This window comes from Pseudomonas sp. Pseusp88 (assembly GCF_047303955.1).
Taxonomy (GTDB): Bacteria; Pseudomonadota; Gammaproteobacteria; order Pseudomonadales; family Pseudomonadaceae; genus Aquipseudomonas.
In genome coordinates this window covers 1-50,101 of sequence record NZ_JBGLYM010000037.1, presented here as the reverse complement: position 1 = coordinate 50,101, position 50,101 = coordinate 1, and the positions used below count along the sequence as shown (strand labels likewise).

The following is a 50,101-nucleotide window of genomic DNA, read 5'->3' as shown; positions in this document are numbered from 1 at the left end:
GAATGGGCCAGTACATCAGACACATTTTTATCGCCTGAAATACCGCCTTCGCGAATGAATTCGCTCCCACAAAAATGTCAGTGATCACGGCTAATTAATGGGGTCAGATCCTGAAATGCCCCACCAACCCCTGCAAGCGCACGGCCTCGCGCTCAAGCTCGGCGCAGGCGTCGAAGGTCGAGTGCAGGTTGGCCATACCCTGGCGGTTGAGGGCATCGATCTGGGCGATGTCGTCGTTGACCGACAGCACTACGGACGTCTGTTCTTCCGTGGCTGCTGCCACTGACTGGTTCATCGCGTCGATTTCGCCGATTCGCTGGGCCACCTTACCCAGACGCTCACCGGCCTGATTGGCCACGGTGACGCTGGTTTCACTCTCGCGCTGACTCTCGGTCATGGTCAGCACGGCGGTTTGCGCGCCGACTTGCAGTTGTTCAATCAAGGTCTGCACTTGCCGCGCCGAGTCCTGGGTGCGGTGCGCCAGGTTGCGCACTTCATCGGCGACCACGGCAAAGCCCCTGCCCGCCTCCCCCGCCCGCGCCGCTTCGATGGCGGCGTTCAAGGCCAGCAGGTTGGTCTGCTGGGAAATACCGGTGATGACCTCGAGGATCTGGCCGATATCGGCGGTCTGGGTGGCGAGGTTTTCGATGGTGATGCGCGATTTGTCGATGTTTTTCGACAGACGATTGATTGCCTCGATGGTCATGCCGACCACCTGCTGCCCGTCATCGGCCAGCTCCCGGGCCTGACTGGAACTCTGGGACGCCAGCGCCGCGTTACGGGCGATCTCGGACGAGGCCGCACCCAACTGGTGAATGGCCGAGACCACGCTTTCAGTGCGCCGTGCCTGCTCATCGGAGTTGCTCATGGAGGTACGCGACACGCTGGTCACCCGGGCCGCCACCTGATTGAGCGCCGAGCTGGTGCCCGACACGTCGCGAATTGAAACCTGAATGAACTCAAGGAAGCGATTGAACGACTGCGCCAGCGCACCGAACTCGTCGCGAGAATTGATCGGCAGGCGCTGGGTCAGGTCGCCTTCGCCATTGGCGATATCTTCCAGCGCCTGGCCCATGGCGTGCAGCGGGCGCATCAGCCAGCGAATCAGCACACCGAGCAACAGGATGATGATCACCACCGCAATCAGCGTGGCGCTGATCGCCAGGCTGCGCAGCTCACTGAGCATGGAGAACGCGGCTTGTTGATCGAGGACCATCACCACGTACCAGTTGGCCGACGCCAGCCCGTCGACATGGGTAAAGGAGACGAACTGCGAACCACCGACGCTGCGGATCTCCCGCACACCCGGCGTCGGCAGTTGCGTGCCCGGGCCGAAGACGTCCTTGAGATCCTTGAGGATGAACTTGCTGTCCGGATGCACCAGCACCTTGCCGTCGGCGCTGACGATAAAGGCGTAACCGTGGCCGTCGAAGTTGAGGGTGTTGATCATCTTGCTCAAATCATCCAGGGACAGGTTGGCGCAAGCCACGCCGAAACGGTCCTGATACTTCACCGGGGCCGCCACGGTCATCACCATCTTCCCGGACGACGCAGCGATATAGGGCTCGGTAAATACCGTCTGCTGGCGCTCTTGCGCAGCCTTGTACCAGCCCCGTACGCGCGGGTCGTAGTCAGGGGCGCGCACGCTGTCCGGCAGGGAGAACATCGAACCGTCGCTACCGCCGTAGGAAATCAGCTGAAAGTTCTCGGCATACACCGGCAGGTTAATGGTCTTGAGCAGACTGGCGCTGTCGGTCCCCTCGACACTCAGGCGTTGCCCCAGGGTCTCGATCAGGCGCATGCGGCTTTCCAGCCAGGTGCGGATATCGTGGGCGGTGAGCATGCCCAGTTGCTGCAATTTGGCGTCGACATCCGAGCGCAGGGTCTGGCGTTGCCGATAATCAGTGACGGCAATGAATGCGGCGAATGCCAGCATGACGATCAGCGCTGCAGCGAGCAGAATTTTACGACTGAAACCCATGCCTTTCATCAACTCACCTCACCCGTCGTCACCTAATCGGTTGATGGCAAAGTTGAATCACGCGCTGCCGACGGGCAATTGCCGTTTCGGCACAGGCACGGGCCCGATCGGCACATGCTGTTTAGCACCGCCTTTTCAGCAGGATCTGCTGCGGGATTTATTTTTGTGGTGCCCGTAATCAGTGCACGATTAAAGCGCCATTACGGGCTCCGCTACTCCCAACCTACATACCGTCGCGCTTCATCTGCATGGTCAGGGTGAATCTGTCCGCCGGGTAGAAGTTCTCCGAAACCGCGATCAGACCGCCCTGCCCATCTCGGTACTGGCGAATGATATTGAGCGCCAGCGACCCCGGCTTGGCGTTGAGGCTTGCCGCCATTTCCGCTGACAGCTGTACCGGCCTGACTTCCTGATCGACCGAGTGAATATCCCGCGAGAAGGCCCGGCCGATCAGTGCGGCGATCAACTCGTCCGGGTGCTCATGGGCCTTGGGGATGACTTCGTCGTATTGCCGGTCGGCATAAACATCCGTCCAGCACAGCGGCGCATCGCGCTCGTTGCGGTCGACCTTGATGCTCGACACGCAAAAGTAATGGCCGCCCGGCTCCAGACCCAGGCGCCTGGCCAGGGCGATATCCGCGACGAAATGCCGGACGCCCTGAATATCCCGCACGTGAGATTCAGCGACATTCACAAGATCGGCCACCGAGGCGATGGCCTGGGTGTAGCCGCTGCTCGGCTGGGAGGCTTCGACCCGGGTGCCGACGCGCTTTCTTCTCGAGACCATGCCCTGGCCTTCCAGCTGGCTGATCGCCGCGCGGACGGTGTGACGGCTCGCTTGATAGATGGCACACAGCTCGAACTCCGTGGGCAGCAACGAGCCGATCGGATAGCGGCCGCTGCCGATCGATTCCATCAAATCCTTCGCCACATGTGCGTAGCGCTTTAGCCCATCGCCTTCCATCAGGTACCTCCCGGTTGATTTGACAGCTTACCAGAACGGTGACAATCATATGTCCGAACATATATTGATATGTACGGTTAAAAACAACAAATAGAGGTATCCCATGTCCAGCACCGTTTTCGATTCAGTCCTGTTCCGCGACATGTTCGGCACTGCCGAAATGCGTGCCGTGTTTTCCGACGAGGCGCTCATTGGTCGCTATATCGAAGTCGAGATTGCTCTCGCCAAGGCTGAAGCACGCTGCGGCGTCATCCCTGCCGAAGCGGCTGAGCAAATCGCCGAACTGGCGCGGTTCGACGCACTGGATCTGAAGCTGATGCAGCACGAGACCGAAATCGTCGGCTACCCGATCCTGCCGCTGGTGGAACAGCTGTCGAAAATCTGCGCAGAAGCGGGTCGCTACGTGCATTGGGGCGCCACCACCCAGGACATCATGGACACGGCCGTGGTCCTGCAGGTACGCGCGGCGTTGGCCATTGTCGAGCGGGATATCCAGGCGGTGCGTGGCCTGCTGGCCGAGCTGGCCAAACGTTATCGCGATACACCCATGGCCGGTCGCACACACCTGCAACATGCCCTGCCGATCACCTTTGGCTACAAGTGCGTGGTCTGGCTGAGCATGTTCGACCGTCACGCCGAGCGCCTTGTCGAGCTGCGTCCGCGAGTCGAGATCGGCCAGTTTGCCGGGGCCGCCGGAACCCTGGCATCCCTCGGTGACAAGGGCCTGCAAGTGCAGCAGGCGCTGATGGCTGAACTGGGTCTTGGCGTGCCCCAGGCCACTTGGCACGTGGCTCGTGATGGCCTGGCCGAGACCCTGAACTTCCTCGGCCTGGTGACCGGCTCCCTCGGCAAAGTCGCCCTGGACGTCATGATGATGATGACCAGCGAACTGGGCGAAGTGTACGAACCCTTCGTCAAAGGCCGCGGCGCCAGCAGCACCATGCCGCAGAAGCGCAACCCGATTTCCTGCGAACTGATGTACGCCGCCGCCAAGGGTGTGCGCCAGCAGGCCGGGCTGATGCTCGACGCCATGATCCAGGACTTCGAACGCTCCACCGGCCCGTGGCAGGCAGAGTGGATCGCCATTCCCGAAGCCTTTGCCCTGAGTGCCGCGTCCCTGGGCCAGGCCAAATTCATGCTGGCGGGTCTGGAGGTGCGTACCGAGCGCATGCGCGAAAACCTCGATATGACCCAGGGTCTGATCGTTGCCGAGGCGGTGATGATGGGCCTGGCCCCGGCCCTTGGCCGCCAGGTCGCCCATGACGTGGTGTATGCCGCGTGCCGCATGGCCAACGATCAGCGCATCAGCCTGCTTGATGCCTTGCTGGCCCAGGGCGAAGCCACCGCACAACTGGATATCGCAGAACTCAAGCGCCTCACCGATCCGGCCAACTACCTGGGCCTGGCCCCGCAGATGGTCGATCACGCCCTGGCCAATGAGGGCTCGGTAAAGCGTTGAAACACCCAGCGCCTCGGCAAGGCGTAATCCCGGGTAGGAGCGAACTTGTTCGCGAGGCGGCGTATCTGGCCCACCGCGTCGGCCCTCTCGCCAACAAGTTGGCTCCTACCTGACTGACAGTTGCTGTAACTCCCCATAAAAACAAATGAGAGTACACACATGGCTTCCATCGAGAAAAAGCCGTTTTACCGCGACCTCACCTTTCAAGTGATCGCGGCCATGTTCCTCGGGATTGCGTTTGGCTTTCTCATGCCGGAACTGGCGGCACAATTTCGCATCCTCGGCGATATCTTCCTCAAGCTGATCAAGACGGCAGTTGCGCCCCTGGTGTTCTTCACCGTGGTACATGGCATTGCGTCAGCCGGCGATATAAAACGGGTAGGCAAGGTCGGCCTGCGAGCGTTGATCTACTTCGAAGTGGTGTCCACCGTAGCCCTGGCCATCGGCCTGGTGTGGGGCAATCTGTTGCAGATCGGCTCCGGCATGCATGACGCCCACCCCAGCAGTGCCACGGCCGCGGCCTCGGCGGCAGCAGTCGCCAAGGGTCACGGGCCGACTTCGACCCTGGACTTTATCTACGGCATCTTCCCCGATAACTTCGTCGGCGCCTTCGCCGGTGGTCAGTTGCTGCAGGTGTTGGTGGTCTCGGTGCTGTTCGGCTTCGCCCTGCTGGCCCTCAAGCCTGAGCGCCGGGCGGTGATCGAAGACGGCCTGAGCCGCATCTCCGAGTGTTTCTTCGAGTTCATCAACCTGATCATGAAGTTCGCGCCCCTCGGTGCCTTTGGCTCGGTGGCCTACGCTGTGGGCAGCAATGGCACTGCAGTCCTGATGTCCCTGGCCAATCTGGTGTTGATGTTCTACGTCGGCATCCTGTTCTTCATCTTTGTGGTACTGGGCGTCGTCTGCCGGATCTCCGGCTTCAGCCTGTGGCGCTTCCTGAAATACATCAAGGACGAGATCTTTATCGTGCTCGGCACCGCCTCCTCGGAAAGCGCGCTGCCGCGCCTGCTGCAAAAACTGGAGAAATTCGGCTGCTCCAAACAGAGCGTCGGCCTGGTATTGCCCACCGGTTATGCCTTCAACCTGGATGGCACCTCGATCTATATGTCCATGTGCGTGCTGTTCATTGCCAACGCCTACGGCGTGCATCTGAGCTGGGAGCACCAACTGGGCATCGTCGCCATCATGCTGGTCACTTCCAAGGGTGCGGCGGCAGTGTCCGGCGGCAGCTTCGTGGTGTTCGCCGCCACGGTGACCGCGATCGGCGTCTTACCCGCTGAAGGCCTGGCGTTGCTGTTCGGGGTCTATCGCTTCATGTCCATGGCCATCGCTACCTGTAACACCATCGGCAATAGCGTGGCGACTGTGGTGGTCTCGAAATGGGCAGGAGAATTCTCGCAGGAAACTGCGCAAAAAGAGTATCAGGAGCATTTTGGCCGGGCGCCGGGCGCGGCACTTTAAGCGGCGAGCCGTGTATCTGAATGCAGAGGTTTTCAATGTCGATCAATCGAATAGAGATGGACTCGTTCGGGCCGGTAGCCATTGCGGCCGACCGCTACTGGGGCGCGCAGACCCAACGGGCACTGGCAGTCTTCGGGGTCGGTCGCGAGATGTTTCCGCAATGTCTGGTCCGGGCCTGGGGCCAGCACAAACACGCTGCGGCCCTGGCCAACTTTCAGCTGGGCATGCTGCCCGAGCACCTGCTTGGGCCGATCATCCAGGCGGCCACGGAGTTGGCGCAAGGGCGTTTTGACGAGCACTTCCCGCTGTCGGTCTGGCAGACGGGCTCCGGCACCCAGACCAACATGAATGCCAACGAAGTGATCGCCAACCGGGCCAATGAGATCCTCGGACACGAACTCGGCACGCGCTCACCCGTGCACCCGAACGACCACGTCAATCGCTCCCAGTCATCCAACGACAGCTTCCCCACGATCATGCACCTGACGACCGTGAGCGAACTGACCGGCCGCCTGCTGCCCGCGATGGAACGGCTACGCGACGAGCTGCAAAACAAGGCGGATGAATGGGCCGATGTGCTGAAGGTGGGCCGCACCCATCTGATGGATGCCGTGCCCATGACCCAGGGTCAGGCCTTCGGTGCATTTGCCCATCAGGCTGCCCATGGCATCGACCGGATCAAGGCCTGTATGCCGCGCCTGCTGTTGCTGCCTCAGGGCGGCACGGCGGTGGGCACCGGGTTGAACACGCCGGTGGGCTTCGATAGCAAATTCTGTGAACACCTCAGTGCCCTCACCAACCAACCCTTTGCCCCCAATCCCTGCAAGTTCGAAGGCATGGGCACACACGACGCACTGGTCGAGGTGTCCGGCGTACTCAACGTCATCGCCGTGTCCCTGACCAAACTGGCCAATGACGTGCGCCTGCTCGGCTCCGGCCCGCGTTGCGGCTTCGGTGAATTGCTGATTCCGGACGATGGCCTGACGTCCTCGATCATGCCCGGCAAACGCAACCCCACCATTGCCGAAGTCCTGGCCCAGGCCGCGATGCAAGTGATCGGCAATCACGGCACCATTACCATGGCCGGCGCATCGAGCATGTTCGAACTGAATGTGGCCAAACCGGTGCTGATCAGCAACCTGCTGCAATCCATCGATGTGCTGAGCAACAGCGTGACGATCTTTACCGAGAAACTGCTCAAGGACCTGGACGTCAACCGGGAGAAATTGCAGGACAACATCGATCACTCCCTGCTGATCGCCACAGCCCTGAATCCACTGCTTGGCTACGATGTGGTGGCAAAGATCACGCGCAAGGCGGCGTCGGAAGGAATATCACCCAAGGCAGCGGCGTTGGCGCTGGGGGTGATTACGGCGCACGAGTATGACGCGCATGTACAGCCCCAGACGATGGTGCGACCGGGGTAGGTGTAGCGACTATTCCCAGGTAAACAAAAGCCCGCTCGGTTCGCACTGGCGGGGCTTTTGGGGCTTGCCGTATTGCGAAGGCTCATAGCTGCGCATGCAGCTGTTGGGCAATACCAAGGAGACATTACTTGCAAAAAAATGTAGCAGGCCAGTAAAGCAATTGCTTCACTGGCCCATGGCACTACATTGGCTTATCTGGAAAGTCGCCCCACGCTAATTATTATCCTTGAACAGTACCGACACGGTGCGTGCAACATGGTCGGCACCGTCGCTTATTTCACGCATGATCGTAGTAACGGCAGCAATTTGATTATTGTTTTCCTGGGCACTGCTGGCAATACTGTTCATATTGACATTGAGATGCTGGGTCAGTTTCCCGTTCTCACTCACCACACTTTGAATTTCCACCGTGGCGCGGCTGGTACGTGCAGCCAACTGACGAACCTCATCGGCGACTACAGCAAAACCGCGCCCCATTTCACCCGCACGGGCAGCTTCAATGGCAGCATTCAGTGCCAGCAAGTTAGTCTGCTCAGCGACACCCTGAATGGTGGTGACGATTTGTTCAATATCCTTGGCCTGAGTATTGAGCTGTGTAATCAAATCAACCGCACCATTGATCAGGTCGAGCGTCTTCTGAGATAACGCAATAGAACTGCCAAGGGAGTCGATACCACGGATAGAAATCTGTGACGTTTCTTCGGCGGTTGTGAAAGAAAGCTCTGCGGCTTGACGGATTTCTTCGGTTTTGCGCTTTTGCGCACTGACATCACTGGCAAACTTGATAACCTTGATAACTTCGCCACGCTCATCAATAACGGGGTTATAAGTAGCCTCCAGATAAACACGCTCGCCTGATGCTGTTTTGCGCTCGAACTGCCCACCAAAGAAAACCCCGCTTTTCAGGCTTTGCCAGAAACCGGGATTTTCCTGATAAAAACTGTCAAAGCACAATATACGGTGGTGACGTCCCTTCAAGTCGTTCAAACGGTAACCCATGAGGCTGAGAAAGTTATCATTGGCATTGAGGATATTGCCATCGGGCGAAAACTCAATCACCGCCATTGAACGATTGATAGCGGCGTAGGCAGAATCCAGTAGCAGAAACCGCTCCTGATTATGAGTGACATCAGCCGCAACTTTCAGAATTTCAATCGTGGTATTATTCTCATCCTTTACAGGAAAGTAAGTGGCTTCAACCCAAACAACAGAACCATCTTTACTTATACGTTTGAATGTACCTTTTTGAACGGTACCACTGGCTAACTCGTGCCAGAACTTTTGATACTCACTGGAATGAGTATAGGTCTTTTCACAGAAAACCCGGTGATGTTTTCCAACCAACTCGTCGAGCGTATAGCCAAGCGCTTTCAAAAACAAGGGACTTGCATCAATGATGGTGCCGTCGGGTTTGAAACGGATCGTCGCCAGGTTTTGATGAATGGATAGCAAACGACATTGCAGCTCAGCGAGCTGCTTTTGGCAGGCGAGAACTTCATTTTTTTTACTGAAGAAATTCATGACTATAGCCTCAGTTTATTGGTCTGCCGAACAACTCTACCTATAAAGAGTTATTAAACAGCCATACTCCATTCTTCAAAGGTTATGCCGCCTTCGAAGCCCCCGACGCTTGACCTTATCGACCTGACTTATAGATTCATTAAATGCGTAGTATTGCTACTCCAAGCGTTATGCTGCTCGAGCCATTGAGTGTAGCGTATTTTTCCACGTGTCAAAAATTCGCGATTTTTTCACGCAGAGTCATTTTGACATCATTCTTATGAGCGCTTGGATCCAATCCTCGGAAAAGTCAATGCCCGAACTGTGGGCTGGAACTCATATATAGCAGTAACATTAGAGTTTTGACAATCCATCCCCGGCTCCTTTCTGCAATTAAATAATCGCCTTCTAAACGAGGTATGGGAAGAGGTTGCCACGCTCTAAACAAACTAAAATCGGCTCTCATCTGCTTATAAAATCTTTAGACGCGCAGGTAATGCCCACCACCACCGACCTTGCACAACGCCACCCATGGCGGCCCAGCGCAGTTTTCATTGGGGTCCCGGTCGAGGTGAGAACGATTGTAGTCAACAGGAGCGATTACCGGAAGGAATGGAACGGTGCTTCCTGGCTCCCTGATGGCCTCTCGCGATCACCCGAGCTGGCACCGGCGTGGGTATACAGGAGCGGCCATAACTAAACGTGAACAAGCAAAAAGCCCGGCATCCAAAGGAGGAATGCCGGGCTTCGTTTATTGAGCAGGTCGCAATTTCTTCAGAACGGAATATCGTCATCAAAGCTGTCGAAATCCTGCGCAGGCTGTGGAGCCTGTTGCGGCGCCGGGCGCGATTCGCGCTGAGGCTGCTGCTGTGGCGCCGATTGTTGCGGGCGCGACTGCTGTGGACGCGGAGCAGAGTTGCCGTAGTTGCCGCCGCCCTGGCCCTGTGGAGCGCCTTCGCCCTGTGGACGACCGCCCAGCAGTTGCATGGTGCCTTGCATGTCGACGACGATTTCAGTGGTGTAACGCTTGATGCCGTCTTTTTCCCACTCACGGGTCTGCAGCTTGCCCTCGATGTAGACCTGGGAACCCTTGCGCAGGTATTCGCCAGCGATTTCGGCAACCTTGCCGAACATCGAGACACGGTGCCATTCGGTCTTCTCGACCTTCTGTCCGGTTTGCTTGTCAGTCCACTGTTCGCTGGTCGCCAGACTCAGGTTGGTCACGGCGTTACCGTTAGGCAGGTAGCGAACTTCGGGATCCTGGCCGCATGTGCCGACCAATATGACTTTGTTAACCCCACGGGCCATAACGTTCTCCTAGGCTTCGCACGTCTGCGACGACGGATTGATCAGTCGTTCGAGGGACGGGCGATCCAATAGTTCTTTGTCCAATTTGATATAGATGGCAGCCTCCTCGGCCACCACTACCGCATCTGTCACTCCGGCCACTGCCAGCAGGCGCTCGACGAGCCCCGCGTCGCGTTGCGCCTCGGGCGACAACGGCATGCGCAGGCTCGTGACGTACGGTGGTTCGCGCATGGTAACAGCAAAGGCGAGCCAAATGGCGCTGAGCGCAGCACCGCCGAGGAACACAACGCCAAGGCCACCATGCTGCAAAAGCCAGCCGCCAAGGATGCCGCCTGCGGCAGAACCGAGGAACTGGCTGGTGGAGTAGACCCCCATGGCAGTGCCTTTTCCGCCGGCCGGTGACACTTTACTGATGAGTGACGGCAGCGAGGCCTCAAGCAGGTTGAAGGCAATGAAGAACACTATCGTACCAATCACCAGCGCCCGCAGGCTGTCGCCAAAAGCCCAGAAATACAGTTCGGTCAGCATCAGCACTGCAACCGCACCGAGCAGCACGCGCTTCATCTGACGCTTTTTCTCACCATAAATGATGAAAGGGATCATGGCGAAGAAGGAAATCAGCAGCGCCGTCAGGTACACCCACCAGTGCTGTTCCTTGGGCAGACCGGCTTTTTCTACGAGAGCCAGGGGCAACGCGACGAAGCTGGACATGAGCATCGCGTGTAATACGAAGATACCTAAATCCAGGCGCAAGAGGTCCGGGTGACGCAAGGTCGGCCCCAATGCCTGCCGGGCGACGCCGGATTCCCGGTGTTGCAAAGGGCCGTTGGCCTTGGGTACGACGAAAGCGACGATCAGGATGCCGAAAAGGGCCATGCCGCCCGTCGCCATGAACAGCCCTGAAAGACCGAAGGCTCGGGTCAGCAAGGGGCCGACTACCATGGCAATGGCAAACGACACGCCGATGGTCATGCCAATCATGGCCATGGCCTTGGTGCGGTGCTGTTCCCGGGTCAGGTCGGAGAGCAATGCCATGACGGCTGCGGAAATCGCCCCGGCGCCCTGCAGGACGCGACCGGCGATTACACCCCAGATGGTATCGGAACGTGCGGCGAGCAGGCTGCCCAGGGCGAAGACGATCAGCCCCAGGTAAATCACCGGACGGCGGCCGATGCGGTCGGAAATGATTCCGAAGGGAATCTGCAGCACCGCCTGGGTCAGGCCATAGGCGCCGATGGCCAGGCCAATGAGCGCGGGGCTCGCGCCCGCCAGATCCATGCCATAGGTTGCCAGGACTGGCAGCACCATGAACATGCCGAGCATACGGAACGCGAAAACCAGGGCCAGGCCGCCCGCTGCGCGGGTCTCGCCACCACTCATGCGTTCGCTGTGGGGATCATGCATGGAAAAACCTCGTGTGAACCGGCGGCGATTCTACCAGTCCCATCGTTGCACGGCACATACGCGACGCTTTGCCGCGTCGCATTAGCCGGTTTATGACACAGTTTTCATCTTGGGTGGCAATAGTGTGCATCCATCCAGTATTTGACCGTATACTCCCACGTTTTCGTCGCCCGCCGAGCGAGGCCAGCCTTGGACAAGATCCTGATTCGTGGGGCCCGCACCCACAACCTGAAGAACATTGACCTGACCCTGCCCCGGGACAAGCTGATCGTGATCACCGGCCTGTCCGGTTCCGGCAAGTCATCCCTGGCCTTCGACACCCTGTACGCCGAAGGTCAGCGCCGATATGTCGAGTCGCTTTCCGCCTACGCCCGCCAGTTCCTGTCGATGATGGAGAAACCGGACGTCGACACCATCGAAGGCCTGTCGCCGGCGATTTCCATCGAACAAAAGTCCACTTCCCACAACCCGCGTTCCACTGTCGGTACGATCACCGAGATCTACGACTACCTGCGCCTGTTGTATGCCCGTGTCGGCCAGCCGCGCTGCCCGGATCATGACATCCCCCTGGAAGCCCAGACCGTCAGTCAGATGGTAGACCTGGTGCTGGCACAGCCGGAAGGCAGCAAACTGATGCTGCTGGCGCCGGTGATCCGCGAGCGCAAGGGCGAGCATCTGTCGGTCTTCGAAGAGCTGCGCGCCCAGGGTTTTGTCCGCGCCCGGGTCAACGGCAAGCTGCATGAGCTCGACGAGCTGCCGAAGCTGGATAAACAGAAGAAGCATTCCATTGATGTGGTGGTTGACCGCTTCAAGGTGCGCAACGACCTGCAGCAGCGTCTGGCCGAGTCGTTTGAGACCGCGCTCAAGTTGGCCGACGGCATAGCGTTGGTTGCGCCAATGGACGACGAACCCGGCGAAGAGATCATCTTTTCCGCCCGTTTCGCCTGTCCGATCTGCGGCCATGCCATCAGCGAACTGGAACCCAAGCTGTTCTCCTTCAATAACCCGGCCGGCGCCTGCCCGACTTGCGATGGCCTGGGGGTGAAGCAGTTCTTCGACATCAAGCGCCTGGTCAACGTCGAACTGACCCTGGCCGAGGGTGCGATTCGCGGCTGGGACCGGCGCAACGTCTATTACTTCCAGATGCTCGGCTCACTGGCCAAGCATTACGATTTCAGCCTGGAAGTACCGTTCAAAATGCTGCCCGCCGACACGCAGAAGATCCTGCTCAATGGCAGCGGCACGCAGAATGTCGATTTTCGCTACCTCAACGACCGTGGCGATATTGTCAAACGTGCGCACCCTTTCGAGGGGATCGTGCCGAACCTTGAGCGGCGCTACCGGGAGACCGAGTCGGCCACCGTGCGCGAGGAGCTGGCCAAGTTCCTCAGCACCCAGCCGTGCCCGGACTGCCGCGGCACCCGCCTGCGTCGCGAGGCGCGGCATGTCTGGGTCGGCGAAAAGACCCTGCCGGCCGTAACCAATATGCCGATTGGCGATGCCACCGAATACTTCGGCGTGCTGAAACTGACCGGCCGCCGTGGCGAAATCGCCGACAAGATCCTCAAGGAAATTCGCGAGCGTCTGCAGTTCCTGGTCAACGTCGGTCTCGACTACCTGACCCTGGACCGTAGCGCCGACACCCTGTCTGGCGGCGAGGCCCAGCGTATCCGCCTGGCCAGCCAGATCGGTGCGGGTCTGGTCGGGGTGATGTACATCCTCGATGAGCCGTCCATCGGCCTGCACCAGCGCGATAACGACCGCCTGCTCGGCACCCTCAAGCACCTGCGCGATATCGGCAATACGGTGATAGTAGTGGAGCACGACGAGGACGCGATCCGTCTGGCCGACTATGTCGTGGACATTGGCCCCGGTGCCGGTGTGCACGGCGGCGCCATCGTTGCCGAGGGCACGCCCGCCGAAGTCATGGCCCACCCTGATTCCCTGACCGGCAAGTACCTGTCCGGGCGGGTGAAGATCGAAGTACCGGCCAAGCGCACGCCGCGCAATAAAAAGCTGTCGCTGTCACTCAAGGGCGCTCGCGGCAACAACCTGCGCAATGTCGACCTGGAGATCCCGATTGGCCTGCTGACCTGCGTGACCGGGGTTTCCGGCTCGGGCAAGTCGACGCTGATCAACAATACCCTGTTCCCCCTCAGTGCCACCGCGCTGAATGGCGCCACCACCCTGGAAGCCGCGCCCCACGACAGCATCAAGGGCCTGGAACATCTGGACAAGGTCGTCGATATCGATCAAAGCCCGATCGGCCGTACGCCGCGTTCCAACCCGGCGACTTACACCGGGCTGTTCACACCGATTCGCGAGCTGTTCGCCGGTGTGCCGGAATCCCGTTCACGGGGCTATGGGCCAGGGCGCTTCTCCTTCAACGTCAAGGGCGGGCGTTGCGAGGCCTGTCAGGGCGACGGCCTGATCAAGGTGGAGATGCACTTCCTGCCGGATATCTACGTGCCGTGCGACGTGTGCAAGAGCAAGCGCTACAACCGCGAAACCCTTGAGATCAAATACAAGGGCAAGAGCATCCATGAGGTGCTCGAGATGACCATCGAAGAAGCTCGCGAGTTCTTCGACGCCGTCCCGGCACTGGCGCGCAAGCTGCAAACCCTGATGGATGTGGGCCTGTCCTATATCAAGCTGGGGCAATCGGCGACCACTCTGTCCGGTGGCGAGGCGCAGCGGGTCAAACTGTCCCGCGAGCTGTCCAAGCGCGATACCGGCAAGACCCTGTATATCCTCGACGAACCGACCACCGGCCTGCACTTCGCGGATATCCAGCAGTTGCTCGACGTTCTTCATCGCCTGCGCGACCATGGCAACACGGTGGTAGTAATCGAGCACAATCTGGACGTGATCAAGACAGCCGACTGGCTGGTCGACCTGGGACCGGAAGGTGGTTCCAAGGGTGGGCAGATCATCGCAGTGGGCACGCCGGAGCAGGTGGCGGAGATGGAGCAGTCCTACACCGGGCATTACCTGAAGCCGTTGTTGCTGAGGGATAGGGCGTAAGTCCTGTGTTTGTGGACGGATCCGGCTAACAAAAAAAACGGCGGTTATCTCTCGATAATCGCCGTTTTTGTTAACCGCAAAAATCAGAACTGTGACTGCAGGTAATTCTCAAGGCCGATAGACTTGATCAGGCCCAGCTGCTTTTCCAGCCAGTAGGTGTGATCTTCTTCGGTGTCGGCCAGCTGCACACGCAAAATGTCGCGGCTGACGTAGTCTTTGTGCAGCTCGCACAGGGCGATGCCCTTGCACAGCGCGGCGCGGACTTTGTATTCCAGGCGCAGGTCGGCGGCGAACATGTCCGGTACTGTGGTACCAATATCCAGGTCGTCCGGACGCATGCGTGGCGTGCCTTCGAGCATCAGGATGCGACGCATCAGCGCATCGGCGTGCTGTGCCTCTTCTTCCATTTCGTGGTTCATACGCTCGTAGAGTTTGCTGAAACCCCAGTCTTCGTACATGCGCGAGTGGACGAAATATTGGTCACGAGCAGCCAGTTCGCCCGTCAGCAACGTGTTGAGGTAATCGATTACTTCGGGGTGACCTTGCATCGCCCTACATCTCCCTGCTTGAAAGACTGCAGTTTGAACCAAGCGCTCTTGGAGGTCACTCTAAAAAAGGCAAAATATTGATTAAAAGCGGCGAAAATCGACCATTGGATGCGAAAAACCGCCCAAATGAGGGCGGTTCTGTTTATCACTATCAGTTACGCGAGTTTTACACCCAAAGCGTCGGCGATGCCCTGACCGTAAGCAGGATCAGCCTTGAAGAAATACTGTAGCTGACGCTGCACCACATCACTGGAAACCCCGGCCATGGTGCCAGCAATATTGCCGATCAATTCGGCCTTCTGCGCGGCGGTCATCAGATTGAACAACTTGCCCGCCTGGCTGAAGTAATCGCCGTCTTCGCGATGATCATAACGGTCAGCCAGACCACTCAAGGCCAGCCCCGGTTCGGCGTACTGCGGTGCCTGCTTGGGCGCGTCGCTGTAGCTGTTAGGCTCATAGTTGGGCGCACCGCCACCGTTATCACCAAAGCGCATGGCACCGTCCCGTTGGTAGCTGTGGACTGGGCTACGTGGCAGGTTGACCGGCAGTTGCTGGTAGTTGGTGCCTATGCGATAGCGATGGGCATCGGCGTAGGCAAAGACGCGACCTTGCAGCATGCGGTCCGGCGACAAGCCAACGCCTGGCACCATGTTGCTTGGCCCAAACGCCGCCTGCTCGACCTCAGCAAAATAATTCAGCGGATTGCGGTTCAGCTCCAGTTGGCCCACTTCGATCAGCGGGTATTGCTTCTGCGACCAGGTCTTGGTCACGTCGAACGGGTTCTCGTGATGCGCTGCCGCCTGGGCTTCGGTCATCAATTGGATGCAGACGCGCCATTTCGGGAAATCACCGCGCTCGATAGCCTCGAACAGGTCGCGCTGGGCGTAATCCGGGTCGGTACCAGCGATACGTGCAGCATCAGCTGGCTTGAGGTTCTTGATGCCTTGCAGGGTCTTGTAGTGCCATTTGACCCAGAAGCGCTCACCGGTCGCGTTGATCAGGCTGTAGGTATGGCTGCCAAAGCCGTGCATGTGCCGGTAACCGTCAGGGATGCCACGGTCGGAGAACAGGGTGGTGACCTGGTGCAGCGCTTCAGGCGAGTGCGACCAGAAGTCCCACATCATCTGGGCATTCTTCAGGTTGGTCTGCGGCTGACGCTTCTGGGTATGAATGAAGTCAGGAAATTTCAAAGGGTCACGGATAAAGAACACCGGAGTGTTATTGCCGACGATGTCCCAATTGCCTTCTTCGGTGTAGAACTTCACGGCAAAGCCGCGGGGATCGCGTTCGGTATCAGCTGAACCGCGCTCGCCACCCACGGTGGAGAAGCGCAGGAAGATCGGCGTCTGCTTGCCGACAGTGTCGAACAGCTTGGCGCTGGAGTACTGGCTGATGTCGCGGCTGGCGGTGAATGTCCCGTAGGCACCCGAGCCCTTGGCATGTACGCGGCGCTCAGGAATGTTTTCGCGGTTGAAGTGAGCCAGTTTCTCGATCAGGTGAAAGTCATCAAGCAGCAATGGGCCGCGAGGACCGGCAGAGCGGGAGTTCTGGTTATCGGCGACGGGTGCGCCACCGGCGGTGGTGAGGATCTTGTTCTGACTCATGAATATCTCCTTTGGCCTGTGCGGCCCGACTAAGACGGCTTGAGGAGAAGTATCAATGAGGCATGACCCACCTTCAAATTCATTAACTATTGCTGGGTGATAGATTTATTTAATTTTCAGCCATAAAAAAACCGGGCACTAGGCCCGGTTTTTTCTGATCAGACTGACGTCTTATTCAGCAGCTTCTACAGCGCCGCCGACAGGACGATCAACCAGCTCGACGTACGCCATAGGCGCGTTGTCGCCAGCGCGGAAACCGCACTTCAGGATGCGCAGGTAGCCACCCTCACGGGTTGCATAACGCTTGCCCAGATCGTTGAACAGCTTACCAACGATTTCTTTCGAACGAGTACGGTCGAAAGCCAGACGGCGGTTAGCCAGGCTGTCTGTTTTGGCCAAAGTGATCAGCGGCTCAGCAACGCGACGCAGTTCTTTAGCTTTCGGCAATGTAGTTTTGATCAGCTCGTGCTCGAACAGCGACACCGCCATGTTTTGGAACATGGCCTTACGGTGGGAGCTAGTCCGGCTCAGGTGACGACCACTTTTACGATGACGCATGGTTCATTCCTTACCAAACACTACGTTCGGTGATTACGACGATCAGGCCGTAGCCTTGTCGTCCTTCTTAAGACTTGCCGGCGGCCAGTTGTCGAGGCGCATGCCGAGGGACAGACCACGGGAGGCCAGGACATCCTTGATCTCAGTCAAGGATTTCTTGCCCAGGTTCGGAGTCTTCAACAGTTCTACTTCGGTGCGCTGAATCAGGTCGCCGATGTAGTAAATGTTCTCCGCCTTGAGGCAGTTGGCCGAACGTACAGTCAGTTCCAAATCGTCAACCGGACGAAGCAGGATCGGATCGATCTCGTCTTCCTGTTCGATTACAACGGGCTCGCTGTCACCTTTGAGGTCGACGAATGCAGCCAACTGCTGTTGCAGGATGGTTGCAGCACGACGGATAGCCTCTTCAGGATCCAGAGTACCGTTGGTTTCCAGATCAATAACCAGTTTGTCCAGGTTGGTACGCTGCTCGACACGGGCGTTTTCCACCACGTATGCGATACGGCGAACCGGGCTGAACGAAGCATCCAGCTGCAAGCGACCAATGCTGCGGCTTTCGTCTTCATCGCTTTGACGCGAGTCTGCTGGTTCATAACCACGACCACGAGCTACGGTGAGCTTCATGTTCAGGGCGCCGTTAGACGCCAGGTTAGCGATTACGTGATCGGGGTTAACGATCTCGACATCATGATCCAGCTGAATATCGGCAGCGGTAACCACCCCCGAACCCTTCTTAGACAAGGTCAGCGTAACTTCGTCTCGACCGTGCAGCTTGATAGCCAGACCTTTAAGGTTCAACAGGATTTCAATGACATCTTCCTGTACACCTTCGATGGCGCTGTACTCGTGGAGCACACCGTCAATCTCGGCCTCGACTACTGCGCAGCCGGGCATGGAGGACAACAGGATGCGGCGCAGCGCGTTGCCCAGGGTATGGCCAAAACCACGCTCGAGAGGCTCGAGAGTAATCTTGGCGCGGGTTGGACTGACAACCTGTACGTCGATGTGACGTGGTGTCAGGAACTCATTTACCGAAATCTGCATGGATGCACCTATTTTCTAGCCCTTACTTGGAGTAGAGCTCGACAATCAGGCTTTCGTTGATGTCGGCGGACAGATCACTGCGAGCTGGAACGCTTTTGAAGACGCCAGATTTCTTTTCAGTGTCTACTTCTACCCATTCTACGCGGCCACGTTGGGCACACAGATCGAGAGCTTGGACAATGCGCAGTTGGTTCTTAGCCTTCTCGCGGATAGCTACCACGTCACCAGCACGAACCTGGTACGAAGGAATGTTAACGGTTTTGCCGTTAACGCTGACCGACTTGTGCGAAACCAATTGACGGGATTCTGCACGAGTAGAGCCGAAGCCCATACGATAGACGACGTTGTCCAGACGGCATTCCAGAAGTTGCAGCAGGTTCTCACCTGTTGCGCCTTTCTTGCCGGCAGCTTCTTTGTAGTAGCCGCTGAACTGACGCTCAAGTACGCCGTAGATACGACGAACTTTTTGTTTTTCACGCAGCTGAGTACCGTAATCGGACTGGCGACCGCGGCGTTGGCCGTGGATGCCTGGAGCTGCTTCGATGTTGCACTTGGATTCAAGTGCGCGAACGCCGCTCTTCAGGAAGAGATCGGTGCCTTCGCGACGAGCCAATTTGCATTTTGGACCAATGTAACGAGCCATTTCTTACAGTCTCCTGGATTACACGCGGCGCTTCTTCGGCGGACGGCACCCGTTGTGCGGGATTGGCGTCACGTCGGTGATGCTGGCGATCTTATAGCCACAGCCGTTCAAAGCACGGACAGCAGACTCACGACCTGGACCTGGACCCTTGACGTTAACGTCGAGGTTCTTCAGGCCGTACTCCAGCGCAGCTTGGCCAGCACGTTCAGCAGCTACTTGAGCAGCGAACGGGGTGGATTTGCGCGAACCACGGAAACCCGAGCCGCCGGAGGTAGCCCAAGAAAGCGCGTTACCTTGACGATCGGTGATGGTGACGATTGTGTTGTTAAAAGAAGCGTGGATGTGGGCGATGCCATCAACCACCGTCTTTTTAACTTTTTTACGAGGACGAGCAGCAGGTTTTGCCATGACTAAATTCCTGTCGTTGCGCTGGTGCGATTACTTGCGGATCGGCTTACGCGGACCTTTGCGAGTACGCGCGTTGGTCTTGGTACGCTGACCGCGTACTGGCAGACCACGACGATGACGCAGACCGCGGTAGCAGCCCAGGTCCATCAAGCGCTTGATTTTCATGTTGATTTCGCGACGCAGGTCACCTTCAGTGGTGAACTTCGCCACTTCGCCACGCAGCTGTTCAATCTGCTCGTCGCTCAGATCTTTGATCTTTGCCGCCGGGTTAACCCCGGTGTCTGCACAGATTTTCTGTGCAGTGGTGCGACCAACACCATAAATGTAGGTCAGCGAGATAACAGTATGCTTGTTATCTGGAATGTTAACGCCTGCAATACGGGCCATTCAGTGGGACTCCAATTGACAGCTACCTACGCCCCGGAAGCCAAGAAATAGGGCGCGAGATAATATCGCTGTAGTAACAAATAATCAACCCAGCAGCGCACTAGCTGCTGGGCTTAAGCACAGCTCACAATCAGCCTTGGCGCTGTTTGTGACGTGGTTCCGCGCTGCAAATTACTCGAACAACACCTTCGCGGCGAATAATCTTGCAGTTGCGGCACAGTTTTTTAACCGATGCACGAACTTTCATCACCAACTCCTCGAACCTTATGGGTGCTTCAGCGCAGCATGCCGCTGCCGTAGCCCTTCAGGTTGGCTTTCTTCATCAGGGATTCGTACTGGTGCGAAACGAGGTGCGATTGTACTTGGGACATGAAGTCCATCACAACCACGACCACGATCAGCAACGAGGTCCCGCCAAGGTAGAACGGAACGTTTGCTGCGACCACAAGGAACTGGGGCAACAGACATACGGCCGTCATATAAAGAGCACCGAACAGGGTCAAACGAGTCAGAACGCCATCAATGTAGCGCGCCGACTGCTCGCCTGGACGAATACCCGGAATAAAGGCACCGGACTTCTTCAGGTTTTCCGCTACGTCTTTCGGATTGAACATCAACGCCGTATAGAAGAAGCAGAAGAAAATAATCCCTGCACTAAACAGCAGAATATTCAACGGCTGACCAGGAGCGATCGACTGCGAGATGTCCTGCAACCAGCCCATACCTTCGGACTGACCGAACCAGGAACCCAGCGAAGCCGGGAACAGCAAGATGCTGCTTGCGAAAATAGCCGGGATTACCCCAGCCATGTTCACTTTCAGCGGCAAGTGGCTGGTCTGCGCAGCGAAGACCTTGCGGCCCTGCTGACGCTTGGCATAGTGAACGGCTATTCGCCGCTGACCACGCTCGATGAACACCACGAAACCGATGATCGCTACTGCCAGCAAACCGATGGCAACCAGCGCGAAAATGTTGATATCGCCCTGACGCGCAGACTCGAAAGACTGCCCAATTGCCCTCGGAAGACCGGCGACGATACCCGAAAAAATCAACATCGAGATACCGTTACCAACACCGCGCTCGGTAATCTGCTCGCCCAGCCACATCATGAACAGTGCGCCCGCCACGAAGGTGGTGACTGCTACGAAGTGGAAACTGAGACCACCAGAAAACGACACACCCTGACCGGCCAGGCCAACGGACATGCCGGTGGCTTGAACCAATGCCAGGGCGACGGTGCCATAGCGGGTGTACTGGCTGATCTTGCGACGGCCAGCCTCACCTTCCTTCTTCAACTGCTCCAGCTGCGGGCTGATAGCGGTCATCAGCTGCATGATGATCGATGCCGAAATGTACGGCATGATCCCCAGTGCAAAAATTGACATCCGCTCCAGCGCGCCGCCGGAAAACATGTTGAACAAGCTAAGAATGGTCCCCTCATTCTGTCGAAACAGGTCCGCCAGCCGGTCCGGGTTTATGCCTGGAACTGGGATATGCGCGCCGATCCGATAGACGATAATCGCCAGGAACAGAAAACGCAGTCGAGCCCAGAGCTCGGACAACCCGCCTTTGCTGAGCGCTGAGAGAGCACCTTGCTTAGCCATTTATTCCTCGAACTTGCCGCCAGCTGCTTCGATAGCCGCACGCGCACCTTTGGTGGCGCCGATACCTTTGATAGTGACAGCGCGAGTAACTTCGCCGGACAGCATGATTTTCACACGCTGTACGCTTTGGTTAATCACGTTGGCATCTTTCAGGGACTGCACAGTAACGATGTCGCCTTCCACTTTAGCCAGCTCGGACAGACGCACTTCTGCGCGGTCCATGGCCTTCAGGGAAACGAAACCGAACTTGGGCAGACGGCGATGCAGCGGCTGTTGACCGCCTTCAAAGCCTGGAGCAATGGTGCCACCGGAGCGGGAGGTCTGACCTTTGTGGCCGCGGCCACCAGTCTTACCCAAACCGCTACCGATACCACGGCCCGGACGATGCTTTTCGCGACGGGAACCCGGCGCTGGACTCAGATCATTGAGTTTCATCGATTAACCCTCGACACGCAGCATGTAGTAAGCCTTGTTGATCATCCCGCGATTCTCGGGAGTATCCAGGACTTCTACAGTGTGACCGATGCGACGCAGACCAAGACCCTTAACGCACAGTTTGTGGTTAGGGATACGGCCGGTCATGCTTTTGATCAGCGTTACTTTAACGGTAGCCATGATCAGACGATCTCCTCAACACGCTTGCCACGCTTGGCAGCAATGGATTCAGGAGACTGCATGCCTTTCAAACCCTTGAAGGTGGCGTAAACCACGTTCACTGGGTTAGTCGAGCCATAGCACTTGGCCAATACGTTCTGAACGCCAGCAACTTCGAGGACAGCGCGCATAGCGCCGCCAGCGATGATACCGGTACCTTCAGAAGCAGGCTGCATGTACACCTTCGAAGCGCCATGGGCGGACTTCATTGCGTACTGCAGGGTAGTGCCGTTCAGATCAACCTGGATCATGTTGCGACGAGCAGCTTCCATCGCTTTCTGGATGGCAGCTGGCACTTCGCGGGACTTGCCACGGCCGAAACCTACACGACCCTTACCATCACCCACCACGGTCAACGCGGTGAAAGTGAAGATACGGCCGCCTTTAACGGTTTTGGCTACGCGGTTAACTTGAACCAGCTTCTCGATGTAGCCTTCGTCGCGCTTTTGGTCGTTATTTGACATAACTTAGAACTCCAGCCCAGCTTCACGAGCAGCATCAGCCAGCGCCTTGACGCGGCCGTGATACTTGAAGCCAGAGCGGTCGAAAGCCACTTGCGAGACGCCCACGGCTTTCGCACGTGTAGCGACCAGCTGGCCAACCTTAGTGGCCGCGTCGATGTTGCCAGTGGCACCATCACGCAGTTCTTTGTCCAAAGTCGAGGCGCTTGCCAGGACTTTGCTGCCGTCGGCCGAAATGACCTGGGCATAAATGTGCTGCGAAGAGCGGTACACGCAGAGACGCACGACTTCGAGTTCGTGCATTTTCAGGCGTGCTTTGCGAGCGCGACGCAGTCGGGTAACTTTTTTGACGGTCATTTGCTATGCCCTACTTCTTCTTGGCTTCTTTACGGCGGACGACTTCGTCTGCGTAACGCACACCTTTGCCTTTGTACGGCTCAGGACGGCGGAAGTCGCGGATCTCAGCGGCCACTTGACCAACCAACTGCTTGTCGATACCCCGGATGAGGATATCGGTCTGGTTGGGGGTCTCAGCGGTGATGCCATTCGGCAATTCGTAATCCACCGGGTGCGAGAAGCCAAGTGCCAGATTCAGCACGGAGCCTTTTGCTTGCGCCTTGTAACCAACACCCACCAGCTGGAGCTTGCGCTCGAAGCCTTGGCTTACGCCGGTGACCATGTTGTTAACCAGTGCACGAGTGGTGCCGGCCATTGCGCGAGTTTGTTGATCGCCATTGCGAGCAGCAAAACGCAGCTCACCAGCTTCTTCAACGATCTCAACGGACGAATGAATGTTCAGTTCCAGAGTGCCCTTGGCACCCTTCACCGAAAGTTGCTGGCCGACGAGTTTGACTTCGACGCCGGATGGCAACTTAACGGGGTTCTTAGCTACGCGTGACATGCTTATCCCCCCCTTAGAACACTGTGCAAAGCACTTCGCCGCCGACACCGGCAGCGCGCGCAGCACGATCCGTCATCACACCTTTGTTGGTGGAGACGATAGACACACCGAGGCCGCCACGAACTTTTGGCAACTCATCGACGGACTTGTACTGACGCAAGCCTGGACGACTGACGCGCTTCACTTCTTCGATGACCGGACGGCCTTCGAAGTACTTCAGCTCGATGGACAACGAAGGCTTTGCTTCGCTGCTGATCTGATAACCCGCAATGTAACCTTCGTCTTTCAGGACTTTGGCTACAGCTACCTTCAACGTGGAAGATGGCATGCTTACGACGGGCTTTTCAGCCATCTGGGCATTACGGATACGAGTTAGCATGTCCGCTAACGGGTCCTGCATACTCATGGGCTAGACGCTCCTAATACAAAATAATTAGCCTTGCGGCTACAGCTTATCGCCGAGGATTTCCGGGCAAATGAAAAACACGGGCTCAGGCGAGCCGGCAATTCTAGACCTACCCCAGAAATGAATCAAGCCCCATGAGGGGCTTGATTCAGATTCAGGCTCGAATCCGACCAACCGTCGAGACGGCTGGCCGAAACCTAGCGAGAAACGCGCATTACCAGCTGGCTTTAACCAGACCTGGTACGTCACCACGCATTGCAGCTTCACGCAGCTTGTTACGGCCGAGGCCGAACTTGCGGTAAACGCCGTGCGGACGACCAGTGATGCGGCAGCGGTTACGCATGCGCGAAGCGCTTGCGTCACGTGGCTGCTTCTGCAGAGCTACGGTAGCTTCCCAACGTGCTTCTGGACTTGCGTTCAGATCAACGATGATTGCTTTGAGCGCTGCACGCTTGGTGGCGTACTTGGCAACGGTGAGCTGACGCTTCAGCTCACGGTTTTTCATGCTCTTCTTGGCCATTTTCCTACTCCAATCAGTTGCGGAACGGGAATTTGAAAGCACGCAGCAGAGCGCGGCCTTCGTCATCGTTCTTGGCAGTGGTGGTCAGGGTAATGTCCAGACCGCGGAGAGCATCGATCTTGTCGTAGTCGATTTCCGGGAAGATGATCTGCTCTTTAACGCCCATGCTGTAGTTGCCACGACCATCGAAGGACTTGGCATTCAGGCCGCGGAAGTCGCGAACCCGAGGCAGGGAGATCGACAGCAGACGATCCAGGAATTCGTACATACGATCGCGGCGCAGAGTCACTTTGACGCCGATCGGCCAACCTTCACGGACTTTAAAGCCAGCGATGGATTTCCGAGCGTAAGTCACAACGACTTTTTGACCGGTGATCTTTTCCAGGTCAGCAACAGCGTGCTCGATGACTTTCTTGTCGCCGATCGCTTCGCCCAGACCCATGTTCAGGGTGATTTTGGTGACGCGCGGAACTTCCATCACGTTCGCCAGCTTAAGTTCTTCCTTAAGCTTCGGAGCGATTTCCTTCCGGTAAATCTCTTTCAGTCGTGCCATGGTCTTCTACCTAGCAGTGTTCAAGCATCAACCGCTTTTTGGGTCGACTTGAAGACACGAATTTTTTTGCCGTCTTCAACTTTGAAACCAACGCGGTCAGCCTTGTTGGTTGCGCCGTTGAAAATGGCGACGTTGGAAGCGTGCAGTGGCGCTTCTTTCTCGACGATACCGCCCTGTACGCCCGACATCGGGTTAGGCTTGGTATGACGCTTCACCAGGTTGATCCCACCAACGACCAGACGGTCGTCAGCGAGAACCTTGAGCACCTTACCGCGCTTACCTTTGTCTTTGCCGGCGATCACGATGATCTCGTCGTCACGACGAATCTTTTGCATGTCGGATCTCCTTACAGCACTTCTGGGGCGAGCGAGACGATCTTCATGAACTTCTCATTACGAAGTTCACGGGTCACTGGCCCAAAGATACGGGTGCCGATCGGCTCTTGCTTGTTGTTCAACAGAACAGCAGCATTGCCATCAAAGCGGATGATGGAGCCGTCAGCACGACGGACGCCATGGCGAGTGCGGACTACAACAGCAGTCATCACTTGGCCTTTTTTCACCTTACCGCGAGGAATTGCTTCCTTGACGGTAACTTTGATGATGTCACCGATACCAGCGTAACGACGATGGGAGCCACCCAGCACCTTGATGCACATAACGCGGCGAGCGCCGCTGTTATCGGCCACATCGAGCATGGATTGAGTCTGAATCATATAATTTCTCCGACCCCTAGTCCTTAGACTTCCACGGCACGTTCGAGGATATCAACCAGTGCCCAAGACTTGGTCTTGGCCAGCGGACGGGTTTCACGGATCGTGACCTTGTCGCCGATGTGGCACTGGTTGGTTTCGTCGTGCGCGTGCAGCTTCGTCGAACGCTTAACGTATTTACCGTAGATTGGGTGCTTAACGCGACGCTCAATCAGAACGGTGATGGTCTTGTCCATCTTGTCGCTGACAACACGGCCAGTCAGCGTACGGACGGTTTTTTCGGCTTCAGCCATGATTACTTACCTGCCTGCTGGTTGAGCACAGTCTTCACGCGAGCGATGTCACGCTTAACTTGCGAGAGCAGGTGAGACTGCCCCAACTGGCCAGTTGCTTTCTGCATACGCAGATTGAACTGGTCGCGCAGCAAGCCGAGCAGTTGCTCGTTCAGCTGCTGTGCTGATTTTTCACGAAGTTCATTCGCTTTCATCACATCACCGTCCGTTTAACAAAAGCGGTGGCGAGTGGCAGCTTTGCAGCAGCCAGGGCGAAAGCCTCACGCGCCAACTCTTCAGAAACACCCTCGATTTCATACAGGACTTTGCCTGGCTGAATCTGGGCAACCCAGTACTCCACGTTACCCTTACCTTTACCCATACGAACCTCGAGAGGTTTCTTGGAGATCGGCTTGTCCGGGAATACACGGATCCAGATCTTGCCGCCACGTTTAACGTGACGGGTCAGAGCACGACGCGCTGACTCGATCTGACGAGCGGTGAGACGACCACGAGCAACAGACTTCAGTGCGAATTCGCCGAAGCTGACTTTGCTACCGCGCAGTGCCAGACCACGGTTGTGGCCGGTCATTTGCTTGCGGAACTTCGTACGCTTAGGTTGCAACATTTGGCGTACCCCTTACTTAGCAGCTTTTTTACGAGGCGCTGGTGCTTGTGGTTTCAGTTCTTCTTGGCGACCACCAATTACTTCGCCTTTGAAGATCCAAACCTTTACACCGATCACACCATAAGTGGTGTGAGCTTCGTAGGTGGCATAGTCGATATCGGCACGCAGGGTGTGCAGTGGCACACGACCTTCGCGATACCATTCAGTACGTGCGATTTCAGCACCGCCGAGACGACCGCTCACTTGGATTTTGATGCCTTTGGCACCAATGCGCATGGCGTTCTGTACGGCGCGCTTCATGGCGCGACGGAACATCACACGACGCTCCAGCTGCTGAGCTACGCTCTGGGCAACCAGCATACCGTCGAGTTCCGGCTTGCGGATCTCTTCGATATTGATGTGCACAGGCACACCCATTTGCTTGGTCAGGTCCTGACGCAGTTTCTCAACATCTTCACCTTTCTTCCCGATAACGATACCTGGACGAGCGGTGTGGATGGTGATGCGTGCAGTTTGAGCCGGACGATGGATATCGATACGGCTTACGGACGCGCTTTTTAATTTGTCTTGGAGGTACTCACGCACATTCAGATCTGCGAGCAAATAGTCCGCATAAGTCCGACCGTCTGCGTACCAGACGGAGGTGTGCTCCTTGACGATTCCCAGGCGAATGCCAATGGGATGTACTTTCTGACCCATCTCTTCGACTCCGTTACTTGTCAGCAACCTTGACAGTGATATGGCAAGACCGCTTGACGATGCGATCAGCACGGCCTTTGGCACGTGGCATGATGCGCTTCAGCGAACGCCCTTCGTTGACGAAAACGGTGCTGACCTTCAGGTCATCAACGTCTGCGCCTTCGTTATGCTCGGCGTTGGCTACGGCCGACTCCAGCACTTTCTTCATGATCTCGGCGGCTTTCTTACTGCTGAAAGCCAGCAGGTTGAGCGCTTCGCCCACCTTCTTCCCGCGGATCTGGTCGGCGACCAAGCGGGCTTTCTGGGCGGAGATTCGAGCGCCCGACAACTTAGCGGCTACTTCCATTTCCTAACCCCTTAACGCTTGGCTTTCTTGTCAGCCACGTGCCCACGATATGTGCGGGTACCGGCAAACTCGCCCAGTTTGTGGCCGACCATGTCTTCGTTCACGAGAACTGGGACGTGTTGACGACCGTTGTGTACTGCGATGGTCAGACCGACCATTTGTGGCAGGATCATCGAACGACGCGACCAGGTTTTCACCGGCTTGCGATCATTCTTTTCCGCCGCCACTTCGATCTTCTTCAGTAGGTGAAGATCGATAAAAGGACCTTTTTTCAGAGAACGTGGCACTGTCGTATCCCTCTATTTACTTGCGACGACGGACGATCATTTTGTCGGTACGCTTATTACCACGAGTCTTCGCGCCCTTAGTCGGGAAGCCCCACGGCGATACCGGATGACGACCACCAGAGGTACGACCTTCACCACCACCATGTGGGTGGTCAACCGGGTTCATGGCAACACCACGAACGGTTGGGCGAACGCCACGCCAGCGTTTGGCACCAGCTTTACCCAGGGAACGCAGGCTGTGCTCGGAGTTCGAGACTTCACCCAGCGTTGCACGGCATTCAGCCAGAACTTTACGCATTTCACCGGAGCGAAGACGCAGGGTAACGTAGACACCTTCACGAGCGATCAGCTGAGCCGAAGCACCAGCGGAACGAGCGATCTGTGCACCTTTGCCTGGCTTCAGTTCGATGCCGTGTACGGTAGAACCCACTGGGATGTTGCGCAGTTGCAGAGCGTTGCCTGGCTTGATTGGAGCCAGAGCGCCTGCGATCAGCTGGTCGCCAGCACTCACGCCTTTAGGCGCGATGATGTAACGACGCTCGCCGTCTGCGTACAGCAGCAGTGCGATGTGAGCAGTACGGTTTGGATCGTATTCGATACGCTCGACGGTGGCAGCGATGCCATCCTTGTCGTTACGACGGAAGTCGACCAGACGATAATGCTGCTTATGACCACCACCGATATGACGGGTGGTAATACGGCCATTGTTGTTACGACCACCAGACTTCGATTTCTTCTCGAGCAGCGGTGCGTGAGGAGCGCCTTTATGCAGCTCCTGGTTGACCACCTTGACCACAAAACGGCGGCCAGGGGAAGTCGGTTTGCATTTAACGATTGCCATGATGCACCCCTTCCTTACTCAGCACTGCTGCTGAAATCGAGATCTTGGCCTGGCTGAAGGGAGATAACTGCCTTCTTCCAGTCATTACGCTTGCCCAGACCGCGAGCAGTGCGCTTGCTCTTACCCAGAACGTTCAGGGTAGTAACACGCTCAACTTTCACGCTGAACAGGCTTTCGACGGCCTTCTTGATTTCCAGCTTGGTTGCGTCAGTTGCAACCTTGAAAACGAACTGGCCTTTCTTGTCTGCCAGAACCGTAGCCTTCTCGGAAACGTGCGGGCCAAGCAGAACTTTAAATACGCGTTCCTGGTTCATCCCAGCAGCTCCTCGAATTTCTTCACGGCCGACACAGTGATCAACACTTTGTCGTATGCGATCAGACTAACTGGATCGGAACCTTGAACGTCACGTACATCTACGTGCGGCAGGTTACGAGCAGCCAGGTACAGATTCTGGTCAACGGAGTCGGACACGATCAGAACGTCGGTCAGGCTCATGTTGTTCAACTTGCCCAGCAGGTCTTTGGTTTTCGGCGATTCAACGGCGAAATCCTGAACCACGACCAGACGGTCAGTACGAACCAGTTCAGCAAGGATGGAGCGCAGTGCTGCGCGATACATCTTCTTGTTGAGCTTCTGCGAGTGGTCCTGCGGACGAGCTGCGAAAGTGGTACCGCCGCCACGCCAGATTGGGCTACGGATAGTACCGGCACGAGCACGGCCAGTACCCTTCTGACGCCATGGGCGCTTGCCGCCACCGGAAACGTCGGAACGGGTCTTTTGCTGCTTGCTACCCTGACGACCGCCAGCCATGTAGGCCACGACTGCCTGGTGAACCAGCGTCTCGTTGAATTCGCCGCCAAATGTCAGTTCGGAAACTTCGATTGCTTGAGCGTCATTTACATTTAATTGCATGTCAGCTTCCCCTTAACCGCGAGCCTTGGCTGCTGGACGTACAACCAGATTGCCGCCAGTAGCGCCTGGAACGGCACCCTTGACCAACAACAGATTGCGTTCAGCGTCCACGCGCACTACTTCCAGGGACTGCACGGTCACGCGCTCAGCGCCCATATGACCGGACATTTTTTTGCCCTTGAATACACGACCAGGAGTCTGGCACTGGCCGATAGAGCCTGGGACGCGGTGGGACAGGGAGTTACCGTGGGTATTATCTTGCCCGCGGAAATTCCAGCGCTTGATCGTGCCCTGGAAACCCTTACCTTTGGACTGACCGGTTACATCAACCAGTTGACCAGCGGCGAAGATATCAGTGCTGATCAGGTCGCCTGCTTGGTAGTCGCCTTCTTCAAGGCGGAATTCCATTACGGTGCGACCGGCAGCTACGTTCGCCTTAGCGAAGTGGCCAGCCTGGGCAGCTGTAACACGCGAAGCACGACGCTCGCCGACAGTGACTTGCACTGCACGATAGCCATCGGTTTCTTCGGTTTTGAACTGAGTGACGCGATTCGGCTCGATCTCAATGACCGTAACCGGAATGGAGACACCTTCTTCGGTGAAAATACGGGTCATACCGCATTTACGACCGACTACACCAATAGTCATGTTGTAAACCTCATGAGTGTACGGGGCTTTCACCCGCTATGGCCGCCCATTTCAGAGCGTTACACGACTAAGACCCAAGTCTTAGCCGAGGCTGATCTGCACTTCCACACCGGCCGCAAGATCAAGCTTCATAAGCGCATCAACGGTTTTATCCGTTGGCTGGACGATGTCCAGAACGCGCTTATGAGTGCGGATCTCGTACTGGTCGCGCGCGTCTTTGTTGACGTGCGGGGAAACCAGAACGGTGAACCGCTCTTTACGGGTCGGCAGTGGAATTGGACCACGCACCTGAGCACCAGTACGTTTCGCGGTTTCCACGATTTCCTGGGTGGATTGGTCGATCAGGCGATGGTCAAAAGCCTTCAACCTGATACGGATTTGCTGGTTTTGCATTGGATTCAGACTCCAGATTGCTGTTCCCACCGAGCGCAATACGCCCGTTTAAAGGAGGCGCAATTCTATAGACCGGCTTTGAGGGTGTCAACCCAATAAAAAAGCCCCCGCTAGGCGGGGGCTTCTTTTTTGAATCAACGCTTACGCGATGATTTTGGCTACGACGCCAGCGCCGACGGTACGACCGCCTTCACGGATTGCGAAACGCAGACCATCTTCCATTGCGATTGGCTTGATCAGGGTAACGGAAACTTTAACGTTATCACCTGGCATAACCATTTCGATGCCTTCCGGCAGTTCGCAGCTACCAGTTACGTCGGTAGTACGGAAGTAGAACTGTGGACGGTAGCCCTTGAAGAAAGGAGTGTGACGACCGCCTTCTTCTTTGCTCAGAACGTAGATTTCGGCTTCGAACTGAGTGTGCGGCTTGACGGTGCCTGGCTTGACCAGAACCTGGCCACGCTCAACGTCGTCACGCTTGGTGCCACGCAGCAGAACGCCGCAGTTCTCACCAGCACGACCTTCGTCCAGCAGCTTGCGGAACATCTCAACGCCAGTGCAAGTAGTCTTGGTAGTGTCACGCAGACCTACGATTTCCACTTCTTCCTGGATCTTGATGATACCGCGCTCAACACGACCGGTAACAACGGTACCGCGACCCGAGATCGAGAACACGTCCTCGATTGGCATCAGGAATGGCTTGTCGATTGCGCGCTCTGGTTGCGGGATGTAGCTGTCCAGAGTTTCAACCAGCTTCTTGACTGCGGTGGTACCCATTTCGTTGTCGTCTTGGCCGTTCAGAGCCATCAGAGCCGAACCGATGATGATCGGGGTATCGTCGCCTGGGAAGTCGTAAGTGCTCAGCAGATCGCGCACTTCCATTTCAACCAGTTCCAGCAGCTCAGCGTCGTCAACCATGTCAGCCTTGTTCAGGAAGACAACGATGTACGGAACGCCAACCTGACGGGACAGCAGGATGTGCTCACGGGTTTGTGGCATCGGACCATCGGCGGCCGAGCAAACCAGGATCGCGCCGTCCATCTGGGCAGCACCGGTGATCATGTTTTTTACGTAGTCGGCGTGACCTGGGCAGTCAACGTGTGCGTAGTGACGCACGGCCGAATCGTATTCAACGTGAGCGGTGTTGATGGTGATACCGCGAGCTTTTTCTTCTGGTGCGCTGTCGATTTTGTCGAAGTCGACTTTAGCCGAACCGAAAACTTCGGAACAAACGCGAGTCAGAGCAGCGGTCAGAGTGGTTTTACCGTGGTCAACGTGACCGATGGTGCCAACGTTGACGTGCGGTTTGTTACGTTCAAATTTTTCTTTAGCCACGACAAATAACTCCTAGCCTAAAGGCGCTGAATCAGCCTTGTTTTTTGGTTACAGTTTCGACGATGTGCGACGGAGCTGTATTGTATTTTTTGAATTCCATAGAGTAGCTTGCGCGACCTTGGGACATGGAGCGAACGTCGGTCGCATAACCGAACATCTCACCCAACGGAACCTCAGCGCGAATCACCTTGCCGGAAACCGTATCTTCCATACCCAGGATCATGCCGCGACGACGGTTAAGGTCGCCCATCACGTCACCCATATAGTCTTCAGGCGTAACAACCTCTACCGCCATGATCGGCTCGAGCAACTCACCACCACCCTTCTGGGCCAGTTGCTTGGTCGCCATGGAAGCAGCCACCTTAAACGCCATCTCGTTCGAGTCGACGTCGTGGTAGGAACCATCAAACACGGTAGCCTTCAGGCCGATCAGCGGATAGCCGGCAACAACGCCGTTCTTCATCTGCTCTTCGATACCCTTCTGGATAGCCGGGATGTATTCCTTAGGGACCACACCACCCACCACTTCGTTCACGAATTGCAGACCTTCCTGACCTTCATCAGCAGGAGCAAAACGGATCCAGCAGTGACCGAACTGGCCACGACCGCCGGATTGACGAACGAACTTGCCTTCGATTTCACAGTTCTTCGTGATGCGCTCACGATACGAAACCTGAGGCTTACCGATGTTGGCTTCGACGTTGAACTCACGGCGCATCCGGTCAACCAGGATGTCCAGGTGCAATTCGCCCATGCCGGAGATGATCGTTTGACCAGTCTCCTCATCAGTCTTGACGCGGAAAGAAGGGTCTTCCTGAGCGAGCTTGCCCAGTGCGATACCCATTTTTTCCTGGTCATCCTTGGTTTTTGGCTCAACGGCAACCGAAATAACGGGCTCCGGGAAGTCCATCCGAACCAGGATGATTGGCTTGTCAGCGTTGCACAAGGTTTCACCAGTGGTGACGTCCTTCATGCCGATCAGGGCCGCGATGTCGCCAGCGCGCACTTCCTTGATCTCTTCACGGGCGTTGGCGTGCATCTGCACCATACGACCTACACGCTCTTTCTTGCCCTTGACCGAGTTGATCACGCCGTCGCCGGAGGCCAACACGCCCGAGTAAACTCGAACGAAAGTCAGAGTACCCACGAATGGGTCAGTAGCGATCTTGAACGCCAGAGCCGAGAACGGCTCGTTGTCGTCTGCATGACGCTCCATTTGAACTTCCTCGTCATCCGGGTCGGTACCCTTGATGGCAGGAATGTCGGTCGGAGCCGGCAGGTAGTCGATAACGGCGTCGAGAACCAGGGGAACACCCTTGTTCTTGAAGGAAGAACCGCAAACAGCCAGAACGATCTCACCAGCGATAGTACGCTGACGCAGAGCGGCCTTGATTTCCTCGTTGGTGAGTTCTTCACCTTCGAGGTACTTGTTCATCAGCTCTTCGCTGGCTTCAGCCGCAGCCTCAACCATGTTGCTGCGCCATTCGTCAGCCAGCTCCTGCAGCTCAGCAGGAATCGGCTCGCGACGTGGAGCCATGCCCTTGTCAGCATCGTTCCAGTAAACAGCTTCCATGGCCATCAGATCGATCTGACCCTGGAAGTTGTCTTCGGAACCGATAGCCAACTGGATCGGCACCGGAGTGTGACCCAGACGCTGCTTGATCTGAGCAATTACGCGCAGAAAGTTCGCGCCAGCACGGTCCATCTTGTTCACGTAAACGATACGCGGAACGCCGTATTTGTTGGCTTGACGCCATACGGTTTCGGACTGAGGCTCAACACCGGAAGTACCACAGAACACCACGACCGCGCCGTCGAGAACACGCAGGGAACGCTCAACTTCAATGGTGAAGTCTACGTGGCCCGGGGTGTCAATCACGTTGAAGCGATACTGGTCTTTGTGCTGCTTCTCGGAACCCTGCCAGAAGGCAGTAATAGCAGCAGAAGTAATGGTAATACCACGCTCCTGCTCCTGAACCATCCAGTCGGTGGTCGCGGCGCCATCATGCACCTCGCCCATCTTGTGGCTTTTGCCGGTGTAAAAAAGGACGCGCTCGGTGGTGGTGGTTTTACCAGCATCCACGTGAGCAACGATACCGATGTTACGGTAGCGGTTAATCGGAGTAGTACGAGCCATAAAGCCCTCGCAAAATTAGTGACGCTGAAATTAGAAGCGGTAGTGCGAGAAAGCCTTGTTGGCTTCAGCCATACGGTGCACGTCTTCACGCTTCTTAACCGCAGCACCTTTACCTTCGGCGGCGTCCAACAGCTCGCCAGCCAAACGCAGAGCCATAGACTTCTCACCGCGCTTGCGCGCGAAGTCTACCAGCCAACGCATTGCCAGAGCATTACGACGGGACGGGCGAACTTCGACCGGAACCTGGTAAGTAGCACCGCCTACACGGCGCGACTTCACTTCGACCAGCGGAGCGATGGCGTCGAGAGCTTTCTCGAAGATTTCCAGGGGGTCGCTGTTCTTGCGTTCTTTAACCTTTTCCAGCGCGCCATAAACGATACGCTCGGCAACGGCTTTCTTGCCGCTTTCCATCACGTGGTTCATGAACTTGGCCAGGATTTGGCTTCCGTATTTTGGATCGTCAAGCACTTCGCGCTTGGCTGCTACGCGTCTTCTTGGCATGGATAAGCCCTCAAACGGTCTTCAGGTTAGCTCGGGACCACCACCCTGTTCAGGATGCGCCCGACCTTACTCTTATCGACTCAGAAAAATAGAAATCTGCTTTTTGTCACAGGAAACCGAAGACTACTTCGGCTTCTTGGTACCGTACTTCGAACGACCCTGGTTACGGCCTTTAACGCCGGAGGTATCCAAGGAGCCGCGAACGGTGTGGTAACGAACACCTGGCAAGTCTTTTACACGACCGCCGCGGATCAGTACCACGCTGTGCTCTTGCAGGTTGTGGCCTTCACCGCCGATGTACGAGGAAACCTCGAAACCGTTGGTCAGGCGCACGCGGCATACTTTACGCAGTGCCGAGTTAGGTTTTTTCGGCGTAGTGGTATACACACGGGTGCATACGCCACGACGTTGCGGGCAGTTCTGCAGCGCAGGCACGTCGGATTTCTCGACGATACGCTTACGCGGCTGACGTACCAGCTGGTTGATAGTTGCCATCTACTAGCTCCACTGTTGTCTTGCGACGCTATTGTCTTACAAGAAAAGCAAAATGGCAGAACGCGAGTTCCGCCAAATTTAGGGGTACAAGAGTCTAAAGAGGATCCTGTCCCCAGTCAAGACAGAGCCCCGATCTTGTCATCAAGGATCTGGCGGCTTCAGCCACCAGATCCGAGAGGAAAAAACCAGGGCTCTACTCTCAATTACCGCTCGAGTTCAACGCTTCAGTCAGGGCGGCTTCGACTTCACTGGCGCTTACGCGCAGCGGCTTGTCGATTTCACGGCGACGCTTGCGTTCGCTGTGGTAAGCCAGACCTGTACCGGCCGGGATCAGACGACCCACGACCACGTTTTCTTTCAAGCCGCGCAGGTAGTCACGCTTGCCGGTAACGGCCGCTTCGGTCAGTACGCGGGTTGTCTCCTGGAAGGAGGCCGCGGAGATGAACGATTCGGTCGACAACGATGCCTTGGTGATACCCAGCAGTACGCGAGTGAACTTGGAGATAAATTTATCATCCGCGCTCAGACGCTCGTTTTCTACCAGTACATGTGTCAGTTCCATCTGGTCGCCCTTGATGAAACTGGAATCGCCGGATTCGGAGATCTCAACTTTACGCAGCATCTGACGCAGGATGGTCTCGATGTGCTTGTCGTTGATTTTTACCCCTTGCAGGCGGTAAACGTCCTGAATCTCGTTGACGATGTACTTGGCCAGTGCACTCACACCCAGCAGACGCAGGATGTCGTGCGGATCGCTCGGGCCGTCGGAGATAACTTCGCCGCGGTTCACTTGTTCGCCTTCGAAGACGTTCAGGTGACGCCACTTCGGAATCAGCTCCTCGTACGGATCGCTACCGTCGTTCGGTGTAATGACCAGGCGGCGCTTGCCCTTGGTCTCTTTACCGAAGGCGATGGTACCGCTGACTTCTGCCAGGATCGACGCCTCTTTCGGACGACGAGCTTCGAACAGGTCGGCAACACGCGGCAGACCACCGGTGATGTCACGCGTCTTCGAAGTTTCCTGCGGAATACGAGCGATAACGTCACCGATCGCAATCTGCGCACCATCCGCAACACCGACCAGGGCGTTGGCTGGCAGGAAGTACTGAGCCGGTACGTCAGTACCTGGCAGCAACAGATCCTTGCCATCCAGACCGACCATCTTGACGGCAGGACGGATGTCCTTGCCGGCAGCAGGACGGTCTTTGGCGTCCAGGACTTCAATGTTGGTCATACCGGTCAATTCGTCTGTCTGACGCTTGATCGTGATGCCTTCTTCCATGCCCACGTAGGTCACGGTACCTTTCATTTCGGTAACGATCGGGTGGGTGTGCGGGTCCCACTTGGCCACGATGGAGCCAGCGTCGACCTTGTCGCCTTCCTTCACGGAAATCACCGCACCGTACGGCAGCTTGTAGCGCTCGCGCTCACGACCGAAGTCGTCCGCAATCGCCAGCTCGCCCGAACGGGATACCGCAACCAGGTGACCATCAACACGCTCTACGTGCTTGAGGTTGTGCAGACGGACAGTACCACCATTCTTCACCTGAACGCTGTCAGCAGCGGAGGTCCGGCTTGCCGCACCACCGATGTGGAACGTACGCATGGTCAGCTGGGTACCCGGCTCACCGATGGACTGTGCAGCGATAACGCCGACAGCTTCACCAATGTTCACCTGGTGACCACGAGCCAGATCACGGCCGTAGCACTTGGCGCAGATGCCGTAGCGGGTTTCGCAGCTGATCGGCGAACGCACGATCACTTCGTCGATGCTGTTGAGCTCGATGAATTCGACCCACTTCTCGTCTACCAGCGTACCGGCAGGAACGATGACTTCTTCGGTGCCTGGCTTGAATACGTCACGGGCGATCACTCGACCCAGTACGCGCTCACCCAGTGGCTCTACAACGTCGCCGCCTTCAATGTGCGGCGTCATCACCAGGCCATGCTCGGTGCCGCAATCGACCTCGGTCACAACCAGGTCTTGCGCCACGTCTACCAGACGACGAGTCAGGTAACCGGAGTTCGCGGTTTTCAACGCGGTATCCGCCAAACCTTTACGAGCACCGTGAGTCGAGATGAAGTACTGAAGTACGCTCAAACCTTCACGGAAGTTCGCCGTAATCGGCGTTTCGATGATGGAACCGTCCGGCTTGGCCATCAGACCACGCATACCGGCCAGCTGGCGAATCTGTGCTGCGGAACCCCGCGCACCCGAGTCGGCCATCATGTACATCGAGTTGAAGGACTCCTGGTCAACGGTGTCGCCATGGCGATCGACCACTTTCTCTTTCGAGAGGTTGGACATCATTGCCTTGGAAACTTCGTCGTTCGCCTTCGACCAGAGGTCGATCACCTTGTTGTACTTCTCGCCCTGGGTAACCAGGCCCGATGCGTACTGGCTTTCGATCTCTTTAACTTCTTCGGTAGCGGCATCGATGATGCGAGCTTTCTCATCCGGGATAACGAAGTCGTTAACGCCGATGGAAACACCCGAGATCGTCGAGTAGGCAAAACCGGTGTACATCAACTGGTCAGCGAAGATCACGGTCTCTTTCAGACCAACCACGCGGTAGCACTGGTTGATCAGCTTGGAGATCGCCTTTTTCTTCATTGGCTGGTTGACGACGTCGTACGACAGACCTTTTGGCACAACCTGATACAGCAGTGCACGGCCGACGGTAGTGTCGACAATACGGGTGCCGCTCACGCTGCCGCCGTCACGGTCGTTGACGGTTTCGTTGATCCGCACTTTGACCTTGGCATGCAGCGCGGCTTCGCCGGCGCGGAATACCCGGTCAACTTCCTGCAGATCCGCGAACACACGACCTTCGCCCTTGGCGTTGATCGCTTCACGAGTCATGTAGTACAGACCCAATACAACGTCCTGGGACGGAACGATGATCGGCTCACCGTTCGCTGGCGACAGGATGTTGTTGGTCGACATCATCAGTGCACGCGCTTCGAGCTGGGCTTCCAGCGTCAGCGGTACGTGTACAGCCATCTGGTCGCCGTCGAAGTCGGCGTTGTACGCAGCACAGACCAGAGGGTGCAGCTGGATAGCCTTACCTTCGATCAGTACCGGTTCAAACGCCTGGATGCCCAGACGGTGAAGAGTAGGCGCACGGTTCAGCAGCACCGGGTGTTCGCGAATCACTTCAGCGAGAACGTCCCAGACCTCTGGCAGCTCGCGCTCGACCATTTTCTTGGCCGCTTTGATGGTGGTAGCGAGACCACGCATTTCCAGCTTGCCGAAAATGAACGGCTTGAACAGCTCCAGGGCCATCTTCTTCGGCAGACCGCACTGGTGCAGACGCAGGGTCGGACCCACGGTAATTACCGAACGACCGGAGTAGTCAACGCGCTTACCGAGCAAGTTCTGACGGAAACGACCTTGTTTACCCTTGATCATGTCAGCCAGGGATTTCAGAGGACGCTTGTTGGAACCGGTGATAGCGCGGCCACGACGACCGTTGTCGAGCAGTGCGTCGACAGCTTCCTGCAACATACGCTTTTCGTTACGCACGATGATGTCCGGAGCGGACAGATCGAGCAGACGCTTCAAGCGGTTGTTACGGTTGATCACTCGACGATACAGATCGTTGAGGTCGGAAGTCGCGAAGCGACCACCATCCAGCGGGACCAGTGGACGCAGGTCTGGCGGCAGAACCGGCAGAACGGTCAACACCATCCATTCAGGAAGGTTGCCGGAGCCCTGGAAGGCTTCCATCAACTTCAGGCGCTTGGACAGCTTCTTGATCTTGGTTTCGGAGTTGGTTTGCGGAATTTCTTCACGCAGGCGGCCAATCTCGTGCTCCAGGTCGATAGCGTGCAGCAGCTCGCGGACAGCCTCGGCACCCATGCGGGCGTCGAAGTCATCGCCGAACTCTTCCAGCGCTTCGAAGTACTGCTCGTCGTTGAGCAGCTGACCTTTTTCCAGAGTGGTCATGCCCGGATCGATAACGACATAGCTCTCGAAGTAGAGAACGCGTTCGATATCACGCAGAGTCATGTCCATCAGCAGGCCGATACGGGACGGCAGCGATTTCAGGAACCAGATGTGGGCTACAGGCGAAGCCAGCTCGATGTGAGCCATACGCTCACGACGGACCTTGGCCAGTGCAACTTCAACGCCGCACTTCTCGCAGATCACGCCACGATGCTTCAAGCGCTTGTACTTACCGCACAGGCACTCGTAATCCTTTACCGGGCCAAAGATCTTGGCGCAGAACAGGCCGTCACGCTCGGGTTTGAACGTACGGTAGTTGATGGTTTCCGGCTTTTTAACTTCACCGAACGACCACGAACGGATCATCTCAGGCGAGGCCAATCCGATACGGATGGCGTCGAACTCTTCGACTTGACCCTGGTTTTTCAGCAAATTCAGTAGGTCTTTCAAGGCCTTTCCTCCTGGCGGAGCAGGAAGGGGGCGTCACCGCCCTCTTCCATTCGCGTCACGTGTTATTCGGTTTCCAGATCGATATCGATGCCGAGGGAACGAATTTCTTTGATCAACACGTTGAAGGACTCGGGCATGCCCGGCTCCATACGGTGATCGCCGTCCACGATGTTTTTGTACATCTTGGTACGACCGTTCACATCGTCCGACTTCACTGTGAGCATTTCTTGCAGGGTGTATGCCGCGCCATATGCTTCCAGCGCCCACACCTCCATCTCCCCGAAACGCTGACCACCGAACTGAGCCTTACCACCCAGCGGCTGCTGGGTAACCAGGCTGTAAGAACCAGTGGAACGCGCGTGCATCTTGTCGTCCACCAAGTGGTTCAGCTTCAGCATGTACATGTAGCCAACGGTGACCGGACGCTCGAACTTGTTACCGGTACGACCATCGAACAGCTGCATCTGGCCGCTCTCTGGCATGTCAGCCAGCTTGAGCATTGCCTTGATTTCGCTTTCCTTGGCGCCGTCGAACACCGGAGTCGCCATTGGTACGCCGTTACGCAGGTTCTTCGCCAGATCCATGATTTCCTTATCGCTAAGGTCTTCCAGGTTCTCTTGACGACCACCGATCTCGTTGTAGATCTCGGTCATGAACTTGCGCAGCTCAGCAACTTTACGCTGCTCTTCGAGCATGCGGTTGATCTTCTCGCCCAGACCCTTGGCCGCGAGGCCCAGGTGTGTCTCGAGAATCTGACCAACGTTCATACGCGAAGGTACGCCCAACGGGTTCAGTACGATGTCCACCGGAGTACCGTTGGCGTCGTGCGGCATGTCTTCAACCGGCATGATCACGGAGACCACACCCTTGTTACCGTGACGACCGGCCATCTTGTCGCCCGGCTGGATGCGGCGACGGATTGCCAGGTAGACCTTGACGATTTTCAGAACGCCCGGTGCCAGGTCATCGCCCTGTTGCAGCTTGCGTTTCTTGTCTTCGAACTTGTCGTCCAGCAGACGGCGACGATCAACGATGTAAGCCTGGGCTTTCTCGAGTTGTTCGTTCAGCGCGTCTTCGGCCATGCGCAGTTTGAACCACTGGCCGTGCTCCAGACCGTCGAGGATCTCGTTGGTGATTTCCTGACCTTTCTTAAGGCCAGCACCACCTTCGGCGATACGACCGACCAGCGCGGAACGCAGACGCTCGAAGGTTGCACCTTCAACGATACGGAACTCTTCGTTCAGATCCTTGCGGATCTCGTCCAGCTGGGACTTCTCGATGGACAGTGCACGAGCGTCACGCTCAACGCCGTCACGGGTGAAGACCTGAACGTCAATGACCGTACCTTTGGTGCCGGTTGGCACGCGCAGGGAGGTGTCTTTAACGTCGCTGGCTTTCTCACCGAAGATGGCGCGCAGCAGTTTTTCTTCTGGCGTCAGCTGGGTCTCGCCTTTTGGCGTGACTTTACCGACCAGAATGTCGCCCGGGCCAACTTCAGCACCGACGTAAACGATACCGGCTTCGTCCAGTTTGTTCAGTGCCGCTTCACCCACGTTCGGGATGTCGGCAGTGATTTCCTCAGGCCCAAGCTTGGTATCACGCGCCACACAGGTCAGTTCCTGAATGTGGATCGTGGTAAAGCGATCTTCCTGAACCACACGCTCGGACAGGCAGATGGAGTCTTCGAAGTTGAAACCGTTCCAGGCCATGAACGCGATGCGCATGTTCTGGCCCAGAGCCAGCTCACCCATATCGGTCGACGGACCGTCAGCCATGATGTCGCTGCGCTGGATGCGATCACCTTTGCTCACCAGCGGACGCTGGTTGATGCAGGTGTTCTGGTTGGAGCGGGTGTACTTGGTCAGGTTGTAGATATCTACACCTGCTTCGCCCGGCTCGACTTCATCATCAGCAACACGAACCACGATACGGCTGGCATCGACGGAGTCGATCACACCGCCACGGCGAGCCACGACGCAAACGCCGGAGTCGCGCGCAACGTTGCGCTCCATACCGGTACCGACCAGCGGCTTGTCAGCACGCAGGGTTGGGACCGCTTGACGCTGCATGTTCGAACCCATCAACGCACGGTTGGCGTCGTCGTGCTCGAGGAACGGGATCAGCGAGGCTGCTACCGAGACTACCTGCTTGGGCGAAACGTCCATCAGGGTTACGTCGTCAGGCGCCTTGACCGTGAACTCGTTCAGGTGACGTACGGCTACCAGCTCGTCGATCAGCACCTTCTTGTCGTTCATCGTGGCCGAAGCCTGAGCGATGACGTGGTCAGCTTCTTCAATAGCCGACAGGAAGACGATCTCGTCGGTGACCAGTGCGTTCTTCACCACACGGTACGGGCTTTCCAGGAAGCCGTACTGGTTGGTGCGCGCATAGGCCGCCAGGGAGTTGATCAGGCCGATGTTCGGACCTTCCGGCGTTTCAATCGGGCAGACACGACCGTAGTGGGTCGGGTGTACGTCGCGGACTTCGAAGCCGGCGCGTTCACGAGTCAGACCGCCAGGGCCGAGTGCGGAGACACGGCGCTTGTGGGTGATCTCGGACAGCGGGTTGTTCTGGTCCATGAACTGGGACAGCTGGCTGGAACCGAAGAACTCTTTCACCGCGGCAGCGACTGGCTTGGCGTTGATCAGGTCCTGAGGCATCAGGCCTTCGCTCTCCGCCATCGACAGACGCTCTTTAACCGCACGCTCGACACGGACCAGACCTACACGGAACTGGTTCTCGGCCATTTCGCCTACGCAGCGAACGCGACGGTTACCCAGATGGTCGATGTCGTCGACGATGCCTTTGCCGTTACGGATATCGACCAGCGTCTTGAGGACGGCAACGATATCTTCCTTGCACAGCACGCCCGAACCTTCGATCTCGGTACGACCGATACGACGGTTGAACTTCATCCGGCCGACCGCAGACAGGTCATAGCGCTCAGGGCTGAAGAACAGGTTGTTGAACAGGGTCTCGGCAGCATCCTTGGTTGGCGGCTCGCCAGGACGCATCATGCGATAGATCTCGACCAGCGCTTCCAGTTGGTTGCTGGTGGAGTCGATCTTCAAGGTGTCGGAGACGAACGGACCACAGTCGATATCGTTGGTGTACAACGTTTCGAGGCGAACGACCTGAGCCTTGGCAATCTTGGCCAGGATCTCGGTGTTCAGCTCGGTGTTGCACTCAGCAATGATTTCGCCGGTAGCCGGGTGCACGATCACCTTGGCCGTAGTGCGACCCAGGACGTAGTCCAGAGGCACTTGCAGCTCTTTGATACCAGCCTTTTCCAGCTGATTGATGTGGCGCGCAGTGATACGGCGGCCTTGCTCGACGATCACCTTGCCGTTTTCATCCTGGATATCCAGGACGGCAATTTCACCACGCAGGCGCTGAGGCACCAGCTCCAGGCTCAGGGTCTCGCCCTTAACGTGGAATACGTTGGTGCTGTAGAAGGCATCAAGCACTTCTTCAGTGGTGTAGCCGAGCGCACGCAGCAGCACCGAAGCCGGCAGCTTGCGACGACGGTCGATACGGACGAATACACAGTCCTTTGGATCGAACTCGAAGTCCAGCCACGAACCGCGGTAAGGAATGATGCGCGCAGAGTACAGCAGCTTGCCGGAGCTGTGCGTCTTGCCACGGTCGTGGTCGAAGAACACACCAGGCGAACGGTGCAGCTGGGAAACGATAACGCGCTCGGTACCGTTGATTACGAAGGTACCGTTTTCAGTCATCAGGGGGATTTCACCCATGTAGACTTCTTGCTCTTTGATGTCCTTGATCGCTTTGTTCGACGATTCTTTGTCGAAAATGATCAGACGGACCTTGACCCGCAGAGGTACTGCGTAAGTCACACCGCGCAGTACGCACTCTTTGACATCAAATGCCGGTTCGCCCAAGCGATAACCTACATACTCCAGCGCAGCATTGCCGGAGTAGCTGATGATCGGGAAAACGGATTTGAAGGCTGCATGCAGACCGACGTCGCGGAACTGATCTTTGGTCGCTCCCGCTTGCAGGAATTCGCGATACGAATCCAGCTGGATGGCCAGGAGATACGGCACATCCATTACGTCCGGCAACTTGCTAAAGTCCTTGCGGATACGTTTTTTCTCAGTATATGAGTAAGCCATCAGCGTTCCCCAGCTTGGTCACCTGCTTGTTTGGCTTCTCCCGACGGGAGCAGCCAGAAAATCGTGCAAACCCCTTGGTTTGCGCCGCCTCTCGGGCGGTTCCTGCACGTTAAAGACACTGACCTGATCAGCTGTCTAGAACGGAAAAAGGCCGGTGGCAAAAGCCACCAGCCATCAGCCTTCCGCTTACCGCTTCGGCTGGTTACGCAAAGTCGATACTTATTTCAGCTCGACTTTAGCGCCTGCTTCTTCCAAGGCTGCTTTAGCCTTGTCAGCTGCGTCTTTGGCAACAGCTTCCAGGACCATTGCTGGTGCGCCGTCAACGACTGCCTTGGCTTCTTTCAGGCCCAGACCGGTCAGTTCACGTACTGCCTTGATCACGTTAACTTTCTTCTCGCCAGCTTCAACCAGCATGACGTTGAATTCGGTTTGCTCTTCAACAACAGCAGCAGCAACAGCTGGACCTGCCGAAGCAGCAGCAGCGGAAACGCCGAATTTTTCTTCGAAAGCTTTGATCAGCTCAACAACCTGCAGAACAGACATTTCAGCTACGGCGTTGAGGATATCGTCTTGAGAGATAGACATGACTCTAATTCCTGAATTGTGTGAGGGCCTATGCGGCCTTCGAAATAAACAAAAATACGCGAGAAGAGGTGTGCGGCCTTAGGCTGCAGCAGCTTCTTTCTGTTCGCGAACTGCCGCCAGAATACGAGCCAATTTGCTGGTAGCGCCTTGAATCACGCTCATCAGCTGGGAAATTGCTTCGTCACGGGTCGGCAAGGTTGCCAGTACGTCGATCTGATTAGCTGCGAGGAACTTGCCCTCGAACGCAGCTGCCTTGATCTCGAACTTGTCCTGACCTTTGGCGAACTCTTTGAACAAACGGGCAGCAGCGCCTGGATGTTCGTTGGAGAACGCGATCAAGGTCGGGCCGGTGAACGCATCGTTGAGGACACTGTATTGAGTGTCAGCAACGGCGCGCTTGAGCAGGGTGTTACGTACGACACGTACGTAAACGCCAGCTTCACGAGCCTCTTTACGGAGTCCGGTCATCGCGCCTACTGTCACGCCACGGGCATCAGCCACGACAGCAGACAGAGCGACTTTGGCAGCCTCGTTGACTTCAGCGACGATGGCCTTCTTGTCTTCGAGTTTAATTGCCACGGGTTTAACTCCTGCTTGTTACCGTTTCATCTGGCCGGAGCCGGATGTCGTTTTGGTGTCTGATTCGGTAAGGAACCGGGAGCACCATCTGCGTAGGCTTGAGGTTTAAGACTTGCGTCGCCTACGGTCTTGGATAGCCCCCGCCAGGCAGGGACCCCAATCTTTCGAGTGGTGCGCAATCAAGCGCACCGCTCTGTGTTACGCGTCCAGCGAGCCTTGGTCGATGACCAGACCTGGGCCCATAGTGGTGCTCAGGGTAACGCGCTTGACGTAGATACCTTTCGAGGAAGCCGGCTTGATACGCTTCAAATCAGCGATCAGGGCTTCAACGTTTTCCTTCAGCTTGACGGCGTCGAAACCGACCTTGCCAACGGAAGTGTGAATGATGCCGTTTTTGTCGGTGCGATAACGAACCTGACCAGCCTTGGCATTCTTGACGGCGTTAGCGACGTCAGGAGTAACAGTGCCGACTTTCGGGTTAGGCATCAGGCCACGTGGACCCAGAACCTGACCCAACTGACCTACAACGCGCATTGCATCAGGGGATGCGATAACGACGTCATAGTTCAGGTCGCCGGCTTTCATTTCGGCAGCCAGATCGTCCATACCAACGCGATCAGCGCCGGCAGCCAGAGCGGCCTCGGCAGCTGGACCCTGGGTGAACACAGCAACGCGAACGGTCTTGCCAGTGCCGTGTGGCAGCACAGTAGCGCTACGAACAACCTGGTCAGATTTACGCGGGTCAACACCGAGGTTTACAGCAACGTCTACGGACTCGCTGAATTTAACGGTGGACAGTTCGGTCAGCAGCGCAGCAGCGTCAACGAAGTTGTAGGCCTTGCCTGCTTCGATTTTGCCGGCGATTGCCTTTTGACGTTTGGTCAGCTTAGCCATTACACACCCTCCACGTTGAGGCCCATGGAACGAGCAGAACCGGCGATGGTACGCACGGCTGCTTCCATGTCAGCAGCAGTCAGATCCGCGTTTTTAACTTTCGCGATATCTTCCAGCTGAGCACGGGTCACGGTACCGACTTTAACAGTGTTCGGACGAGCCGAACCGCTGGTCAGGCCAGCTGCTTTCTTCAGCAGGACCGAAGCCGGGGTGCTTTTGGTTTCAAAAGTGAAGCTGCGGTCGCTGTAGACAGTGATGATCACTGGAGTCGGCAGACCTGGCTCAAGACCCTGAGTACGGGCGTTGAAAGCCTTGCAGAATTCCATGATGTTCACGCCGTGCTGACCCAGAGCAGGACCGACGGGCGGGCTTGGGTTAGCCTGAGCGGCCTTCACTTGCAGCTTGATGTAAGCGGTAATCTTCTTGGCCATGAGGCACTCCAATTACGGGTTCGAACGCCAGTTAAGGCTCCCCGGTTACTTGCACGTTTATCCCAGTGACGAAAAAACCCCACAGCCCAGGGCTGCGGGGTATGGGATTCTTGCTCAGTTAGACCTTTTCGACCTGACTGAACTCAAGCTCTACCGGAGTAGAGCGTCCGAAAATGAGCACTGCGACTTGAATGCGGCTCTTTTCGTAGTTAACTTCTTCGACGGTACCGTTAAAATCAGCAAACGGACCGTCTGTAACGCGAACGACTTCACCCGGCTCGAACAGGGTCTTCGGCTTCGGCTTGTCACTACCATCGGCAACGCGACGCAGGATAGCTTCAGCTTCCTTGTCGGTGATTGGCGCAGGCTTGTCGGCAGTACCACCGATGAAGCCCATCACGCGAGGCGTGTCTTTCACCAAGTGCCAGGTGCCTTCATTCATGTCCATCTGGACAAGCACGTAGCCAGGGAAAAACTTCCGCTCGCTCTTACGCTTTTGGCCGTTGCGCATTTCAACGACTTCTTCGGTAGGAACCAGAATCTCACCGAAGCCGTCTTCCATGCCAGCCAGCTTCACGCGCTCGATCAACGAGCGCATTACATGCTTCTCGTAACCCGAATAAGCATGCACTACGTACCAACGCTTAGCCACGGGACACCCTTAGCCAACAATCAAAGAAACAAGCCAGCCGAGCAGGGAATCAAGCCCCCACAGCAGCAAGGCCATCACCAGCACTACAGCGACTACGATCAGAGTGGTCTGAGTAGTCTCCTGGCGAGTGGGCCAAACGACTTTACGAATTTCGGTGCGCGCTTCTTTCGCCAGAACGAAGAAAGCCTTGCCTTTGCCAGTCTGCAGAGCGATAAAGCCAGCAGCAGCAGCAATAACAAGCAGCACAAGGACGCGATACAGGATCGGCTGCGCAGAGAAGTACTGGTTACCAACTACACCTACGGCAACCAGAACGACCACCAGCAGCCATTTCAGCAAGTCAAAACGTGAGTCTTGGGCTTCAGCTTTGGGAGTCATCTACGAAGATCCTGTGAAAAGAAAGCCAGATAACACTGAGTGAATCTGGCAGGTCAGGAGGGAATCGAACCCCCAACCTACGGTTTTGGAGACCGTCGCTCTGCCAATTGAGCTACTGACCTAAAAGCAAAATCAGGCCGACCATTATGCTGACCTGAAAATATTTTTTCAACATCTATTCAGCCGGTTGCCGCATTTACCACTCTGGCAACGCCAGACAACCACTGAATCAAGGCATCGACACTCAGATCGACCGCCTAAAACAAAGGCAGATATTTTCATATCTGCCTTTGATAATGGAGCTCTTGAGCGGATTTGAACCGCTGACCTCACCCTTACCAAGGGTGTGCTCTACCAACTGAGCTACAAGAGCGAAACACTTTGCACAATCTGTAACCTGGAGCGGGTAGCGGGAATCGAACCCGCATCATCAGCTTGGAAGGCTGAGGTTCTACCACTAAACTATACCCGCACTACCTACAGCTCACGCTTGAATATGGTGGAGGGGGAAGGATTCGAACCTTCGAAGTCGTAGACGTCAGATTTACAGTCTGATCCCTTTGGCCGCTCGGGAACCCCTCCTAAGCGAGGCAGCATTCTCAATGCTTACTGCCCTTCTGTCAACCTTTTTCTCATAAAAATTATGAGGTTACATCCGTTGACCGTTTCGCAGCATTTGTTACAACTTACACCGCACTGCGAAGCGGGCGCCATTCTATGCAAACTAATCTGCAGTTGCAACACCTTCACACGACATTATTTTGTTTTTTAATTGCGGGAAGTCTTTGCTCAATCCCTGGATCAATACGTCATCAACCAGACGCCGACTTTCCGGACTCACACGCAGCCAATAAGTGCTGCCACTCGCACCCTGCAGCCCTTTGAATTGGGTCTGTATATCGAGGCTGATCAGCCGCTGCTCGACTGCCCGCACATCCTCCTGGCGAGCAAACCCACCCAGATAAAGACATTTCTGCTCCACCTCGGCGCCCTGCTCACGCCCCACGCCCGACTCGCTAAGCAGATGAATGTCCTGCTGGGAAGATCTTGCCAGCGACAACGGCAATATCTCTTTGGCTCGCAACGGCGCCTCTTGCTGCTGCCAGACGTAATAAAAGCCGTTCAGCATCAACAGCAGCAGAAATAGCCAACGCATAGAGACCTCAGGAAAACGGACAGGCCAATGCCAGCCCCATGAAGATAAGATCCGGAACCACCAGCGCACCGGGCAGCACGCCGTCGACCAGGCCAGCATCGCCGCCGGTTATAAAAATGGCGAAATCATCGTCCCAGTACTCCCGAGCGATCTCGGCCTGGGTGGCAACAAAGCCTCGCAGCATCAATGAACAGCCTCGCTCGACCGCTTCAGCCGTGGAGCGCCCGGGAGACAGACTGGTCAGGGCCTGCTCGGCCGCAGCGTCATCGTAGCGAATCCGCCGTGTGTGCGTACGCAGCTGGTTACGCATGAGCGGCAGACCAGGACAGATGAAGCCGCCCAGATGGCGCCCATCCGCTGCAACAAAGTCCGAAGTAACCGCCGTCCCCAGGTCGATCACCAGGCAGGCCCTGCGGACATGATTGAAAGCCCCGACCACCGCAAGCCATCGGTCCAGCCCCAACCGCGCATAATCGTCATAGCCGTTCTCAACGCCGGCCAAGACCTGCATCGGCACTGCGCAAGCCACCTCGATGGTAAAAGCCTCTTCAAGGGCCTGGATCAGCCGGTCGGTCTCTTCATGGGTGCGCACGCTGACCAGCCGGCATCGACTCAGATTGAGGCGGGGCAATCCTGACAGATGAGCAAGCAGAGCCGCATCAGAGTCTGCAACCCCGCCTGCCAGCACTGCAGCCCCCTCAACAACGCGCCACTTGATGAAGCTATTGCCGCAATCGAGTTCAAGAATCATCACGCAGCCTCAGACTGAGCTCACCACCACTGAATCTTTCTTCCACACCCGCCACTTCCAGGCGCAACGCACCCACTGCATCGATACCCAAGACTTTCCCCTCAATCACCCCGGATCCCGCATGCAGGCTCACGGCACGCCCTTGCCACAGGTGGTTTTGCTCCCATTCAGACTGAATGGCAGTAAATCCGCGCTCACGATGCAGGGCAAGGTATCTATTCAGCTTCTCACTGAGACTCACAACCAGATCATTACGCTCTATCAGGCTACCAACCTCCAGGCTAGCGGAAGTCCAGGCCTGATCGACCTCAGCACTGACCTGCATATTCACATTTATGCCGACACCGATGACCAGATGGCAGACATCGGCCGGATCCCCCATCAGCTCCAAGAGAATGCCAGCGATCTTGCGGCCATCCACCAGCACGTCATTAGGCCACTTCAGGCCAGCCCTGGAGACACCCGCCTCATGCAGCGCGCGCATGACAGAGAGTCCCACCACCAGGCTCAAGCCTTCCAGCTGTTGCAAGCCACCATCGATGCGCAGCACCAGGCTGTAATAAAGATTTTCCGCGAACGGACTGACCCAGGTACGACCACGTCGCCCCCGCCCTGCGGTCTGCCGCTCGGCGAGCACCAGGGCCGGCATGCCATGTCCTGAGCCGATAAGACGTGCGGCCTCGGCATTTGTCGAGTCGACACTGTCCAGGACGCGCACAGACCAGCCCAGCACCTGTAGACGCTGCATCAACTGCTCGGCATCGAGCAAGGAGACCGGACGGGCAAGGCGGTAGCCTCGGCCACGCACCTTATGGATCTCGACGCCCAACTCGATCTCGAGTAGTTGCAACTGCTTCCAGACGGCACTGCGACTGACACCCAGAACCCGTCCCAGAACTTCCCCGGAATGGAATCCGCCATCAGCGAGAAGCCTGAGCAATCTCAGCATTTAGTTATCGCCTGACAATGAGGCACGCATAATAGCCATGCCTGTTAGCGGTGCATAGAAACGAAAATGTGTTTTTCTCGCGCAAAAAACAAAACCCCATCTGCTTTCGCAAATGGGGTTTTGGAATTTAATCTTGACGATGACCTACTCTCACATGGGGAAACC

General features: G+C 56.6%; 53 protein-coding genes, 4 tRNA genes and 3 pseudogenes. 4 read left to right on the top strand and 56 right to left on the bottom strand.

The window, feature by feature from the left end:
• Positions 1-103: 103 nt before the first annotated feature.
• From ACCD02_RS28480 to ACCD02_RS28470, 3 genes and pseudogenes are all read right to left on the bottom strand, one after another.
• Entirely contained in the window at positions 104-868 is a 765-nt protein-coding gene (locus tag ACCD02_RS28480) for a methyl-accepting chemotaxis protein (RefSeq protein ID WP_413309301.1), read from the bottom strand.
• A 102-nt stretch (positions 869-970) separates the two neighbouring features.
• Positions 971-1,936, bottom strand: a pseudogene (locus ACCD02_RS28475) (cache domain-containing protein); the annotation flags it as partial.
• 268 nt (positions 1,937-2,204) lie between these two features.
• Positions 2,205-2,945 carry a GntR family transcriptional regulator gene (locus tag ACCD02_RS28470; protein WP_413309299.1) on the bottom strand — a complete coding sequence of 247 codons (741 nt, stop codon included), beginning with the start codon at positions 2,943-2,945 and terminating at the stop codon, positions 2,205-2,207.
• Between the two features lie 103 nt (positions 2,946-3,048).
• Between ACCD02_RS28470 and ACCD02_RS28465 the strand changes: the two genes are divergently transcribed.
• The 3 genes from ACCD02_RS28465 (at position 3,049) to ACCD02_RS28455 (ending at position 7,292) form a co-directional block, all read left to right on the top strand.
• Positions 3,049-4,404, top strand: coding sequence for an adenylosuccinate lyase family protein (locus ACCD02_RS28465; RefSeq protein WP_413309297.1), 1,356 nt, complete (start codon positions 3,049-3,051; stop codon positions 4,402-4,404).
• Between the two features lie 159 nt (positions 4,405-4,563).
• Positions 4,564-5,865: a C4-dicarboxylate transporter DctA gene (gene dctA, locus ACCD02_RS28460; protein WP_413309295.1), complete on the top strand. Its 1,302-nt coding sequence runs from the start codon at positions 4,564-4,566 to the stop codon at positions 5,863-5,865.
• Between the two features lie 35 nt (positions 5,866-5,900).
• Positions 5,901-7,292 (top strand): class II fumarate hydratase, encoded by a 1,392-nt coding sequence (locus ACCD02_RS28455; protein WP_413309293.1) that lies wholly within the window; start codon positions 5,901-5,903, stop codon positions 7,290-7,292.
• Positions 7,293-7,505: 213 nt separating this feature from the next.
• Here the strand turns inward: ACCD02_RS28455 and ACCD02_RS28450 are convergent.
• The 4 genes and pseudogenes from ACCD02_RS28450 to ACCD02_RS28435 form a co-directional block, all read right to left on the bottom strand.
• Positions 7,506-7,862: pseudogene (locus ACCD02_RS28450) on the bottom strand (methyl-accepting chemotaxis protein); the annotation flags it as partial.
• Between the two features lie 180 nt (positions 7,863-8,042).
• Positions 8,043-8,813 (bottom strand): annotated as a pseudogene (locus ACCD02_RS28445) (PAS domain-containing protein); the annotation flags it as partial.
• A gap of 753 nt (positions 8,814-9,566) precedes the next feature.
• Positions 9,567-10,100: a single-stranded DNA-binding protein gene (locus ACCD02_RS28440; RefSeq protein WP_413309291.1), complete on the bottom strand. Its 534-nt coding sequence runs from the start codon at positions 10,098-10,100 to the stop codon at positions 9,567-9,569.
• Between the two features lie 9 nt (positions 10,101-10,109).
• Positions 10,110-11,504, bottom strand: coding sequence for an MFS transporter (locus ACCD02_RS28435; protein WP_413309289.1), 1,395 nt, complete (start codon positions 11,502-11,504; stop codon positions 10,110-10,112).
• A 189-nt stretch (positions 11,505-11,693) separates the two neighbouring features.
• On the opposite strand from ACCD02_RS28435, the gene uvrA reads away from it, so the two are divergent.
• On the top strand, positions 11,694-14,528 hold the full coding sequence (gene uvrA, locus ACCD02_RS28430) for an excinuclease ABC subunit UvrA (RefSeq protein ID WP_413309287.1): 2,835 nt from the start codon (positions 11,694-11,696) through the stop codon (positions 14,526-14,528).
• An 83-nt stretch (positions 14,529-14,611) separates the two neighbouring features.
• Here the strand turns inward: uvrA and bfr are convergent, their stop codons facing one another.
• From bfr to birA, 49 genes are all read right to left on the bottom strand, one after another.
• Positions 14,612-15,076, bottom strand: coding sequence for a bacterioferritin (bfr, locus tag ACCD02_RS28425; RefSeq protein WP_413309285.1), 465 nt, complete (start codon positions 15,074-15,076; stop codon positions 14,612-14,614).
• Positions 15,077-15,231: 155 nt separating this feature from the next.
• Positions 15,232-16,680: a catalase gene (locus ACCD02_RS28420; protein ID WP_413309283.1), complete on the bottom strand. Its 1,449-nt coding sequence runs from the start codon at positions 16,678-16,680 to the stop codon at positions 15,232-15,234.
• 171 nt (positions 16,681-16,851) lie between these two features.
• Positions 16,852-17,238, bottom strand: a complete 387-nt coding sequence (rplQ, locus tag ACCD02_RS28415; protein ID WP_413309281.1) for a 50S ribosomal protein L17 — start codon at positions 17,236-17,238, stop codon at positions 16,852-16,854.
• Positions 17,239-17,280: 42 nt separating this feature from the next.
• The gene (locus ACCD02_RS28410) at positions 17,281-18,282 is read right to left on the bottom strand and encodes a DNA-directed RNA polymerase subunit alpha (RefSeq protein ID WP_259104539.1); all 1,002 of its coding nucleotides are present in this window, start codon (positions 18,280-18,282) and stop codon (positions 17,281-17,283) included.
• Positions 18,283-18,304: 22 nt separating this feature from the next.
• A complete protein-coding gene (gene rpsD, locus ACCD02_RS28405; RefSeq protein WP_259104538.1) occupies positions 18,305-18,925 on the bottom strand; it encodes a 30S ribosomal protein S4 in 621 nt (206 codons plus the stop codon).
• Between the two features lie 18 nt (positions 18,926-18,943).
• A complete protein-coding gene (gene rpsK / locus ACCD02_RS28400) occupies positions 18,944-19,333 on the bottom strand; it encodes a 30S ribosomal protein S11 (RefSeq protein WP_002555466.1) in 390 nt (129 codons plus the stop codon).
• A 30-nt stretch (positions 19,334-19,363) separates the two neighbouring features.
• Positions 19,364-19,720 carry a 30S ribosomal protein S13 gene (gene rpsM, locus ACCD02_RS28395; RefSeq protein ID WP_008374135.1) on the bottom strand — a complete coding sequence of 119 codons (357 nt, stop codon included), beginning with the start codon at positions 19,718-19,720 and terminating at the stop codon, positions 19,364-19,366.
• Between the two features lie 130 nt (positions 19,721-19,850).
• On the bottom strand, positions 19,851-19,967 hold the full coding sequence (gene rpmJ, locus ACCD02_RS28390; RefSeq protein WP_002555468.1) for a 50S ribosomal protein L36: 117 nt from the start codon (positions 19,965-19,967) through the stop codon (positions 19,851-19,853).
• Between the two features lie 28 nt (positions 19,968-19,995).
• Complete coding sequence (secY, locus tag ACCD02_RS28385) at positions 19,996-21,324, bottom strand: preprotein translocase subunit SecY (protein ID WP_413309276.1); 1,329 nt, start codon at positions 21,322-21,324, stop codon at positions 19,996-19,998.
• The gene (rplO, locus tag ACCD02_RS28380; protein ID WP_413309274.1) at positions 21,325-21,759 is read right to left on the bottom strand and encodes a 50S ribosomal protein L15; all 435 of its coding nucleotides are present in this window, start codon (positions 21,757-21,759) and stop codon (positions 21,325-21,327) included.
• 3 nt (positions 21,760-21,762) lie between these two features.
• Positions 21,763-21,939 carry a 50S ribosomal protein L30 gene (rpmD, locus tag ACCD02_RS28375; RefSeq protein WP_003186033.1) on the bottom strand — a complete coding sequence of 59 codons (177 nt, stop codon included), beginning with the start codon at positions 21,937-21,939 and terminating at the stop codon, positions 21,763-21,765.
• A gap of 2 nt (positions 21,940-21,941) precedes the next feature.
• A complete protein-coding gene (gene rpsE, locus ACCD02_RS28370) occupies positions 21,942-22,442 on the bottom strand; it encodes a 30S ribosomal protein S5 (protein ID WP_259104522.1) in 501 nt (166 codons plus the stop codon).
• A 3-nt stretch (positions 22,443-22,445) separates the two neighbouring features.
• Entirely contained in the window at positions 22,446-22,796 is a 351-nt protein-coding gene (rplR, locus tag ACCD02_RS28365; RefSeq protein ID WP_259104520.1) for a 50S ribosomal protein L18, read from the bottom strand.
• 10 nt (positions 22,797-22,806) lie between these two features.
• Positions 22,807-23,340, bottom strand: a complete 534-nt coding sequence (gene rplF / locus ACCD02_RS28360) for a 50S ribosomal protein L6 (protein ID WP_413309270.1) — start codon at positions 23,338-23,340, stop codon at positions 22,807-22,809.
• Between the two features lie 13 nt (positions 23,341-23,353).
• Positions 23,354-23,746, bottom strand: coding sequence for a 30S ribosomal protein S8 (gene rpsH, locus ACCD02_RS28355; protein WP_259104517.1), 393 nt, complete (start codon positions 23,744-23,746; stop codon positions 23,354-23,356).
• A 214-nt stretch (positions 23,747-23,960) separates the two neighbouring features.
• A complete protein-coding gene (gene rpsN, locus ACCD02_RS28350) occupies positions 23,961-24,266 on the bottom strand; it encodes a 30S ribosomal protein S14 (protein ID WP_027898304.1) in 306 nt (101 codons plus the stop codon).
• Positions 24,267-24,279: 13 nt separating this feature from the next.
• Complete coding sequence (gene rplE / locus ACCD02_RS28345) at positions 24,280-24,819, bottom strand: 50S ribosomal protein L5 (protein WP_004883677.1); 540 nt, start codon at positions 24,817-24,819, stop codon at positions 24,280-24,282.
• A 20-nt stretch (positions 24,820-24,839) separates the two neighbouring features.
• A complete protein-coding gene (rplX, locus tag ACCD02_RS28340; RefSeq protein WP_002555478.1) occupies positions 24,840-25,154 on the bottom strand; it encodes a 50S ribosomal protein L24 in 315 nt (104 codons plus the stop codon).
• Positions 25,155-25,165: 11 nt separating this feature from the next.
• Positions 25,166-25,534 carry a 50S ribosomal protein L14 gene (gene rplN, locus ACCD02_RS28335; protein ID WP_011063774.1) on the bottom strand — a complete coding sequence of 123 codons (369 nt, stop codon included), beginning with the start codon at positions 25,532-25,534 and terminating at the stop codon, positions 25,166-25,168.
• 23 nt (positions 25,535-25,557) lie between these two features.
• Positions 25,558-25,824 (bottom strand): 30S ribosomal protein S17, encoded by a 267-nt coding sequence (gene rpsQ / locus ACCD02_RS28330; RefSeq protein WP_003444370.1) that lies wholly within the window; start codon positions 25,822-25,824, stop codon positions 25,558-25,560.
• Positions 25,825-25,826: 2 nt separating this feature from the next.
• Positions 25,827-26,018: a 50S ribosomal protein L29 gene (gene rpmC / locus ACCD02_RS28325; RefSeq protein ID WP_002555481.1), complete on the bottom strand. Its 192-nt coding sequence runs from the start codon at positions 26,016-26,018 to the stop codon at positions 25,827-25,829.
• Positions 26,018-26,431, bottom strand: a complete 414-nt coding sequence (rplP, locus tag ACCD02_RS28320; protein WP_413309265.1) for a 50S ribosomal protein L16 — start codon at positions 26,429-26,431, stop codon at positions 26,018-26,020. Before rplP ends, rpmC begins: the two co-directional genes overlap by 1 nt.
• A gap of 12 nt (positions 26,432-26,443) precedes the next feature.
• Positions 26,444-27,130, bottom strand: a complete 687-nt coding sequence (gene rpsC, locus ACCD02_RS28315; RefSeq protein ID WP_007924192.1) for a 30S ribosomal protein S3 — start codon at positions 27,128-27,130, stop codon at positions 26,444-26,446.
• Positions 27,131-27,143: 13 nt separating this feature from the next.
• Complete coding sequence (gene rplV / locus ACCD02_RS28310; protein ID WP_003103908.1) at positions 27,144-27,476, bottom strand: 50S ribosomal protein L22; 333 nt, start codon at positions 27,474-27,476, stop codon at positions 27,144-27,146.
• An 11-nt stretch (positions 27,477-27,487) separates the two neighbouring features.
• Complete coding sequence (gene rpsS / locus ACCD02_RS28305) at positions 27,488-27,763, bottom strand: 30S ribosomal protein S19 (protein WP_002555486.1); 276 nt, start codon at positions 27,761-27,763, stop codon at positions 27,488-27,490.
• A gap of 16 nt (positions 27,764-27,779) precedes the next feature.
• A complete protein-coding gene (gene rplB / locus ACCD02_RS28300; protein ID WP_003186055.1) occupies positions 27,780-28,604 on the bottom strand; it encodes a 50S ribosomal protein L2 in 825 nt (274 codons plus the stop codon).
• A 14-nt stretch (positions 28,605-28,618) separates the two neighbouring features.
• On the bottom strand, positions 28,619-28,918 hold the full coding sequence (gene rplW / locus ACCD02_RS28295; RefSeq protein ID WP_002555488.1) for a 50S ribosomal protein L23: 300 nt from the start codon (positions 28,916-28,918) through the stop codon (positions 28,619-28,621).
• On the bottom strand, positions 28,915-29,517 hold the full coding sequence (gene rplD, locus ACCD02_RS28290; protein ID WP_259104508.1) for a 50S ribosomal protein L4: 603 nt from the start codon (positions 29,515-29,517) through the stop codon (positions 28,915-28,917). The genes rplW and rplD overlap by 4 nt, the downstream gene beginning before the upstream one ends.
• 12 nt (positions 29,518-29,529) lie before the next feature.
• On the bottom strand, positions 29,530-30,165 hold the full coding sequence (gene rplC / locus ACCD02_RS28285; RefSeq protein ID WP_413309255.1) for a 50S ribosomal protein L3: 636 nt from the start codon (positions 30,163-30,165) through the stop codon (positions 29,530-29,532).
• An 81-nt stretch (positions 30,166-30,246) separates the two neighbouring features.
• Positions 30,247-30,558 carry a 30S ribosomal protein S10 gene (rpsJ, locus tag ACCD02_RS28280; RefSeq protein WP_003186070.1) on the bottom strand — a complete coding sequence of 104 codons (312 nt, stop codon included), beginning with the start codon at positions 30,556-30,558 and terminating at the stop codon, positions 30,247-30,249.
• Between the two features lie 141 nt (positions 30,559-30,699).
• Positions 30,700-31,893, bottom strand: coding sequence for an elongation factor Tu (tuf, locus tag ACCD02_RS28275; RefSeq protein ID WP_413309250.1), 1,194 nt, complete (start codon positions 31,891-31,893; stop codon positions 30,700-30,702).
• Positions 31,894-31,924: 31 nt separating this feature from the next.
• Positions 31,925-34,030 (bottom strand): elongation factor G, encoded by a 2,106-nt coding sequence (fusA, locus tag ACCD02_RS28270; protein WP_413309248.1) that lies wholly within the window; start codon positions 34,028-34,030, stop codon positions 31,925-31,927.
• Between the two features lie 30 nt (positions 34,031-34,060).
• A complete protein-coding gene (gene rpsG, locus ACCD02_RS28265; protein ID WP_002555493.1) occupies positions 34,061-34,531 on the bottom strand; it encodes a 30S ribosomal protein S7 in 471 nt (156 codons plus the stop codon).
• A 123-nt stretch (positions 34,532-34,654) separates the two neighbouring features.
• Positions 34,655-35,026 (bottom strand): 30S ribosomal protein S12, encoded by a 372-nt coding sequence (gene rpsL, locus ACCD02_RS28260; protein WP_002555494.1) that lies wholly within the window; start codon positions 35,024-35,026, stop codon positions 34,655-34,657.
• A gap of 199 nt (positions 35,027-35,225) precedes the next feature.
• Positions 35,226-39,425, bottom strand: a complete 4,200-nt coding sequence (gene rpoC, locus ACCD02_RS28255; protein WP_413309243.1) for a DNA-directed RNA polymerase subunit beta' — start codon at positions 39,423-39,425, stop codon at positions 35,226-35,228.
• 62 nt (positions 39,426-39,487) lie between these two features.
• Complete coding sequence (gene rpoB / locus ACCD02_RS28250) at positions 39,488-43,561, bottom strand: DNA-directed RNA polymerase subunit beta (protein WP_413309241.1); 4,074 nt, start codon at positions 43,559-43,561, stop codon at positions 39,488-39,490.
• A gap of 219 nt (positions 43,562-43,780) precedes the next feature.
• A complete protein-coding gene (gene rplL, locus ACCD02_RS28245) occupies positions 43,781-44,146 on the bottom strand; it encodes a 50S ribosomal protein L7/L12 (RefSeq protein WP_413309239.1) in 366 nt (121 codons plus the stop codon).
• A 78-nt stretch (positions 44,147-44,224) separates the two neighbouring features.
• Positions 44,225-44,725: a 50S ribosomal protein L10 gene (gene rplJ, locus ACCD02_RS28240; RefSeq protein WP_413309237.1), complete on the bottom strand. Its 501-nt coding sequence runs from the start codon at positions 44,723-44,725 to the stop codon at positions 44,225-44,227.
• A gap of 198 nt (positions 44,726-44,923) precedes the next feature.
• Positions 44,924-45,619, bottom strand: a complete 696-nt coding sequence (gene rplA / locus ACCD02_RS28235) for a 50S ribosomal protein L1 (protein WP_099227161.1) — start codon at positions 45,617-45,619, stop codon at positions 44,924-44,926.
• Positions 45,619-46,050, bottom strand: a complete 432-nt coding sequence (gene rplK, locus ACCD02_RS28230) for a 50S ribosomal protein L11 (protein ID WP_062384456.1) — start codon at positions 46,048-46,050, stop codon at positions 45,619-45,621. Before rplK ends, rplA begins: the two co-directional genes overlap by 1 nt.
• A 118-nt stretch (positions 46,051-46,168) precedes the next feature.
• A complete protein-coding gene (nusG, locus tag ACCD02_RS28225) occupies positions 46,169-46,702 on the bottom strand; it encodes a transcription termination/antitermination protein NusG (protein WP_010443972.1) in 534 nt (177 codons plus the stop codon).
• Between the two features lie 9 nt (positions 46,703-46,711).
• Complete coding sequence (gene secE / locus ACCD02_RS28220; protein ID WP_413309234.1) at positions 46,712-47,080, bottom strand: preprotein translocase subunit SecE; 369 nt, start codon at positions 47,078-47,080, stop codon at positions 46,712-46,714.
• A gap of 46 nt (positions 47,081-47,126) precedes the next feature.
• Positions 47,127-47,202: transfer RNA gene (locus tag ACCD02_RS28215), tRNA-Trp, on the bottom strand.
• A 175-nt stretch (positions 47,203-47,377) separates the two neighbouring features.
• Positions 47,378-47,453 (bottom strand) — tRNA-Thr (locus ACCD02_RS28210).
• 25 nt (positions 47,454-47,478) lie between these two features.
• Positions 47,479-47,552 (bottom strand) — tRNA-Gly (locus ACCD02_RS28205).
• A gap of 25 nt (positions 47,553-47,577) precedes the next feature.
• Positions 47,578-47,662: transfer RNA gene (locus ACCD02_RS28200), tRNA-Tyr, on the bottom strand.
• A 142-nt stretch (positions 47,663-47,804) separates the two neighbouring features.
• Positions 47,805-48,236 carry a hypothetical protein gene (locus ACCD02_RS28195; protein WP_413309232.1) on the bottom strand — a complete coding sequence of 144 codons (432 nt, stop codon included), beginning with the start codon at positions 48,234-48,236 and terminating at the stop codon, positions 47,805-47,807.
• A 7-nt stretch (positions 48,237-48,243) separates the two neighbouring features.
• On the bottom strand, positions 48,244-48,987 hold the full coding sequence (locus ACCD02_RS28190) for a pantothenate kinase (RefSeq protein WP_413309230.1): 744 nt from the start codon (positions 48,985-48,987) through the stop codon (positions 48,244-48,246).
• The gene (gene birA / locus ACCD02_RS28185) at positions 48,977-49,936 is read right to left on the bottom strand and encodes a bifunctional biotin--[acetyl-CoA-carboxylase] ligase/biotin operon repressor BirA (protein WP_413309228.1); all 960 of its coding nucleotides are present in this window, start codon (positions 49,934-49,936) and stop codon (positions 48,977-48,979) included. Before birA ends, ACCD02_RS28190 begins: the two co-directional genes overlap by 11 nt.
• Between the last annotated feature and the right edge of the window lie 165 nt (positions 49,937-50,101).

Excerpts from the sequence above, each read along its gene's own strand:
- ACCD02_RS28480 (WP_413309301.1), bottom strand. The coding sequence starts at position 868 with ATGAGCAACTCCGATGAGCAGGCACGGCGCACTGAAAGCGTGGTCTCG.
- ACCD02_RS28470 (WP_413309299.1), bottom strand. The coding sequence starts at position 2,945 with ATGGAAGGCGATGGGCTAAAGCGCTACGCACATGTGGCGAAGGATTTG.
- ACCD02_RS28465 (WP_413309297.1), top strand. The coding sequence starts at position 3,049 with ATGTCCAGCACCGTTTTCGATTCAGTCCTGTTCCGCGACATGTTCGGC.
- dctA (WP_413309295.1), top strand. The coding sequence starts at position 4,564 with ATGGCTTCCATCGAGAAAAAGCCGTTTTACCGCGACCTCACCTTTCAA.
- ACCD02_RS28455 (WP_413309293.1), top strand. The coding sequence starts at position 5,901 with ATGTCGATCAATCGAATAGAGATGGACTCGTTCGGGCCGGTAGCCATT.
- ACCD02_RS28440 (WP_413309291.1), bottom strand. The coding sequence starts at position 10,100 with ATGGCCCGTGGGGTTAACAAAGTCATATTGGTCGGCACATGCGGCCAG.
- ACCD02_RS28435 (WP_413309289.1), bottom strand. The coding sequence starts at position 11,504 with ATGCATGATCCCCACAGCGAACGCATGAGTGGTGGCGAGACCCGCGCA.
- bfr (WP_413309285.1), bottom strand. The coding sequence starts at position 15,076 with ATGCAAGGTCACCCCGAAGTAATCGATTACCTCAACACGTTGCTGACG.
- ACCD02_RS28420 (WP_413309283.1), bottom strand. The coding sequence starts at position 16,680 with ATGAGTCAGAACAAGATCCTCACCACCGCCGGTGGCGCACCCGTCGCC.
- rplQ (WP_413309281.1), bottom strand. The coding sequence starts at position 17,238 with ATGCGTCATCGTAAAAGTGGTCGTCACCTGAGCCGGACTAGCTCCCAC.
- ACCD02_RS28410 (WP_259104539.1), bottom strand. The coding sequence starts at position 18,282 with ATGCAGATTTCGGTAAATGAGTTCCTGACACCACGTCACATCGACGTA.
- rpsD (WP_259104538.1), bottom strand. The coding sequence starts at position 18,925 with ATGGCTCGTTACATTGGTCCAAAATGCAAATTGGCTCGTCGCGAAGGC.
- rpsK (WP_002555466.1), bottom strand. The coding sequence starts at position 19,333 with ATGGCAAAACCTGCTGCTCGTCCTCGTAAAAAAGTTAAAAAGACGGTG.
- rpsM (WP_008374135.1), bottom strand. The coding sequence starts at position 19,720 with ATGGCCCGTATTGCAGGCGTTAACATTCCAGATAACAAGCATACTGTT.
- rpmJ (WP_002555468.1), bottom strand. The coding sequence starts at position 19,967 with ATGAAAGTTCGTGCATCGGTTAAAAAACTGTGCCGCAACTGCAAGATT.
- secY (WP_413309276.1), bottom strand. The coding sequence starts at position 21,324 with ATGGCTAAGCAAGGTGCTCTCTCAGCGCTCAGCAAAGGCGGGTTGTCC.
- rplO (WP_413309274.1), bottom strand. The coding sequence starts at position 21,759 with ATGAAACTCAATGATCTGAGTCCAGCGCCGGGTTCCCGTCGCGAAAAG.
- rpmD (WP_003186033.1), bottom strand. The coding sequence starts at position 21,939 with ATGGCTACCGTTAAAGTAACGCTGATCAAAAGCATGACCGGCCGTATC.
- rpsE (WP_259104522.1), bottom strand. The coding sequence starts at position 22,442 with ATGTCAAATAACGACCAAAAGCGCGACGAAGGCTACATCGAGAAGCTG.
- rplR (WP_259104520.1), bottom strand. The coding sequence starts at position 22,796 with ATGACCGTCAAAAAAGTTACCCGACTGCGTCGCGCTCGCAAAGCACGC.
- rplF (WP_413309270.1), bottom strand. The coding sequence starts at position 23,340 with ATGTCACGCGTAGCTAAGAACCCCGTTAAGTTGCCATCCGGCGTCGAA.
- rpsH (WP_259104517.1), bottom strand. The coding sequence starts at position 23,746 with ATGAGTATGCAGGACCCGTTAGCGGACATGCTAACTCGTATCCGTAAT.
- rpsN (WP_027898304.1), bottom strand. The coding sequence starts at position 24,266 with ATGGCCAAGAAGAGCATGAAAAACCGTGAGCTGAAGCGTCAGCTCACC.
- rplE (WP_004883677.1), bottom strand. The coding sequence starts at position 24,819 with ATGGCACGACTGAAAGAGATTTACCGGAAGGAAATCGCTCCGAAGCTT.
- rplX (WP_002555478.1), bottom strand. The coding sequence starts at position 25,154 with ATGCAAAAGATTCGTCGTGACGACGAGATCATCGTGATCGCCGGCAAA.
- rplN (WP_011063774.1), bottom strand. The coding sequence starts at position 25,534 with ATGATTCAGACTCAATCCATGCTCGATGTGGCCGATAACAGCGGCGCT.
- rpsQ (WP_003444370.1), bottom strand. The coding sequence starts at position 25,824 with ATGGCTGAAGCCGAAAAAACCGTCCGTACGCTGACTGGCCGTGTTGTC.
- rpmC (WP_002555481.1), bottom strand. The coding sequence starts at position 26,018 with ATGAAAGCGAATGAACTTCGTGAAAAATCAGCACAGCAGCTGAACGAG.
- rplP (WP_413309265.1), bottom strand. The coding sequence starts at position 26,431 with ATGTTGCAACCTAAGCGTACGAAGTTCCGCAAGCAAATGACCGGCCAC.
- rpsC (WP_007924192.1), bottom strand. The coding sequence starts at position 27,130 with ATGGGTCAGAAAGTACATCCCATTGGCATTCGCCTGGGAATCGTCAAG.
- rplV (WP_003103908.1), bottom strand. The coding sequence starts at position 27,476 with ATGGAAGTAGCCGCTAAGTTGTCGGGCGCTCGAATCTCCGCCCAGAAA.
- rplB (WP_003186055.1), bottom strand. The coding sequence starts at position 28,604 with ATGGCAATCGTTAAATGCAAACCGACTTCCCCTGGCCGCCGTTTTGTG.
- rplW (WP_002555488.1), bottom strand. The coding sequence starts at position 28,918 with ATGAACCAGGAACGCGTATTTAAAGTTCTGCTTGGCCCGCACGTTTCC.
- rplD (WP_259104508.1), bottom strand. The coding sequence starts at position 29,517 with ATGCAATTAAATGTAAATGACGCTCAAGCAATCGAAGTTTCCGAACTG.
- rplC (WP_413309255.1), bottom strand. The coding sequence starts at position 30,165 with ATGACTATTGGTGTAGTCGGTCGTAAATGCGGTATGACCCGTATTTTC.
- rpsJ (WP_003186070.1), bottom strand. The coding sequence starts at position 30,558 with ATGCAAAACCAGCAAATCCGTATCAGGTTGAAGGCTTTTGACCATCGC.
- fusA (WP_413309248.1), bottom strand. The coding sequence starts at position 34,030 with ATGGCTCGTACTACTCCGATTAACCGCTACCGTAACATCGGTATCGTT.
- rpsG (WP_002555493.1), bottom strand. The coding sequence starts at position 34,531 with ATGCCAAGAAGACGCGTAGCAGCCAAGCGCGAAGTGCTTGACGATCCA.
- rpsL (WP_002555494.1), bottom strand. The coding sequence starts at position 35,026 with ATGGCAACTATCAACCAGCTGGTACGTCAGCCGCGTAAGCGTATCGTC.
- rpoB (WP_413309241.1), bottom strand. The coding sequence starts at position 43,561 with ATGGCTTACTCATATACTGAGAAAAAACGTATCCGCAAGGACTTTAGC.
- rplL (WP_413309239.1), bottom strand. The coding sequence starts at position 44,146 with ATGTCTATCTCTCAAGACGATATCCTCAACGCCGTAGCTGAAATGTCT.
- rplA (WP_099227161.1), bottom strand. The coding sequence starts at position 45,619 with ATGGCTAAGCTGACCAAACGTCAAAAGGCAATCGCCGGCAAAATCGAA.
- rplK (WP_062384456.1), bottom strand. The coding sequence starts at position 46,050 with ATGGCCAAGAAGATTACCGCTTACATCAAGCTGCAAGTGAAGGCCGCT.
- secE (WP_413309234.1), bottom strand. The coding sequence starts at position 47,080 with ATGACTCCCAAAGCTGAAGCCCAAGACTCACGTTTTGACTTGCTGAAA.
- ACCD02_RS28195 (WP_413309232.1), bottom strand. The coding sequence starts at position 48,236 with ATGCGTTGGCTATTTCTGCTGCTGTTGATGCTGAACGGCTTTTATTAC.
- ACCD02_RS28190 (WP_413309230.1), bottom strand. The coding sequence starts at position 48,987 with ATGATTCTTGAACTCGATTGCGGCAATAGCTTCATCAAGTGGCGCGTT.
- birA (WP_413309228.1), bottom strand. The coding sequence starts at position 49,936 with ATGCTGAGATTGCTCAGGCTTCTCGCTGATGGCGGATTCCATTCCGGG.